General features: G+C 63.5%; 55 protein-coding genes and 1 riboswitch (1 of these 56 cut by a window edge). Of the genes, 31 read left to right on the forward strand and 24 right to left on the reverse strand.

Going from position 1 to position 55315, the window contains the following annotated elements; genetic code table 11:
* The first annotated feature begins 129 nt into the window (after nt 1-129).
* From ruvA to VFF99_RS16875, 3 genes are all read left to right on the forward strand, one after another.
* On the forward strand, nt 130-705 hold the full coding sequence (gene ruvA / locus VFF99_RS16865) for a Holliday junction branch migration protein RuvA (protein ID WP_325020069.1): 576 nt from the start codon (nt 130-132) through the stop codon (nt 703-705).
* 12 nt (nt 706-717) lie between these two features.
* Nucleotides 718-1782, forward strand: a complete 1065-nt coding sequence (ruvB, locus tag VFF99_RS16870; RefSeq protein ID WP_325019931.1) for a Holliday junction branch migration DNA helicase RuvB — start codon at nt 718-720, stop codon at nt 1780-1782.
* Nucleotides 1783-2085: 303 nt separating this feature from the next.
* The gene (locus VFF99_RS16875; RefSeq protein WP_325019932.1) at nt 2086-2916 is read left to right on the forward strand and encodes a 2-keto-4-pentenoate hydratase; all 831 of its coding nucleotides are present in this window, start codon (nt 2086-2088) and stop codon (nt 2914-2916) included.
* 206 nt (nt 2917-3122) lie between these two features.
* Here VFF99_RS16875 and VFF99_RS16880 read toward each other — a convergent pair whose 3' ends face one another.
* Both VFF99_RS16880 and VFF99_RS16885 read right to left on the reverse strand, forming a co-directional pair.
* Nucleotides 3123-3569, reverse strand: coding sequence for a DUF2147 domain-containing protein (locus VFF99_RS16880; protein ID WP_325019934.1), 447 nt, complete (start codon nt 3567-3569; stop codon nt 3123-3125).
* An 82-nt stretch (nt 3570-3651) separates the two neighbouring features.
* Nucleotides 3652-6459, reverse strand: a complete 2808-nt coding sequence (locus VFF99_RS16885) for a valine--tRNA ligase (RefSeq protein WP_325019936.1) — start codon at nt 6457-6459, stop codon at nt 3652-3654.
* A gap of 130 nt (nt 6460-6589) precedes the next feature.
* A riboswitch (TPP riboswitch) is annotated at nt 6590-6688 on the forward strand.
* A 57-nt stretch (nt 6689-6745) separates the two neighbouring features.
* Here VFF99_RS16885 and thiC point away from each other — a divergent pair.
* From thiC to thiE, 6 genes are all read left to right on the forward strand, one after another.
* Complete coding sequence (gene thiC, locus VFF99_RS16890; RefSeq protein ID WP_325019938.1) at nt 6746-8659, forward strand: phosphomethylpyrimidine synthase ThiC; 1914 nt, start codon at nt 6746-6748, stop codon at nt 8657-8659.
* A 4-nt stretch (nt 8660-8663) separates the two neighbouring features.
* Nucleotides 8664-8864, forward strand: coding sequence for a sulfur carrier protein ThiS (gene thiS, locus VFF99_RS16895; RefSeq protein ID WP_325019940.1), 201 nt, complete (start codon nt 8664-8666; stop codon nt 8862-8864).
* 103 nt (nt 8865-8967) lie between these two features.
* Nucleotides 8968-9219: an endonuclease domain-containing protein gene (locus tag VFF99_RS16900; RefSeq protein WP_325019942.1), complete on the forward strand. Its 252-nt coding sequence runs from the start codon at nt 8968-8970 to the stop codon at nt 9217-9219.
* A 96-nt stretch (nt 9220-9315) separates the two neighbouring features.
* Nucleotides 9316-10116 (forward strand): thiazole synthase, encoded by an 801-nt coding sequence (locus VFF99_RS16905; RefSeq protein WP_325019944.1) that lies wholly within the window; start codon nt 9316-9318, stop codon nt 10114-10116.
* A complete protein-coding gene (locus VFF99_RS16910) occupies nt 10113-10904 on the forward strand; it encodes a hydroxymethylpyrimidine/phosphomethylpyrimidine kinase (RefSeq protein ID WP_325019945.1) in 792 nt (263 codons plus the stop codon). The genes VFF99_RS16905 and VFF99_RS16910 overlap by 4 nt, the downstream gene beginning before the upstream one ends.
* On the forward strand, nt 10901-11512 hold the full coding sequence (thiE, locus tag VFF99_RS16915; RefSeq protein WP_325019947.1) for a thiamine phosphate synthase: 612 nt from the start codon (nt 10901-10903) through the stop codon (nt 11510-11512). Before VFF99_RS16910 ends, thiE begins: the two co-directional genes overlap by 4 nt.
* Here thiE and VFF99_RS16920 read toward each other — a convergent pair.
* Complete coding sequence (locus VFF99_RS16920) at nt 11509-12402, reverse strand: LysR family transcriptional regulator (protein ID WP_325019949.1); 894 nt, start codon at nt 12400-12402, stop codon at nt 11509-11511. The genes thiE and VFF99_RS16920 overlap by 4 nt on opposite strands.
* A gap of 99 nt (nt 12403-12501) precedes the next feature.
* Here VFF99_RS16920 and VFF99_RS16925 point away from each other — a divergent pair, with 99 nt between their 5' ends.
* Nucleotides 12502-12900 (forward strand): cupin domain-containing protein, encoded by a 399-nt coding sequence (locus tag VFF99_RS16925; protein WP_325019950.1) that lies wholly within the window; start codon nt 12502-12504, stop codon nt 12898-12900.
* Between the two features lie 93 nt (nt 12901-12993).
* Nucleotides 12994-15267 (forward strand): UvrD-helicase domain-containing protein, encoded by a 2274-nt coding sequence (locus tag VFF99_RS16930; RefSeq protein ID WP_325019952.1) that lies wholly within the window; start codon nt 12994-12996, stop codon nt 15265-15267.
* 9 nt (nt 15268-15276) lie between these two features.
* On the opposite strand, the gene VFF99_RS16935 is transcribed toward VFF99_RS16930, so the two are convergent.
* The 5 genes from VFF99_RS16935 to VFF99_RS16955 form a co-directional block, all read right to left on the reverse strand.
* Nucleotides 15277-16503 (reverse strand): HD-GYP domain-containing protein, encoded by a 1227-nt coding sequence (locus tag VFF99_RS16935; protein WP_325019954.1) that lies wholly within the window; start codon nt 16501-16503, stop codon nt 15277-15279.
* An 82-nt stretch (nt 16504-16585) separates the two neighbouring features.
* A complete protein-coding gene (locus VFF99_RS16940) occupies nt 16586-17371 on the reverse strand; it encodes a BPSS1780 family membrane protein (protein WP_325019956.1) in 786 nt (261 codons plus the stop codon).
* A gap of 2 nt (nt 17372-17373) precedes the next feature.
* Complete coding sequence (locus tag VFF99_RS16945; RefSeq protein ID WP_325019958.1) at nt 17374-18330, reverse strand: homoserine kinase; 957 nt, start codon at nt 18328-18330, stop codon at nt 17374-17376.
* Between the two features lie 57 nt (nt 18331-18387).
* Nucleotides 18388-18792 (reverse strand): DUF2782 domain-containing protein, encoded by a 405-nt coding sequence (locus tag VFF99_RS16950; RefSeq protein ID WP_325019960.1) that lies wholly within the window; start codon nt 18790-18792, stop codon nt 18388-18390.
* A gap of 86 nt (nt 18793-18878) precedes the next feature.
* On the reverse strand, nt 18879-19616 hold the full coding sequence (locus tag VFF99_RS16955; RefSeq protein ID WP_325019962.1) for a TIGR00730 family Rossman fold protein: 738 nt from the start codon (nt 19614-19616) through the stop codon (nt 18879-18881).
* On the opposite strand from VFF99_RS16955, the gene polA reads away from it, so the two are divergent.
* The 3 genes from polA to VFF99_RS16970 all read left to right on the forward strand — a co-directional run bounded on the left by polA (nt 19617) and on the right by VFF99_RS16970 (nt 24481).
* Entirely contained in the window at nt 19617-22361 is a 2745-nt protein-coding gene (polA, locus tag VFF99_RS16960; RefSeq protein WP_325019964.1) for a DNA polymerase I, read from the forward strand.
* A 39-nt stretch (nt 22362-22400) separates the two neighbouring features.
* Nucleotides 22401-23279: a dienelactone hydrolase family protein gene (locus VFF99_RS16965; protein ID WP_414691553.1), complete on the forward strand. Its 879-nt coding sequence runs from the start codon at nt 22401-22403 to the stop codon at nt 23277-23279.
* A gap of 443 nt (nt 23280-23722) precedes the next feature.
* Complete coding sequence (locus VFF99_RS16970; RefSeq protein WP_325020071.1) at nt 23723-24481, forward strand: ZIP family metal transporter; 759 nt, start codon at nt 23723-23725, stop codon at nt 24479-24481.
* Between the two features lie 4 nt (nt 24482-24485).
* Here the strand turns inward: VFF99_RS16970 and VFF99_RS16975 are convergent, their stop codons facing one another.
* From VFF99_RS16975 to VFF99_RS16985, 3 genes are all read right to left on the reverse strand, one after another.
* Complete coding sequence (locus VFF99_RS16975) at nt 24486-25340, reverse strand: sulfurtransferase (RefSeq protein WP_325019967.1); 855 nt, start codon at nt 25338-25340, stop codon at nt 24486-24488.
* Nucleotides 25341-25351: 11 nt separating this feature from the next.
* Nucleotides 25352-26293 (reverse strand): DMT family transporter, encoded by a 942-nt coding sequence (locus tag VFF99_RS16980; RefSeq protein WP_325019969.1) that lies wholly within the window; start codon nt 26291-26293, stop codon nt 25352-25354.
* A 119-nt stretch (nt 26294-26412) separates the two neighbouring features.
* Entirely contained in the window at nt 26413-27513 is a 1101-nt protein-coding gene (locus tag VFF99_RS16985; protein ID WP_325019971.1) for an aromatic ring-hydroxylating dioxygenase subunit alpha, read from the reverse strand.
* 391 nt (nt 27514-27904) lie between these two features.
* On the opposite strand from VFF99_RS16985, the gene VFF99_RS16990 reads away from it, so the two are divergent.
* From VFF99_RS16990 to dxs, 3 genes are read left to right on the forward strand one after another with little or no spacing between them, the layout of a single operon-like run.
* On the forward strand, nt 27905-28162 hold the full coding sequence (locus VFF99_RS16990; RefSeq protein ID WP_325019973.1) for an exodeoxyribonuclease VII small subunit: 258 nt from the start codon (nt 27905-27907) through the stop codon (nt 28160-28162).
* Nucleotides 28159-29055, forward strand: coding sequence for a farnesyl diphosphate synthase (locus tag VFF99_RS16995; protein ID WP_325019975.1), 897 nt, complete (start codon nt 28159-28161; stop codon nt 29053-29055). Before VFF99_RS16990 ends, VFF99_RS16995 begins: the two co-directional genes overlap by 4 nt.
* 1 nt (nt 29056) lies before the next feature.
* The gene (dxs, locus tag VFF99_RS17000; RefSeq protein WP_325019977.1) at nt 29057-30925 is read left to right on the forward strand and encodes a 1-deoxy-D-xylulose-5-phosphate synthase; all 1869 of its coding nucleotides are present in this window, start codon (nt 29057-29059) and stop codon (nt 30923-30925) included.
* Nucleotides 30926-31056: 131 nt separating this feature from the next.
* On the opposite strand, the gene VFF99_RS17005 is transcribed toward dxs, so the two are convergent.
* Nucleotides 31057-31617, reverse strand: coding sequence for a cob(I)yrinic acid a,c-diamide adenosyltransferase (locus VFF99_RS17005; RefSeq protein WP_325019979.1), 561 nt, complete (start codon nt 31615-31617; stop codon nt 31057-31059).
* 104 nt (nt 31618-31721) lie between these two features.
* Between VFF99_RS17005 and VFF99_RS17010 the strand changes: the two genes are divergently transcribed.
* The 6 genes from VFF99_RS17010 to VFF99_RS17035 all read left to right on the forward strand — a co-directional run bounded on the left by VFF99_RS17010 (nt 31722) and on the right by VFF99_RS17035 (nt 38255).
* Nucleotides 31722-33131, forward strand: a complete 1410-nt coding sequence (locus VFF99_RS17010; RefSeq protein ID WP_325019981.1) for an FAD-binding oxidoreductase — start codon at nt 31722-31724, stop codon at nt 33129-33131.
* 58 nt (nt 33132-33189) lie between these two features.
* Entirely contained in the window at nt 33190-34080 is an 891-nt protein-coding gene (locus VFF99_RS17015) for a LysR substrate-binding domain-containing protein (protein ID WP_325019983.1), read from the forward strand.
* 136 nt (nt 34081-34216) lie between these two features.
* On the forward strand, nt 34217-35704 hold the full coding sequence (locus tag VFF99_RS17020; protein WP_325019985.1) for an FAD-linked oxidase C-terminal domain-containing protein: 1488 nt from the start codon (nt 34217-34219) through the stop codon (nt 35702-35704).
* Between the two features lie 9 nt (nt 35705-35713).
* Nucleotides 35714-36781 (forward strand): glycolate oxidase subunit GlcE, encoded by a 1068-nt coding sequence (glcE, locus tag VFF99_RS17025; protein WP_325019987.1) that lies wholly within the window; start codon nt 35714-35716, stop codon nt 36779-36781.
* 2 nt (nt 36782-36783) lie between these two features.
* Nucleotides 36784-38016, forward strand: a complete 1233-nt coding sequence (glcF, locus tag VFF99_RS17030) for a glycolate oxidase subunit GlcF (protein ID WP_325019989.1) — start codon at nt 36784-36786, stop codon at nt 38014-38016.
* 116 nt (nt 38017-38132) lie between these two features.
* Complete coding sequence (locus tag VFF99_RS17035) at nt 38133-38255, forward strand: hypothetical protein (RefSeq protein ID WP_325019991.1); 123 nt, start codon at nt 38133-38135, stop codon at nt 38253-38255.
* Between the two features lie 27 nt (nt 38256-38282).
* On the opposite strand, the gene VFF99_RS17040 is transcribed toward VFF99_RS17035, so the two are convergent.
* From VFF99_RS17040 to VFF99_RS17050, 3 genes are read right to left on the reverse strand one after another with little or no spacing between them, the layout of a single operon-like run.
* On the reverse strand, nt 38283-38768 hold the full coding sequence (locus VFF99_RS17040; RefSeq protein WP_325019993.1) for a glutathione peroxidase: 486 nt from the start codon (nt 38766-38768) through the stop codon (nt 38283-38285).
* Nucleotides 38765-39901 carry a PilT/PilU family type 4a pilus ATPase gene (locus VFF99_RS17045; RefSeq protein ID WP_325019995.1) on the reverse strand — a complete coding sequence of 379 codons (1137 nt, stop codon included), beginning with the start codon at nt 39899-39901 and terminating at the stop codon, nt 38765-38767. Before VFF99_RS17045 ends, VFF99_RS17040 begins: the two co-directional genes overlap by 4 nt.
* Nucleotides 39902-39910: 9 nt before the next feature.
* Complete coding sequence (locus VFF99_RS17050; protein WP_325019997.1) at nt 39911-40954, reverse strand: type IV pilus twitching motility protein PilT; 1044 nt, start codon at nt 40952-40954, stop codon at nt 39911-39913.
* Nucleotides 40955-41036: 82 nt separating this feature from the next.
* Between VFF99_RS17050 and VFF99_RS17055 the strand changes: the two genes are divergently transcribed.
* Entirely contained in the window at nt 41037-41741 is a 705-nt protein-coding gene (locus VFF99_RS17055; protein ID WP_325019999.1) for a YggS family pyridoxal phosphate-dependent enzyme, read from the forward strand.
* The gene (proC, locus tag VFF99_RS17060) at nt 41731-42555 is read left to right on the forward strand and encodes a pyrroline-5-carboxylate reductase (RefSeq protein ID WP_325020001.1); all 825 of its coding nucleotides are present in this window, start codon (nt 41731-41733) and stop codon (nt 42553-42555) included. Before VFF99_RS17055 ends, proC begins: the two co-directional genes overlap by 11 nt.
* Here the strand turns inward: proC and VFF99_RS17065 are convergent, their stop codons facing one another.
* The 6 genes from VFF99_RS17065 to recG all read right to left on the reverse strand — a co-directional run bounded on the left by VFF99_RS17065 (nt 42556) and on the right by recG (nt 47698).
* Nucleotides 42556-42861: a YqjK family protein gene (locus tag VFF99_RS17065; protein ID WP_325020003.1), complete on the reverse strand. Its 306-nt coding sequence runs from the start codon at nt 42859-42861 to the stop codon at nt 42556-42558.
* The gene (locus tag VFF99_RS17070; protein ID WP_325020005.1) at nt 42858-43223 is read right to left on the reverse strand and encodes a phage holin family protein; all 366 of its coding nucleotides are present in this window, start codon (nt 43221-43223) and stop codon (nt 42858-42860) included. The genes VFF99_RS17065 and VFF99_RS17070 overlap by 4 nt, the downstream gene beginning before the upstream one ends.
* 3 nt (nt 43224-43226) lie before the next feature.
* Nucleotides 43227-43544, reverse strand: a complete 318-nt coding sequence (locus tag VFF99_RS17075; protein ID WP_325020007.1) for a DUF883 family protein — start codon at nt 43542-43544, stop codon at nt 43227-43229.
* A 74-nt stretch (nt 43545-43618) separates the two neighbouring features.
* Nucleotides 43619-44491, reverse strand: a complete 873-nt coding sequence (ubiA, locus tag VFF99_RS17080; RefSeq protein WP_325020009.1) for a 4-hydroxybenzoate octaprenyltransferase — start codon at nt 44489-44491, stop codon at nt 43619-43621.
* A gap of 72 nt (nt 44492-44563) precedes the next feature.
* On the reverse strand, nt 44564-45511 hold the full coding sequence (locus VFF99_RS17085; protein ID WP_325020011.1) for a hydrogen peroxide-inducible genes activator: 948 nt from the start codon (nt 45509-45511) through the stop codon (nt 44564-44566).
* A gap of 123 nt (nt 45512-45634) precedes the next feature.
* Nucleotides 45635-47698 carry an ATP-dependent DNA helicase RecG gene (gene recG / locus VFF99_RS17090; RefSeq protein WP_325020013.1) on the reverse strand — a complete coding sequence of 688 codons (2064 nt, stop codon included), beginning with the start codon at nt 47696-47698 and terminating at the stop codon, nt 45635-45637.
* A gap of 121 nt (nt 47699-47819) precedes the next feature.
* Between recG and queA the strand changes: the two genes are divergently transcribed.
* The 6 genes from queA (at nt 47820) to VFF99_RS17120 (ending at nt 54126) form a co-directional block, all read left to right on the forward strand.
* Nucleotides 47820-48839, forward strand: a complete 1020-nt coding sequence (queA, locus tag VFF99_RS17095; RefSeq protein ID WP_325020015.1) for a tRNA preQ1(34) S-adenosylmethionine ribosyltransferase-isomerase QueA — start codon at nt 47820-47822, stop codon at nt 48837-48839.
* Nucleotides 48839-49966, forward strand: coding sequence for a tRNA guanosine(34) transglycosylase Tgt (gene tgt / locus VFF99_RS17100; protein WP_325020017.1), 1128 nt, complete (start codon nt 48839-48841; stop codon nt 49964-49966). Before queA ends, tgt begins: the two co-directional genes overlap by 1 nt.
* 190 nt (nt 49967-50156) lie before the next feature.
* Entirely contained in the window at nt 50157-50423 is a 267-nt protein-coding gene (gene yajC / locus VFF99_RS17105; protein WP_325020073.1) for a preprotein translocase subunit YajC, read from the forward strand.
* Nucleotides 50424-50496: 73 nt separating this feature from the next.
* Complete coding sequence (secD, locus tag VFF99_RS17110; RefSeq protein WP_325020019.1) at nt 50497-52356, forward strand: protein translocase subunit SecD; 1860 nt, start codon at nt 50497-50499, stop codon at nt 52354-52356.
* A 73-nt stretch (nt 52357-52429) separates the two neighbouring features.
* Nucleotides 52430-53374 carry a protein translocase subunit SecF gene (gene secF / locus VFF99_RS17115; RefSeq protein WP_325020020.1) on the forward strand — a complete coding sequence of 315 codons (945 nt, stop codon included), beginning with the start codon at nt 52430-52432 and terminating at the stop codon, nt 53372-53374.
* Nucleotides 53375-53457: 83 nt separating this feature from the next.
* Complete coding sequence (locus VFF99_RS17120; protein WP_325020022.1) at nt 53458-54126, forward strand: cytochrome b/b6 domain-containing protein; 669 nt, start codon at nt 53458-53460, stop codon at nt 54124-54126.
* A gap of 60 nt (nt 54127-54186) precedes the next feature.
* Here the strand turns inward: VFF99_RS17120 and VFF99_RS17125 are convergent, their stop codons facing one another.
* The 3 genes in view from VFF99_RS17125 to VFF99_RS17135 are tightly spaced (at most 55 nt apart) and all read right to left on the reverse strand, a layout consistent with a single transcriptional unit that may run on beyond the window.
* Complete coding sequence (locus VFF99_RS17125) at nt 54187-54639, reverse strand: cytochrome c (protein ID WP_325020024.1); 453 nt, start codon at nt 54637-54639, stop codon at nt 54187-54189.
* Between the two features lie 55 nt (nt 54640-54694).
* The gene (locus VFF99_RS17130; protein WP_325020026.1) at nt 54695-55144 is read right to left on the reverse strand and encodes a MarR family transcriptional regulator; all 450 of its coding nucleotides are present in this window, start codon (nt 55142-55144) and stop codon (nt 54695-54697) included.
* Nucleotides 55145-55158: 14 nt separating this feature from the next.
* Nucleotides 55159-55315: the end of a YceI family protein gene (locus VFF99_RS17135; RefSeq protein WP_325020028.1), read on the reverse strand. 410 nt of this gene lie beyond the right edge of the window; 157 of the gene's 567 nt are visible here — the last part of the coding sequence; its start codon lies beyond the right edge, outside the window; it ends in the stop codon at nt 55159-55161.

Genomic DNA, 55315 nt, shown 5'->3' on the forward strand with positions numbered 1-55315 from the left:
CGTTCCGCGAGACATTCCGTGTCGGGAACGAAATGGTCGTTTAGAGCCTCTTTCATTGGAAAAAATCCTGCGCCGGCAAGCTTGCAATGTCCTGTATGATGCAGCTAACTTTTCTTGTCTTCGTTCATCATGATAGGCCGCCTCTCCGGAATCCTGCTTGAGAAAAATCCGCCCCAGCTGCTGATCGACTGCAACGGCGTCGGCTATGAAGTCGATGTCCCGATGAGCACCTTCTACAATCTGCCCGGGATGGGCGAGAAGGTGGTCCTGCTGACGCACCTCGCGGTGCGCGAAGATGCGCACCTGCTGTACGGCTTCGGCACCGTGGAAGAGCGCAATGTATTCAAGCAACTGATCAAGATTTCCGGGATCGGCGCGCGCACCGCGCTGTCCATCCTTTCAGGGATGTCGGTGGCCGACCTGGCGCAGGCGATCACGCTGCAGGAGGCCGGCAGGCTCACGCGGATCCCCGGCATCGGCAAGAAGACCGCGGAACGCCTGTTGCTCGAACTGAAGGGCAAGTTGGGCGCCGACCTCGGCGCACCCGCCGGCACCGCACACCACGACGCCACTGCCGACATCCTCAACGCGCTGCTGGCGCTGGGATATTCCGACAAGGAGGCCGCGCTCGCGCTCAAGCAGGTGCCGGCCGGCAGCGGTGTTTCGGACGGCATCAAGCTGGCACTGAAGGCGCTGTCGAAGTAAGGACGCAATGCGATGAGTATTCAAACCGACAATTTCACCGAACAGCGAATCATTGCCGCCACGCCGGCATCGCCGAATGAAGAGGCGATCGAGCGCGCGCTGCGGCCCAAGCAGCTCGACGAATACGTCGGGCAGGAAAAGATCCACGGCCAGCTGGAGATCTTCATCACCGCGGCCCGCAAGCGCAAGGAAGCGCTGGACCATACTCTGCTGTTCGGCCCGCCTGGCCTGGGCAAGACGACGCTGGCGCACATCATCGCGCGCGAGATGGGCGTCAACCTGCGCCAGACCTCCGGGCCGGTGCTGGAACGCGCCGGCGACCTGGCGGCGCTGCTGACCAACCTGGAACCGAACGACGTTCTCTTCATCGACGAGATCCACCGCCTGTCCCCCGTGGTGGAAGAGATCCTGTACCCGGCGCTGGAGGACTACCAGATCGACATCATGATCGGCGAAGGCCCGGCGGCGCGTTCGGTGCGGCTCGACCTGCAGCCGTTCACGCTGGTGGGCGCCACCACGCGCGCCGGCATGCTCACCAATCCGCTGCGCGACCGCTTCGGCATCGTCGCCCGCCTGGAGTTCTACACGCCGCAGGAACTGGCGAAGATCGTCACCCGCAGCGCATCGCTCCTGAATGCGCGCATCGTCGACGAAGGCGCGCTCGAGATCGCCAAGCGCAGCCGCGGCACGCCCCGTATCGCCAACCGCCTGCTGCGGCGCGTGCGCGACTACGCGGAAGTGAAGGGCAACGGTGAGATCACCAAGGCGATGGCGGATGCCGCGCTGAAGATGCTCGACGTCGATCCCGTCGGCTTCGACCTGATGGACCGCAAGCTGCTGGAAGCCGTGCTGTTCAAGTTCAGCGGCGGTCCGGTCGGCCTGGACAACCTGGCCGCGGCCATCGGCGAGGAGCGCGACACCATCGAGGATGTGCTGGAACCCTACCTGATCCAGCAAGGATTCCTGCAGCGAACGCCCCGCGGCCGCATCGCCACGCCGGCCGCCTACACCCACTTCGGCATCACCGGCCCTCGCACCGGTGCGGTCGGTGATTTGTGGGAACAGCAACCCGAGTAAGCTGTCCATCCTGCCGAGCGCCGACCACCGGCCGCCGCCCTTCGAGCTTGCGCCCGCCCCTTGCCATTGCGGCAAGCTCGGCAACCTTTCCCCTGGAAAGTTGTCTTGTTGTCATCCGTAAAACTACGGTATTTGCATTTACTTATTAAGAATCCGGCAAAGATGCTCCTATAATGCTTCTTTCCAGCACGGTCGCACTTTTTTGTTTGACTCCGCGCAATTTCGCGGCCTGCCGCCTGCGTAAAGTACAGGGCGAGCCGCAGAACCGCCGGGGTCTGCGACCTTACCGTTCGAGTCCCCGCCATGCTCATGTCTACGCAAGCCAATCGCTACGCGCACCAGTTGCTTGACGCGCGAGCACAGGTGCAACTGATCCCGCCGCTGTCCTCCAACGGCCCGCTGACCGTGGCCGACGGCTACGACATCGCGCGCAGCATGATCGACATCCGCACGGCCCAGGGCGAAACCATGGTCGGTCGCAAGGTGGGTTTCACCAACCGCAAGATCTGGCCGAAGTATGGCGTCAGCGAGCCAATCCGCACGCCGATCTGGACCCCGATCTTCGATGAGACCGTCCGCTATACCGAAGATAACCGCGGCCTGCAGAGTCTCGAAGGCGCGCTGCAGCCGCGCATCGGGCCGGAACTCGTCTTCAAGCTGAACCAGACACCCGCACCCGACGCGAGCATCGAGCAACTGGCCGAGTGCATCGAATGGATGGCGCACGCCTTCGAAATCGTGATCTGCCCGTTCCCCGACTGGAAGTTCGAGATGGCCGATTCGATCGCAGCCTTCGGCCTGCACGGTTCGCTCATCGTCGGCGAGCCGAAGATGCTGTCCGCCGCCAGCCGGCGCAGCCTTGCCGAGGTGCTGCCGCATGCCAGCCTCTCGCTGTCCTGCGGCGATGAACTGCGTTCCGCGGGATTCGGCAGCGATGTGCTCGGCAGTCCGATCCATGCGCTGTGGCACCTGCACCAGCTGCTCAAGGTCCAGCCGCAGTTCCCGCAGCTCGCCGCGGGAGAGATTGTCACCACCGGCACCTGGACGGACGTGTGCCCGATCAAGCCGGGCGAGACATGGACTTCGGCGTTCTCCGGCATTTCGCTGCCGGGACTGACGATTTCGTTCGTGTAGAAAAAAAGGCGCCTCCGGCGCTCATGACGGTCACTTAACGCAGCAAATAAGGGACGTCATTCCTGCGAAAGCAGGAATCCAGTGTCGTTCATCGACGCCTGCAAGACGCTGGATCCCGACTTTCGTCGGGATGACGGTGGTGGAATCGACCGTAAGTGAACAGCATGAGGCGCCCCCGGCGCCTTTTTCATTGAAGGGGCATCCCCTTACTCCTGGCGCACCCACGTCTGGGTCCGGCCCAGCATCGGCACGCCGATGTAGCCGCGCACATCCAGCTTCTTGCCGCCGTCCACCACGGTCATCTTGCTCTTGTAGACCTTGCCGTTGTTCGGGTCGAGGATCTGGCCGCCGTTGTACTCGCTGCCATCCTTCTTCATGCCGGTGATGATGGTCATGCCGATCACCGGCTGGTCCTTGAGCGCGCCTTCGCACTTCTCGCACTTCGGGTTCGGGTCTTCGCCCGGCTCGCGGAACAGTTTCTCGATCTTGCCGCGCAGCTCGCCATTGCTTTCGGTGATGCGCACCAGCGACTTCGGCTTGCCGGATTCGTCGTCGATGGTTTTCCAGACGCCGATAGGCGTGCCGTCCTGCGCCATGGCGCTAGCGGCGACCAGCGCGCCGGCCGCCAGGGAAAGGGTGACTAATCGTCTCATTTTAATGTCTCCTGGATTGGGTGGTGTGCTCGGACCGGTGCAATCCGGTCCGAACTGTCCAGAAGTTTCGACCGAGTGGTGCTTAGCTTTTTTGCAATTTCTCAAACTGCTCGCGCAGTTTTTCGAGTGTGGCTCCGAAGGTCAAGAGACGCTCTTTCTCCTGCGCCACCACTTGCGCCGGAGCACGGGCGACGAAGCTTTCATTGCCCAGCTTGGCATTGGCCTTGGCGATTTCGCCTTCGAGGCGGGCGATCTCCTTGGAGAGTCGCTCCTTCTCGGCGGCGACGTCGATCTCGACCTTGAGCATCAGCTTGACCGTGCCGACCACGGACACCGGCGCCGGGGACTCCGGCAGGGTATCGACGATCTGTACGTCAGACAGCTTGGCCAGCGCCTGCAGGTAGCGCCCGAAGGACTCGGCCTGCGCCTTGTCGTTCGCTTCGATGAACAGCGGCACGCGCTGCGCCGGCGAAAGCTGCATCTCGCCGCGCAGGTTGCGGCAAGCGTCCGTCATCGCTTTGAGCTGCGCCATCCATGCCTCGGCCTGCTCGTCGATCTTCTTCATCTCCGGCTGCGGGTAGGCCTGGAGCATGATGGAGTCGCCGGCGGGGTTCAGCTGGCGGCCGGTCATCGGCGCGATCTTTTGCCACAGTTGCTCGGTGATGAACGGGATCACCGGATGCGCCAGGCGCAGCACGGTTTCCAGCACGCGCAGCAGGGTGCGGCGGGTGGCGCGCTGTTGCGCCTCGGTGCCGTTCTGGATCTGGACCTTGGCCACTTCGAGGTACCAGTCGCAGTATTCATCCCACACGAACTTGTAGATCGCCGAGGCGATATTGTCGAAGCGGTAATCGGCGAAGCCCTTCTCGACTTCCGCCTCGGTACGCTGCAGCAGCGACACGATCCAGCGGTCGGCCGGCGAGAAATCGCGCATGTCCGGGCCGCAGGTGGCGGGATCGAAGCCGCAGTCCTTGCCTTCGGTGTTCATCAGCACGAAGCGCGTCGCGTTCCACAGCTTGTTGCAGAAATTGCGATAGCCTTCGCAGCGGTTCAGGTCGAAGTTGATGTTGCGGCCGAGCGAGGCATAGCTCGCCATCGTGAAGCGCAGCGCATCGGTGCCGAAGGCGGGAATGCCATCCGGGAATTCCTTGCGGGTAGCCTTGGCAATGCTTTCCGCCTGCTTCGGGTTCATCAGGCCGGTGGTGCGCTTGGCGACCAGCGATTCGACGTCGATGCCGTCGATCAGGTCGATCGGGTCGAGCGTGTTGCCCTTGGACTTGGACATCTTCTGCCCGCTGGCGTCGCGCACGAGGCCATGCACGTACACCGTCTCGAACGGCACCTTGCCGGTGAAGTGCGTGGTCATCATCACCATGCGCGCCACCCAGAAGAAGATGATGTCGAAGCCGGTGACCAGCACCGACGACGGCAGGAACATCTTGTAGTCCGGCGTTTCTTCCGGCCAGCCGAGCGAGGAGAAGGGCACCAGCGCAGACGAGAACCAGGTGTCGAGCACGTCGGATTCACGCGTGATCGCCTTGCCGCCGGCCTTGGCCTTCGCTTCTTCCTCATTGCGGGCGACGTAGATGTTGCCTTCCTCGTCATACCACGCCGGGATCTGGTGGCCCCACCACAGCTGGCGGGAAATGCACCAGTCCTGGATATTGTTGAGCCACTGGTTGTAGGTGGTGGTCCAGTTCTCCGGGATGAACTTGATCGAGCCGTCGGCTACCTTTTCCAGCGCGACTTCGGCGATCGACTTGCCGGGGAAGTGCGTGCCTTCCGGCGCGGGCTTGCTCATGGCGACGAACCACTGGTCGGTCAGCATCGGCTCGATGACGACACCGGTGCGGTCGCCGCGCGGCACCATCAGCTTGTGCGGCTTGACGGATTCCAGCAGGCCCTGGGCGTCGAGGTCGGCCACGATCTGCTTGCGCGCGTCGTAGCGGTCCATGCCCTGGTATTTTTCAGGCGCGTTTTCATTGATCTTCGCGTCCAGCGTCATGATGCTGATCTGCGGAAGATTGTGGCGCTGGCCCACGGCGTAGTCGTTGAAATCGTGCGCCGGCGTGATCTTCACGCAGCCGGTGCCGAATTCCTTGTCCACGTAGTCATCGGCGATGATCGGGATTTCACGATCGGTCAGCGGCAGTTTCAGCATCTTGCCGAGCAGCGGGGTGTAGCGCTCGTCCGTCGGATCGATGGCCACGGCGACGTCGCCCAGCATGGTTTCCGGGCGGGTGGTGGCGACGGTGATGTGGCCGCTGCCATCCACCAGCGGATAGCGGATATGCCACATGTGGCCGTCTTCTTCCTCGGAGACCACTTCGAGGTCGGACACGGCGGTGTGCAGTTTCGGATCCCAGTTCACCAGGCGCTTGCCGCGGTAGATCAGGCCCTGTTCATACAGGCGGACGAACACTTCGACCACGGCCTTGGACATCTTCTCGTCCATGGTGAAGTATTCGCGCGTCCAGTCGGTGGACGCGCCCATGCGGCGCATCTGCCCGGTGATGGTCGAGCCGGAATGTTCCTTCCATTCCCAGACCTTTTCGAGGAACTTCTCGCGGCCGAGGTCGTGGCGGGAGACTTTCTGCGCGTCGAGCTGGCGTTCGACCACGATCTGGGTCGCGATACCCGCGTGGTCGGTACCCGGGATCCAGGCGGTGTTATGGCCGCGCATGCGGTAGTAGCGCGTCAGGCCGTCCATCACGGTCTGGTTGAAGGCATGGCCCATGTGCAGCGTGCCGGTCACATTGGGCGGCGGCAACTGGATGCTGAAGGCCGGCTTCGACGGATCGGTGGTGGCGGTGTAGTAACCGCGCTGTTCCCATTCGGTACGCCAGTGTTTCTCAATGTCGGCGGGCTCGAAAGACTTGGCTAATTCCATGATTCCAATATGTTTTTACGAAACTATGCATTATACGGGAGCGAAGGGGGAGAGAAGAGCTGACATCGGCTGCGATCAGCGTATAATTCGCGCATTGCCGATTTAGTAGCAGCCCTCTAAAGGCTGCGCGGTACGACGCTAGGGGTCCTGGCTGCAGTCCGGCCGGGTGAGAAACACCCTCGAACCTGATCTGGGTAATGCCAGCGAAGGGAAGCATCCGGAAAGCCAGCAGTCCCTCCTTTTTCCGCCGCTCCTTCGCAACCACCCGTTTTTGCAAAGGAGCACCATGAACGCCAATCCGCAATTCCTCGCCGCCACCGCCAAGGTGGACGAAGCCGCGATCCAGCCGCTGCCGAATTCCCGCAAGATTTACGTCGAAGGCTCGCGCCCGGATATCCGCGTTCCGATGCGTGAAATCAGCCAGGCCGACACGCCGGCATCCTTCGGCGCGGAAAAGAACCCGCCGATCTATGTGTACGACACCTCCGGCCCGTACACCGACCCCAGCGTCAAGATCGACATCCGTTCCGGCCTCGCCCCGCTGCGCGCCGGCTGGATCGCCGAGCGCGGCGACACCGAAGAGCTGCCCGGCCCGAGCTCGCAGTACGGCGTCGAGCGCCTGAACGACCCGAAGCTGGCGGAGCTGCGCTTCAACCTGCATCGCAAGCCGCGCCGCGCGATCGCGGGCAAGAACGTCACCCAGATGCACTACGCGCGCCAGGGCATCATCACGCCGGAAATGGAATACATCGCCATCCGCGAAAACCTGCGCCGCAAGGAATACCTGGAAAACCTGAAGGCTTCCGGCCCGATGGGCGCCAAGCTGGCCGACCTGATGGGCCGCCAGCATCCGGGCCAGTCGTTCGGCGCGAGCATTCCGGCCGAGATCACGCCGGAATTCGTGCGTTCCGAAATCGCCTGCGGCCGCGCGATCATTCCCGCCAATATCAACCACCCGGAATCCGAGCCGATGATCATCGGCCGCAACTTCCTGGTGAAGATCAATGCCAACATCGGCAACTCCGCGGTGACCTCATCGATCGGCGAAGAAGTCGAGAAGATGACCTGGGCGATCCGCTGGGGCGGCGACACTGTGATGGACCTTTCCACCGGCAAGCACATCCACGAAACCCGTGAATGGATCATCCGCAATTCCCCGGTGCCTATCGGTACCGTGCCGATTTACCAGGCACTGGAAAAGGTCCACGGCAAGGCCGAGGAACTGACCTGGGAAATCTTCCGCGACACGCTGATCGAACAGGCCGAGCAGGGCGTCGACTACTTCACCATCCACGCCGGCGTGCGCCTGCAGTACGTGCCGCTGACGGCCAAGCGCATGACAGGCATCGTGTCGCGCGGCGGCTCGATCATGGCGAAGTGGTGCCTGGCGCATCACAAGGAATCCTTCCTGTACGAGCACTTCGAAGAGATCTGCGAAATCATGAAGGCCTACGACGTGTCCTTCTCGCTGGGCGACGGCCTGCGCCCCGGCTCGATCTACGATGCCAATGACGAGGCGCAGCTCGGCGAGCTGCGCACGCTGGGCGAACTGACCCAGATCGCGTGGAAGCACGACGTGCAGGTGATGATCGAAGGCCCCGGCCACGTGCCGATGCACCTGATCAAGGAAAACATGGACCTGCAGCTGAAGGACTGCCACGAAGCCCCGTTCTACACGCTCGGGCCCCTGACCACCGATATCGCCCCCGGCTACGACCACATCACCTCCGGCATCGGCGCCGCGATGATCGGCTGGTACGGCACCGCGATGCTGTGCTATGTGACGCCGAAGGAACACCTCGGCCTGCCGAACAAGGCCGACGTGAAGGAAGGCATCATCACCTACAAGCTGGCCGCGCATGCCGCCGACCTCGCGAAGGGGCATCCCGGTGCGCAGATCCGCGACAACGCCCTGTCCAAGGCGCGTTTCGAGTTCCGCTGGGAAGACCAGTTCAACCTCGGCCTCGATCCCGACAAGGCACGCGAGTTCCACGACGAGACGCTGCCCAAGGATTCGGCCAAGGTCGCCCACTTCTGCTCGATGTGCGGCCCGCACTTCTGCTCGATGAAGATCACGCAGGACGTGCGCGACTTCGCCGCATCCCAAGGCATCTCGGATGACGAGGCGCTGAAGAAGGGCATGGAAGTGAAGGCCGTCGAGTTCGTGAAATCCGGCGCGGAACTGTATCGCAAGCAGTAAGGCCATGGAAATCGAACTGAACGGCGCACCGCATCCGGTTGCCGAGAACCTGAACGTGCAGGACCTGATCGCCTCGCTCGACCTGGCGAACAAGTCCCTGGCGGTAGCGATCAACCGGGAAGTGGTGCCGCGCAGCCAATGGGCCGCGCGCGTGCTGCAACCGAGCGATCGCGTGGATATCGTCAAGGCGATCGGCGGCGGTTGAATAACTAAAGAAATTCCCTCCCCTTCAAGGGGAGGGTTAGGGTGGGGATGGGTTTCAGTTGCGAGGCCAGGCAAACGATTTCACAGGACCGGCAGCAAGGGATTTGCGAAAGTCCCTGACCGACGCGGAACAGAAGCTGTGGCAGCGTTTGCGAGGCAGGCAGCTGGGCGTGAAATTCCGCCGTCAACATCCTTTTGAAAATTTCGTTCTGGATTTCGTCTGTCTCGAGTGGAACCTGGTGATCGAGATCGACGGCTCGCAGCACATCGAAAACACGCGCTACGACGAGAAGCGTTCTGCACGATTGGCAGCAGCCGGCTTCAGAGTTTTCGCTTCTGGAACAATGAAGTGCTGAACGAAACGGATTCGGTTGTACAAGCGATTTGGGATGCGTTAAACCCATCCCCACCCCAACCCTCCCCTTGAAGGGGAGGGAGTGTACGGAGCTCTTATGCACACAACAGAAAATACCCAAGACCCCGGCCTCACCATCGCCGGCAAGACCTACCGCTCCCGCCTCCTGGTCGGCAGCGGCAAGTACAAGGACCTCGAACAAACCCGCGTGGCCACCGAAGCCAGCGGCGCCGAGATCATCACCGTCGCCATCCGCCGCGTGAACATTGGCCAGGACCCGAACGCGCCCAGCCTGCTGGACGTGGTGCCGCCGTCGAAATACACCATCCTCCCCAACACTGCCGGCTGCTACAACGCCAAGGACGCCGTCTACACGCTGCAACTGGCGCGCGAACTGCTCAACGGCCACAAGCTAGTCAAGCTGGAAGTGCTGGGCGACGAGCGCACGCTGTTCCCGAACATGCCGGAAACGCTGAAGGCTGCCGAGACCCTCGTCAACGATGGTTTCGACGTCATGGTCTACTGCAGCGACGATCTGATCCAGGCGAAGATGCTGGAAGAGATCGGCTGCGTCGCCGTCATGCCGCTGGCCTCGCTGATCGGTTCCGGCATGGGCATCCTCAACCCGTGGAACCTGTCGCTGATCATCGAGCAGTCGAAGGTGCCGGTACTGGTGGATGCGGGCGTGGGCACCGCATCCGACGCGGCGATCGCGATGGAGCTGGGCTGCGACGGCGTGCTGATGAACACCGCCATCGCCGGCGCGAAAGACCCGGTCCGCATGGCGCGCGCGATGAAGCTCGCAGTGGAAGCCGGGCGCGAAGCCTTCCTGGCCGGGCGCATCCCGAAGAAGTTCGCGGCTTCGCCGTCCTCGCCGATGGAGGGGCGCGCAACATGATGCGCCCCAGCGTCCTCGTCTTCGCCGGCTCCGATCCGAGCGGCGGCGCAGGATTGCAGGCGGACATTCCGGCGATTGCCGCCCTCGGCGCGCATCCGCTGACGTCCGTCACCGCGCTCACGGTGCAGGATAACGACCGCGTGTTCATGGTGCATCCGGTGCCGGCGGCGCTCGTGCAGCAGCAGGCGCGGGCGCTGGTCGACAAGATCGATATCGCCGCCGTGAAGATCGGCATCGTCGGCAACCGCGCCAACGCGGAAGCCATCGCCGATATGCTGCGCGAAATGAAGGAACGCCGTCCGGGCCTGCATGTGGTGCTCGATACAGTGCTGGCCAGCGGCCATGGCGACAAGCTGTCCGAGGACAATCCCGCATTCGCCGTCATGACGCTGCTGCCGTTCGCGACGCTGGTCACGCCCAACCTGCCGGAAGCGGCGGCGCTGTGCGGCGGCAACCAGAGCATCGATGCGCAGGTCGCGCACTTGTTGCAGTACTGCCCGAACGTCCTGATCAAGGGCGGGCACGGCACCGGGCCGGACATCGTGAACCGCCTGTTCACCCGCGAAAACAAGTGCACCTGGACCTGGCCGCGTTTGCCGGGCGGCTTCCACGGCACCGGCTGCACCCTGGCATCCGCCATCGCCGCCTTGCTTGCCTGCGGCAAGACCATGGTCGAAGCCGTCGAAGAGGCGCAAGCCTACTGTCATCAATCCCTGCAAACCGCCTATGCGATTGCAGAGGGTCAGCGCATTCCGAACCGCTGCACCACCTCAGAGGAACTCCCATGAAAGGCCTGTATCTCGTCACTCCCGACTGGGACGATACGCAGAAGATGCTCGATGTCACCGAAGCCGGATTGCGCGGCGGCGCAGCCATCGTGCAATACCGGCACAAGACGGCATCGCCGGAACTGCGCCGGGAGCAGGCAGCGCTGCTGCAGGCCTTGTGCCGGCAATACGGGATTCCCTTCATCGTCAATGATTTCGTGGAACTTGCGATTGAACTCGACGCCGACGGCATCCATGTCGGCGGCACCGATGCCGCGGTGGCGCAGGTGCGTGCTTCGGTCGGCCCGTCGAAGATCGTCGGCGCGTCCTGCTACGGAAGCATGCAGCTCGCACGCGATGCGTACCAGGCAGGCGCGAGCTATGTCGCATTCGGCGGCTTCTATCCGTCGCGCGTGAAGAAGTACGAAGTCACGACGCCGCCGGAAATCGTGGCCCAGGCGAAGAAGGAAATCCCTGTGCCGAACGTCGTGATCGGCGGCATGACGCAGGAAAACGCGGTGCCCCTGGTCAAGCAGGGCGCGGACATGGTCGCCGCGATCAGCAGCGTGTACATGGTCGACGACCCGCAAGCCGCCGCACGCGAATTCGCCCGCCTGTTTGCTTCCTAACGGTTGGCGGCATGGGCCGCCAGCACATCGATGAATGCACGCACGCGCGGCGGCATCAGACGGTGTCCCGGCCATATCACGCTGATCGGCAAGGGCGCCGGGCGGTAGCCCGACAGCACTTCCACCAAGGCGCCCCGCGCCAGCGCTGCGGCGGCCATGTAATCCGGCACCTGGGTCAATCCCATGCCATGGCAAGCCGCCTCCACCATGCCCTCGCCGTCGTCCAGCAGCATGCGGCGTGCGGGGTGCAGGTCCACCGTTTCTCCATCCACCTGGAATTGCACCGGCCGCTCGCGCCCGGAGGTCGGGTTGCGGAACAGGATGAATCCGTGCCCGTCGAGCCGCGACGGATGCCGCGGCTTGCCCTGCCGCGCAAGGTAATCGGGGCTGGCGCAGACCACGAGGTGTTGCAACCCGATCTGGCGGCTGGCGAGGCGCGAGTCGGTCAGCGGCATGATGCGGATTGCGGCATCCATGCCATCCTTGACCAGGTCGCAGAGCTGGTCGGACAGGCGCACGTCGGCAGTCAGACCGGGGTGCTTGTGCAGCAGCGCGGCCAGCGCCGGCAGCACGACGTGCTTGCCGAAGGTGATCGGCACGTTGATGCGCAATTCGCCGCGCGGTTCACCGCCGGCGCCGGCGGCCAGCAGTTCCAGCTCGTCGATATCGGCCAGGATTTTTTCGCAGCGCGCATACAGGGCATCGCCGTCCGAGGTGAGGGTGACTTGGCGCGTGGTGCGATGAAACAGCTTCACCCCGAGCTGCTCTTCAAGGCGCAGGATGCGCTTGGCGACCGTCGACGGCGTGACGCCGAGTTCGCGCCCGGCCCGGGCGAAGCTGCCATGCCGGGCGGCGCAGGCAAATGCGAGGAACTGGCTGAATCCGCTCATGATCGATTGAGGAAGAAATTTCCTTAATATTACGACATTGGCGGCTATTCAAGACATGGTCCGCCGGGGGCATACTCTCCTCCAATCCGCCGCGTGGCGGTGTCCAACAAGGAGGATGCGATGTATGTGATGCAGAATCAGGCGCCGGGCGAGACCGGATTTCCCGGTATCGAGCACGCTACGCTGGCCGGCAGCGCGAACGGGCTTCGTCATTTGTCCATCTGGCAGCAATCAGTCGCCCCGGGCGCGGCCACGCCGCCGCACCGCCACGCCTGCGAGGAAGTGGTGCTGTGCACGGCAGGCGAGGGCGAGTTGCACATTGACGGAAGGATAGAGCGCTTCGGCGCAGACACCACCGTCGTCATTCCGGCCAATGTCGACCATCAGATCCTGAGCGTCGGCGAGCGTCCCCTGGCCTTCGTCGCGGTGCTCGGCATGACGCCGGTGCAAGTGCAGTTTCCCGACGGCGCGCCGATCGCGCTGCCGTGGCCGACCTAGCCTTGCCATGCCATCAATTTTCATGGAAGAAAGAGCGCATCCGCAGGGGCAATCTCGCCGCAGCCGTCATGCTTGCCCGGCTATAATCTGCGGATGCAAAATCTCCTCCACAACCTCAATGCGGAACAGCTTGCCGCCGTTACGCTTCCCAACCAATCCGCACTGATTCTTGCCGGCGCCGGCTCCGGGAAAACCCGCGTGCTGACTACGCGCATCGCCTGGTTGATCCAGACCGGACAGGTATCGCCGGCGGGCGTGCTGGCGGTGACCTTCACCAACAAGGCGGCCAAGGAGATGATGTCGCGCTTGTCGGCAATGTTGCCGATCAATACGCGCGGCATGTGGATCGGCACCTTCCACGGCCTGTGCAACCGCCTGCTGCGCGCGCACTATCGCGACGCCGGCCTGCCGCAGACCTTCCAGATCCTCGATTCTGCCGACCAGCTCTCGGCCGTCAAGCGCTTGCTGAAATCGCTGAATGTCGACGATGAAAAATACCCGCCGCGCAACCTGATGTACTTCATCAACAATGCGAAGGAACAGGGCTTGCGCGCCAGGGATGTGGAGGCCAATGACGATTACAACCGCCGCTTCGTCGAGCTGTACGACGCCTACGACCAGCAGTGCCAGCGCGAGGGCGTGGTCGACTTCGCCGAGCTGCTGCTGCGCACCTATGAACTGATGTCGCGCAACCAGCCGCTGCGCGAACACTATCAGGCGCGCTTCAAGCACATCCTGGTGGACGAGTTCCAGGACACCAACAACCTGCAATACGCGTGGCTGAAGCTGATGGCCGGCGAGCACAACGCCGTCTTCGCGGTGGGCGACGACGACCAGAGCATTTACGCCTTCCGCGGCGCCAACGTCGGCAACATGGCCGCCTTCGAGCGCGAGTTCCGCGTGCAGAACCTGATCAAGCTGGAACAGAACTACCGCTCGCACGGCCACATCCTCGACGCCGCGAACATCCTGATCGCCAACAACAGCCGGCGCCTCGGCAAGAACCTGCGTACCGATGCCGGACACGGCGAACAGGTGCGCGTGTACGAAGCCAGCAGCGACATCCAGGAAGCGCAATGGGTGATCGAAGAGGCAAAGAGCCTGATCAACGAAGGCGCCTCGCGCAGCGAGATCGCCATCCTGTATCGCTCCAATGCACAGTCGCGCGTGATTGAGCACGCCTTGTTCACGGCCGGGATTCCCTATCGCGTCTATGGCGGCCAGCGCTTCTTCGAACGCGCGGAAATCAAGCACGCGATCGCCTACCTGCAGCTAATGGACAACCCGCACAATGATTCCGCCTTCCTGCGGGTGGTGAACTTTCCCGCGCGCGGCATCGGCGCGCGCTCGATCGAACAGCTGCAGGATGCAGCGCGCCAGTACGGCATCTCGCTCTACGCGGCGGTGCCCTATGTGACCGGCAAGGCAGGCACTTCGCTCGGCGGCTTCGTGAAGCTGGTCGAAGGCATGCGCTTCGAGACGCAGAACCTGCCCCTGCAGGAAATGGTGCAGGTGATGCTCGACATGAGCACACTGGTGGCCCACTACCGGACGGAAAAGGAAGGCGCCGACCGCATCGAGAACCTGGAGCAGCTGGTCAGCGCGGCAATGCTGTTCGTGTCGGAGGAAGGCTTCGGCATCGACCAGCCGGCCCTGCTCGGACCGAAGACCCAGGCGTCCGCCGGCGTGCCGCTGCCCAACGGCAATGAAGTGCTGGATGCGGATGCGCCCCTGCCCACCGTCATGTCCCCGCTGTCGGCCTTCCTTTCGCATGCCTCGCTCGAAGCCGGCGACAACCAGGCGCAGGCGGGACAGGATGCGCTGCAGCTGATGACCGTGCATTCGGCCAAGGGCCTGGAATTCGACGCCGTATTCATCACCGGTTTGGAAGAGGGGTTGTTCCCGCACGAGAACAGTGCGCAGGAAGAGGGCGGCCTGGAAGAAGAACGCCGGCTGATGTACGTGGCCATTACGCGCGCCAAGAAGCGCCTCTACATGAGCTTCTCGCAGACGCGCATGCTGCACGGCCAGACGCGCTACAACATGAAATCCCGCTTCCTCGACGAATTGCCGGAAGAGACGCTCAAGTGGCTGTCGCCCAAGGTGCAGCCGCACTGGTTCGGCAGCAACCGCAAGTCGGCCTGGGACGAGGCGCCGGAGACGGGCGCCAACGTCATCGCGCAATCGTTCGCGCGCAAGGATGCCGGCTGGCGCGTCGGCGAAACGGTGGCGCACCTGAAGTTCGGGGAGGGCGTAATTGTCAACCTCGAAGGCAGCGGCACCACTATGCGCGCGCACATCAACTTCGGCCGCCACGGCATGAAGCTGCTTGACCTGAAGATTGCCAAGCTCGAGCGCGTGAACTGAGTTAGCGGGTTACTGGGCGAGGTCGAAGAATTTCATCGGATCCACGCGCCACTTCTCCGGCGGCTCGTGGCTCATGATCTTGTCGCCGCCGCCCATGCCGAGCGGTTTTGACAGGTCGATATCCACCGGCTTGATATAGGTGTTGGACCGGGTGCTGAAGAAGGCGCGCACTTTCGGCGCCAGCAGGTTGGTCTCGTGCGGTTCGATCACCACCCCGAGCCGACCGGATTCCAGCCGCACCAGCGTGCCGACCGGGTAAATGCCGACGCAGCGCATGAAGGCCTGCACATGCTGCGGATTGAAGTGGAACTTGCTCCACTCATAGATCTTGCGCAGCGCTTCCGCCGCCGACATTCCCTTGTGGTAGCAGCGGTCCGCCGTGATGGCGTCGTACACATCGACGATCGCCGCCATCTGGGCCAGGGTGCTGATGCTGTCGCCGGGCAGTTTGTCCGGATAGCCGCTGCCGTCCATGCGCTCATGGTGATGCAGCGTGATGTCCAGCGGCACCGCGCCGATGCCGGGCATTTTCGCAAGGATGTCGTAGCCGTCCTTCGGATGCTTGCGGATGACGTCGAATTCCGCGTCGGTGAGCCGGCCGGGCTTGTTCAGTATCTCGTCCGGGACCAGCGCCTTTCCCGTATCGTGCAGCAGGCCGCCCAGTCCTGCCTGTTGCGTCAGCCCGGCATCCATGCCCGCCGAGCGGCAGAAAGCGACGAGCAGCGTGCACACGCTGACCGAATGCAGGAAGGTGTAGTCGTCCTTGTTCTTGATGCGCAGCAGGCCCGTGAGCGCGCCCGGGTTGCGGAGGATGGATTCGGTGATGCTCTGCACGACCGGTTCGACCTGGTCGAGTTCGATCGCCTTGCCGAGGCGGGCGTCGTGCATGACGGTGCGCACAAGCTGGTGCGCCTGGTTCTTGATCTGCCTGGCGCGGTCGATTTCCTCGGCGAGCGACACGCGCGCGACCGCCGCGGGCTGGCGCGCGGCGATGGCCACCAGCTCCTTCTCCAGCGCGTCCTGCGCCTGCTCCGCGGTCGGCGCGTCGGCGACATCCAGCCCCTTGCCGGTATCAATGTACAGCTCGTGGATGCCGGCCTCGATCACTTTCCGGATCTCATCGTCGGACGTGATCATCAGCCGGTTGCGCATGAAGGGATGATCCATCCAGTGGCAGCTGAAGTCGTGCACGAACATGCCGACCTGCAGCTGGCGAACACTGATTTTCTTGATCATCCCGGCCTCCCCTGGGCGCCGGCCGCAGCGGCCGGAAGCGTCAGGAGAGTATAGGAGGTTTGTTGCCGGCGTGCAAAAACGCTTATTGTGGCAGGGACAGGGCGGGCCGGGATTCCGGGCGCCCGAAGATGTGGGTATAGGTGGGGTAAAACGAGCAGTACATGACGACGGTCAGCACCAGCGATACCGTCAGCAGCACCACCATCACCGCGAAGGCCTGGCCGACGATGAGGGCGACCAGGCTGCTCAGGACCGCCGGCAGGATGATGCCGATCAGTACCCAGGAAAGGCCATAGACAAGGAAGGCCATCCCCGAGCGCTTGACGGCGAAAAAGCTGTAGAAGATTGCCTTGCCGATGCTCATGTCCTGCCAGGCGATCAGGGGCGCCGCGTACCAGAACGCCATCAGGGCCGGTGTGTAGACGGCCGCCGACACCATCATCGCCAGCGAGAGGTCGGAGCCGCGGATGGTCTCGGTATCGAGGCGCTTCTGGCCCGACATGATTTCCCAGAACACGCCGCCGTCGACGATGGCCGAGGCCGCTACCGCGATCACCGCGGCAAGCAGGTACAGCACGCCCAGCTTCAGCAGCCGCTTGAATGCGGGAGAGCGGAATCCGGCCAGCAAGAGGTTGGGATACACCTTCTTGCCTTGCTCGATCTGCAGGCAGGCCTGCATGAAGGTCATCGAGAACACGGGAATGAGCACCAGCGGCAGTACCTGCCCGAGCAGGGGCAGGAAGCCGATGGCCATGATCAGGAACATGTAGGCCAGGAACAGCGTGGAGATTTCGGCCGGCTGCTTGCGGAACAGCGCGAACCCTTCCTTGACCCAGATCCAGCCGGCAATTGCGGGCATTTTTTCCATTGTCAGAATAATTCGGGAACCGGACTGTTGATGCGCTGGCGCAGGATCCGTTCAAAATGCGTCGGGTCGTGCGGCGTCAGCATCTCCGCTTCGCGCGGCAGGTAGAAGTCGTACAGGCGCGACAGCCAGAAGCGCAGCGCGCCCGCCTGCAGCATCGGGCGCCACGCGGCTTTCTCGGCAGGCGTGAAATGCCGCACGGCGTGGTAGGCGTCCAGCAAGGCGCGCACGCGCGCTTCGATCAGCGCGCCTGTCTGCAGGTCGATGCACCAGTCGTTGACCGTGACGGCGATGTCAAAGATCCATGTATCGCAGCCGGCAAAGTAGAAATCGAAGAAGCCGGTCAGGCGTTCGCCGTCGAACATGACGTTGTTGCGGAACAGGTCGGCATGCACCGGACCGCGCGGCAACTGATGGTAGATGGCCGAGGCGGCGAAGGCTTCCTGCGTGTGGATTTCGGCGCGCAACAGGTGCTGCGCGTCTTCCGGCAGGTAGGGCAGCACCACCGGCGTGGTTTCCCGCCACCAGTCCAGCCCGCGCAGGTTCGGCTGCTGCATCGGGAAGTCCTGGCCGGCCAGATGCATCCTGGCGAGCATGGTGCCGACCGCGGCGCAGTGCGCCGGCTGCGGGTCGAGCTGCGAGCTGCCTTCCAGCTTGGTCACGATGGCCGCGGGCTTGCCGTGCAGCGCGTGCAGGATGTCGCCGCGGCGGTTGGCGATCGGAGCCGGCACCAGCACGCCGCGGTCGGCGAGATGGCGCATCAGCTCCAGGTAGAACGGGAGTTGATCGAACGTCAGCTTCTCGAAGATCGTCAGGACATACTCGCCCGTTTCCGTCGTCAGGAAGAAATTGCTGTTTTCGATGCCGGACGAAATTCCCTTCACCGCGAGCGGTTTGCCGAGGGAGAACTGCGTGAGCCATTCGTTGAGGTCATCCAGGCTGACCGGGGTGAATACTGCCATGAGTCAATCGAGAAAAGGTCGGGGTCGGATATCGGATCGCATGCGGTGGGCAGCGGCTTATTTCTTCGCGGGCGGTGCAGGCGGCGGAACGTTCGCGGCTTCTTCTTGCTGTTCCTTCTCCTGACGGCTGAGGTCGAACTCCTTCACCAGCCATTGCGCAGGACGAATTGTATTACTCTGCAGGTCGCCGGGCTGCGCACTGCCGGCCTGGTCGTTCGGTTTTACAACATAGGTGCCGCCGCCACTTGTCACTTTCACCTCGGTCACCTTGCCGCCGGGGGCGCGCTTTTCCTCGATCCGGCTTTTCTGGTCCGGCTTGCGGATGGTGACGGCCGGTGCTTCGCCTTCTTCCAGTTTTTCGAGCTGGGGAGGTTGCTGGGCCGACGCCGCCTGTGTGATTGCCTGGAAGGCAATGGTAGCAATGGTAGCAATGGCGAAACGCCATGCCTGGGTTGTGCGCATGATAGATCGGGGTGTTGTTGAAATGCCTTGGCTCGGGTAATCGAGCCTTGGGGCAATATTCTAGCAAACCACCCCCGAGGCTCCTGTCACAGATACGCGCCGGGTTCCTTGCTGTCGTCGGACAGCAGTTCGTGATGTGCTTCGTAGAAGGAGAAGATCGCGTCCACCACATTGGCCGGTTCGTCGATCAGCTGGACCAGGTCGAGGTCCTGCGGAGCGATCATGCCGTTGCCGGCGAGGCTGGACTTGAACCAGTCCAGCAGGCCGCGCCAGAAGGTGGTACCGACCAGGATCACCGGGATGCGGCGCGACTTGCCCGTCTGGATCAGCGTCAGCACTTCGGTGAACTCGTCCAGCGTGCCGAAGCCGCCGGGCATGACCACATACGCATCGGCATACTTCACGAAGGCCACCTTGCGCGCGAAGAAATGGCGGAAGCTGATCGAAATGTCCTGCCAGGCATTGCTGGCCTGCTCGTGCGGCAGCTCGATGTTCAGGCCGACCGAGGATGACGCGCCTTCGAAGGCACCCTTGTTCGCGGCTTCCATGATGCCGGGACCGCCGCCCGAGATGACGGCAAGCCCGGCATCGGACAGCCGGCGCGCGATGTCGATCGTCTTCTGGTAGTACGGGTCGTCCGGCTTGATGCGGGCGGAGCCGAAGATCGACACCGCCGGACGCACTTCGGCGAGGCGTTCGGTCGACTCGATAAACTCTGCCATAATCGTGAGCATATGCCACGACTCGCGCGCCTTCTTCGCCGTTGCGCGATTGATGTCCGCGATCTGCCGCAGCCGCGGCACGTTTTTTCCCTTTGACACCATATGAACAAAACCCTGTTGTTAGTTGACGGCTCCAGCTATCTGTACCGTGCATTTCATGCAATGCCGGACCTGCGCAATGCGGAAGGGGCGCCCACCGGAGCGATCTACGGCATGATCAACATGCTGCGCAAGCTGCGCAACGACTACGCTGCAGCATACATCGCATGCGTGTTCGACGCAAAAGGAAAAACCTTCCGCGACGACCTCTATCCCGAGTACAAGGCACACCGTCCGCCGATGCCCGAAGACCTCGCGCGGCAGATCGAACCGATCCACGAAGCCGTGCGCGCGCTCGGCTGGCCGATCCTGATGGTGGAGGGCATCGAAGCCGACGATGTGATCGGCACGCTCGCGAAGCAGGCAGTCGAGCATGGCATGGAGGCGGTGATCTCGACCGGCGACAAGGACATGGCGCAGCTGGTGAACGAGCACGTCACCCTGATCAACACCATGACCAACGAAAAGCTCGACATCGCCGGCGTGAATGCCAAGTTCGGCGTGCCCCCCGAGCGCATCGTCGACTACCTGACGCTGATCGGCGACACCGTGGACAACGTGCCCGGCGTGGACAAGGTCGGTCCGAAGACGGCAGTGAAATGGCTTACCCAGTACGGCACGCTGGACAACATCGTCGCGCAGGCCGCAAGCATCGGCGGCGCGGTGGGCGAAAACCTGCGCCGCGCGCTCGACTGGCTGCCCCAGGCCCGCACCCTGCTGACCATCAAGGAAGATTGCGACCTCGCCAAGCACATGGTGTCGATTCCCGAATCGCTGGTCGCCAGGCCGATGGACAAGGAGGCGATGATCGACTTCTTCAAGCGCTACGGCTTCAAGACTTGGCTGCGCGAACTGGCGGGCGACGATGCTGTCGGCACGCGTCCGGCTGCCGCGCAGAGCGAGCCTCAGGGCAGCCTGTTCGAAGCGCCGCCGGCGCCCGAAACGAAGGAATACGAGACCGTGCTGACCGAAGCGCAGCTCGACCGCTGGATCGAGACCATCAACAGCGCCGCGCTGACCTCGCTCGACACCGAAACCACATCGCTCGATCCGATGCGCGCACAGCTCGTGGGCATCTCGTTGTCCTGCACGCCCGGGATCGCCGCCTACATCCCGGTCGCCCACCGCTACCAGGACGCGCCCGCGCAGCTCTCCTGCGACTATGTGCTGGAAAAGCTCCGGCCCTGGCTGGAAGATGCGGGCAAGCGCAAGGTCGGCCAGAACCTCAAGTACGACAGCCACGTCTTCGCCAACCATGGTGTCGCCCTGCGCGGCATCGAGCACGACACGCTGCTGCAGTCCTACGTGTTCGAATCGCACAAGAGCCATGACATGGACAGCATGGCGCTGCGCCACCTGAACCGCAAGACGATCACCTACGAGGAAGTGTGCGGCAAGGGCGCATCGCAGATCGGCTTCGACGAAGTGCCGATCGAACGCGCCACCGACTATGCGGCCGAGGATGCGGACATCACGCTGCAGCTGCACCAGGCGATGTGGCCGCGCGTGAACCAGGATGAAGGCTTGAAGTTCGTCTATGAAAAGATCGAGGTTCCCACCTCGGTCGTGCTGCAGAAGATCGAGCGCAACGGCGTGCTGATCGACACCGCGCTGTTGGCCACGCAGTCGCATGAGCTGGGCACGCGCATGCTGGAGATGGAGAAGCAGGCCTACGAGCTGGCAGGCCAGCCCTTCAACCTCAATTCGCCCAAGCAGATCTGCGAAATCTTCTTCGACAAGCTGCAATTGCCCGTCGTGAAGAAGACGCCTTCCGGCACGCCGTCTACCGACGAGGAAGTGCTGCAGAAGCTGGCGGAGAACTACCCGCTGCCGAAGATCCTGCTTGACTACCGCGGCCTGTCCAAACTGAAGTCCACTTATACCGACAAGCTGCCGAAGATGGTCAATCCCGCCACCGGCCGCGTGCACACCAATTATGCGCAGGCCGTCGCCGTCACCGGGCGGCTGGCATCGAACGATCCGAACCTGCAGAACATTCCGGTGCGCACCGCCGAGGGCCGCCGCATCCGCGAAGCCTTCATCGCGCCGCCGGGCAGCCTGATCGTATCGGCCGATTACTCGCAGATCGAGCTGCGGATCATGGCGCACATCTCGGGCGACGAGAACCTGCTGCGCGCCTTCGCCGAGGGCGAGGACATCCACCGCGCGACCGCCGCCGAGATCTTCGGCGTTGCACCCGGCGAGGTGAGCAGCGAACAGCGCCGCTACGCGAAAGTGATCAACTTCGGTCTGATCTACGGCATGAGCGCCTTCGGCCTTGCGGGCAACCTTGGCATCGAGCGCTCCGCCGCGCAGATGTATATCGACAAATACTTCCAGCGTTATCCGTCGGTGGCGCAGTACATGGCGGACACGCGCACCCAGGCCAAGGCCCACGGCTATGTGCAGACGGTGTTCGGCCGCCGGCTGTGGCTGGCCGAGATCAACTCGCCCAACGGGCCGCGCCGCCAGGCCGCCGAGCGCGCGGCCATCAACGCGCCGATGCAGGGAACGGCGGCCGATCTCATCAAGCTGTCGATGATCGCCGTGCAGGACTGGCTGGAAGCCGAGCGGCTGGAATCGAAGATGATCATGCAGGTGCACGACGAACTGGTGCTCGAAGTGCGCGAAGCCGAATTGTCGTATATTCAACAGAAGCTTCCGGAGCTGATGAGCAGCGTCGGCAAGCTCAAGGTGCCGCTGATTGCCGAGGTTGGCGTCGGGCGGAACTGGGAGGAGGCGCACTGAACACTTGTTGACATGACTCGGAGGATTGCCGTGCAGAACATGAAGGAAGATTTCGACAGTCTCGTAGCAAAAACCCCCCTGTCCGAAGGCGTGGACCGCCGCGGATTCCTGAAGACGGCATTCGGCACCGGTTTCGCCGCCGCCGTCCTGCCGGTCGCGGCGCAGACCATGATCAAGACCGATACGAACGGCTTGAAGGCGGGCGAGGTGAGCATCACCGTCAACGGCCAGAAGGTGCCGGTGTACCGCGCCCAGCCAGAAGGCAAGACCGGCTTGCCGGTGGTGCTGGTCGTCTCCGAAATCTTCGGCGTGCACGAGCATATCGCCGACGTCGCCCGCCGCTTCGCCAAGCTGGGTTACCTCGCGCTCGCGCCGGACCTGTTCGTCCGCCAGGGCGATCCGGCGAAGATGGCCTCGATCCCCGAGATCCAGAAGGAAATCATTGCCAAGGTGCCCGATGCGCAAGTCATGGCCGACCTCGATGCCTGCGTGGCCTGGGCCGGGGACAACGGCGGCAATGTCGACAAGCTGGGCATTACCGGCTTTTGCTGGGGCGGCCGCATTACCTGGCTTTATGCGGCGCATAACCCGAGGGTGAAGGCCGGCGTCGCGTGGTATGGCCGGCTGGTCGGCGACAAGACGGCGCTGACTCCTGCGCATCCGGTCGACATCGCCGGGAAGCTGAATGCGCCGGTGCTCGGCCTCTATGCCGGGAAGGATACCGGCATTCCGCTGGAGACCGTCGACAAGATGAAAGGCGAACTGAAGGGCAATGGCAATAACAAGTCGGAGTTTGTCGTCTATCCGAATGCCGGCCATGCCTTCCATGCCGACTATCGTCCGAGCTACCTCGAAGCGGACGCCAAGGATGCGTGGCAGCGCTGCCTTGCGTGGTTCAAGGCGAACGGGGTTGCCTGAGCGGCGCAATGCCGTTTACTTGAGGCTGCAAATACAGGAATCCAGCGGCGTTTGAGGCGCGAAGTAAGACACTGGATCCCGGCCTGCGCCGGGATGACGGGGAGAGTGGGGAGCGCGACTGAAGTCAGCCACCCGCATTCGAATGTGGCCGCACTGCCTTGACTGCCCGCGTGCGGGTAGAGACGGCACCACCTCCCGCCTCTCTTACCCCGTCATCCCGGCGAAGGCCGGGATCCAGCGGCGTTAAAGGCGCGAAGAAGGATGCTGGATCCCGACTTTCGTCGGAATGACGGTCGAGCGTATTGCATTCAACGCCGGGATTTTTCACCCGCTTTGCCCAATCGCAGTGCAGCCGTTTGCCGAAAAAGCTAGTCTGTGCTTTAATTTGCAACTTTGTTGCATTATTGCCGAGGCTCGAAATCGACACTCCGCTGTTTTCCATCCTGCTCGCCACGACGCTTGCCGGTGTCATCAGTATCACCGCGGCGGCGGCCTTTTCCTTTTCGCTGCTGTCGAAGGTGGTCGAGCGCATGGTTAGCCTGTCGGTCGGCATCCTGCTGTCGACTTCGCTGCTGCACGCGCTGCCGGAAGCCTTCGAGTCCGAGGCGGACGCGCATGCGCTGTTCGCGACCCTGCTGGCCGGCCTGCTCGGCTTTTTCCTGCTGGAGAAGACGGCCATCCTGCGCCATTCGCATCACTACGAAGGCGACGGCCACGGCCACGAGCATGGCCATGATGCCCATGAGGCGGGCAAGGCGGGGTGGATGATCCTGGTCGGCGACGGCCTGCACAATTTCACCGACGGCATTCTGATTGCCGCGGCCTTCCTCGCCGACCCTGGGCTCGGGCTGATCACCGCGCTGGCCATCGTCGCGCACGAGATCCCGCAGGAAATCGGCGACTTCATCGTGCTGCTCAACGCCGGATTCAGCCGCAAGCGCGCCTATGCCTACAACCTGCTGTGCAGCCTGATGGCGGTGATCGGCGGCGTCGTCGGTTATCTCGCGCTTGATGACGCGACGGAGTGGATTCCCTACGTGCTGGTCTTTGCGTCCTCGGGCTTCATCTATATCGCCGTGAGCGACCTGATGCCGCAGATGCAGCGCCGCGCCACCTTACGCGAGACGATTCCCCAGGTAGTGCTGATCGCGGTGGGCGTAGTCGTTGTCCTGTTCCTGACCGGACAGACGCACGGGCATTGAGGATTCAGTCCCCGGTCGCGACGGGCCGGGAGCGGTCCGCGCACCATTCGCTCCACGAGCCGGGATACAGCGCGGCGCCTTTCAGTCCGGCGATCTCCATCGCAAGCAGGTTGTGGCAGGCGGTGACGCCTGAGCCGCATTGCATGATGGTCTTCTCCGGCATCACTGACAGCGCCTCGAATTCCGCGCGCAGCTGTCCGGCCGGCTTGAAGCGGCCGTCTGCCTGCAGGTTGTCCTTGAAGAAGCGGTTCTTCGCACCCGGGATATGGCCGCCCACCGGATCGAGCGTTTCGTTCTCGCCGCGGAAACGGTCGGGCGCGCGCGCATCGACCACGGTGCTCACCGGATTGGCGAGGTTGGCCAGGACGTCTTCGACATTGACCATCGAAACGAGCGGGTAGTGCGGCTCCGCGTTGCCGCGTAACCGGGAGACCGGCGTGGCCGACAACGGCATGCCCAGCGCCTGCCAGGCCTGCAGGCCGCCATCCAGCACCGCCACGGCTTCATGTCCCGCCCAGCGCAGCATCCACCAGAGGCGCGCGGCAAACATGCCGCCGTGCGCGTCGTAGGCCACCACCTGCGTGCCGTGGTTGACGCCCCAGCGGCGCAGCGTCTCCACGAAGGCATTGCGTTCGGGGAGCGGATGCCGGCCGCGGAATTCGCCGCTCGGGCCGGCGCTCTTGTCGGACAGGTCCTGGTCGACATGGGCGAACTGTGCACCGGGGATGTGCCCGCTTTCATAGGCCATCCTCCCGGCGTCGGGTGCGGTCAGGTCGTGGCGGCAATCGAGCACCACCCAGTCGGCGTCCTGGACATGGCGCGCAAGGTCTTCGGCGGAAATCAATGTGGTGTAAGGCATGCTTCTCCCCTCTAGACTTCGGTCGCAATCGGGTCGTTCGCCTCCGCAACCGACTTGCCGGCGGACGGCGCCGCAGCTTTGCGGCTATTGTAATAGGTGGCGGCCAGGCCGCTGGCGAGGATGATGGAAATGCCGATCCAGCCCATCCAGTCCAATACATCGCCCCATATCAGGATACCCCAGATGCTCGAGAAGACGATTCCGGTGTACTGGAGGTTGGCGGTGACCAGCGTCTTGCCGAGCCGGTAGGCGCGCGTCATCGCCATCTGCGCGACGGTCGCGGTGACGCCGATCGACAGCAGCAGCGCGAGGCCTTGCGCGCTGTGCGCGCTCCAGGTGAAATCCTTCCCGCCCGGCGTCAGTCCCCCGAAGATGGCGCCGGCAATGCCGGCCAGCAGGCCGGTGACCGAGAAGTAGAAGACCACGCGATATTCGGGCTCGCCCATCTGGCCCAGTTTCTTCACCTGCAGGTAGGCGAGCGCCGACAGGAAGCCCGAACCCAGTCCGACCAGGCCGGGGAACCACTGCGACGCCTGGAAGGAAGGGCGCAGCAAGATCGTCACGCCGATGAAGCTGAAGGCGATCGCCGCGGCCAGCCCCCACTCGAAACGGTTCTGACCGCGCCACCATCCCACAGTAAAGAGGATGGCGGCAATCCAGATCGGCGACATGTAGTTGAGCGTCATGCCGGTCGCGATCGGCAGTTCCCCGATCGCGAAAAACCACATCCACAGTGCGACCACGCCGACGATGCCGCGCCATGCGTGATGCCAGGGTAGCGAAGTGCGGAAGGTGCCGCCGCGCACCGCAATCAGTCCGGCGAGGAAGACCGTGCCGACGAGGCCGCGATACATCACGATCTCGGCGATGGAGTAGGTCTGCGACGCGATCTTCACGCACACACCCATGATGGAAAAGACAAAGCTTGCAAACAACATCCAGAGCGACTGCATGGGATCGGATCGGCAGGTGGGGCTGCGGTACAGGGAAGCGGGAAAGCTCCCGATGATACGCCCAATTCGGGAAGCGGGCAGGGAGCTGGCGATGCCTTGCATCGCCAGCCTGAGGGAGGTTAAACGGAGAGGCGCGCGCGGTACCACTCGTGGAAGTGCTGCATGCCGTCTTCCATCGGCGACTGGTACGGGCCGACCTCGTTCTCGCCGCGGTCGAGCAGGATGCGGCGGCCGGCATCCATGCGGACACCGATCTCGTCATCCTCGATGCAGGTTTCCATGTAGGCGGCGCGCTCGGCCTCGACGAATTCGCGCTCGAACAGCACGATCTCTTCCGGATAGTAGAACTCCACCACGTTGGTGGTCTTCTGCGTGCCGTTCGGCCACACGGTCGATACCACCAGCACGTGCGGATACCACTCGACCATGATGTTCGGGTAGATCGTGAGCCAGATCGCGCCATAGGGCGGCACGGCGCCGTTGCGGAACTTCATTACCTGTTCCTGCCACTTGCGGTATTTCGGCGAGCCGAACTTGCTCAGGCCGCTGTTGATGCCCACGGTCTGCACACTGTAGTTGGCGCCGAACTCCCAGCGCAGGTCGTCGCAGGTGACGAAATTGCCCAGGCCCGGATGGAAGGGCTCGACGTGGTAATCCTCGAGGTAGACCTCGATGAAGGTCTTCCAGTTGTAGTCGCAGTCGTGGACTTCCACGTGGTCCAGCATGTAGCCGCTGAAGTCGAGGTCCTTGGTCACGCCGAGCTTGGCCATCATCGCCGGGACGTTGACGCCGTTCTGTTCGAACAGCAAACCGTTCCAGTTCTGCAGCGGCGTCTTCGACAGGTTCGAGCAGGGCGTCTCGCCGAAATGCGGCGCCCCGATCAGCTCGCCTTTCAGGTCGTAGGTCCAGCGGTGGAGCGGACAGACGATATTGGGGGCATTGCCCCGGCCATCGAGCATCTTGGCCTGGCGGTGGCGGCACACATTGGACAGCAGTTCGATGCCCTGCGGCCCGCGCACCAGCATGCGGCCCTCGTTTTCCCACGGCAGCGTGGCGTAATCGCCCGCGTTGGGCACCATCAGTTCATGGCCGACGTAGCGCGGGCCATGGTGAAACAATTGTTTGATTTCCTGCTGTAAAAGCGCGTCGTCGAAGTAGACGTTGACCGGAAGTTGCGCGTCGGAGCGCGCGAGCTTGGCGACAGTAGCCAGATCGGACATCCCCACCCCCAAATTAATTTGCACCAACCTAAGAGAGAAAGAATCCGCAAAAACCTGTATTCAAATAAGATGAAACGGAAATTTTGGACAGAACCCGGAATTATACCCCACCGGCCCCGCAAAACCCTGCCGTCAAATGTTCCTTTTGGCAAAAAAGATGGAAGGAAAGGATAGACAATCGGTTGAGATCGCTGCAATACACTTATTGCCGATCCTGAAGGACTAGCTTGCCATGGCCCGGACCGGGTGCCCGGTTCTTGTCGTCATCCGGATTGATCTTGCGCAGAAAGCGCGCATTTTCACGTCAATCGGGCCCTTCTTCGTTTCTGTGGCTCAACTGTGCGAGATGGTTTGTTCTAAAATATCGGGCTACACTTAAATTTTGTCCATCATGTCAAAGAAATCATCGCCAGAGGGCGAACCGGCGTCGTTCGAGGATGCGATGGCCGAGCTGGAGCAACTGGTCGCCCGGATGGAGGCCGGTGAACTGCCGCTGGAGGCCTCGGTGGCCGCCTACAAGCGCGGTTCCGAACTGGTCCGGTATTGCGCGGCACAGCTCGACAAGGTTGACAGCCAGGTGAAGGTGCTCGAGGGCGAGATGCTCAAACCCTTCACCACGGATACCGCGGCCGGGGCAGACGAAGAATGACAGCAACAAGAGCGTTCCCGGACTGGATGAAGGACGTCCAGTCTACGATGGAAGATGCGCTGGCCTCGTTCCTGCCGCCGGCGTCCCGGGTTCCGGCACGCCTGCACGAAGCCATGCGGTATGCGGCCCTCGACGGCGGCAAGCGCGTGCGTCCCCTGCTGGTATACGCGGCCGGCGAGCTGTTCGATGCCGATGCAGCGACGCTGGCGCGCGCCGGCGCCGCCGTGGAAATGATCCACGCCTACTCGCTGGTGCATGACGACATGCCCTGCATGGATGACGACGCCCTGCGCCGCGGCAAGCCGACGGTGCACGTCAAGTATGACGAAGCGACCGCGCTGCTCGTCGGCGACGCCCTGCAGTCCCAGGCATTCATCGTATTGTCGGAAGGCGAGACAGCCGACCCCGCGCGCAGGCTGGACATGCTGCGGCTGCTGGCACATGCATCCGGCTCGGCCGGCATGTGCGGCGGCCAGGCGATCGACCTTGGCAGCGTCGGCTTGTCGCTGTCGCTGGCCGAACTGGAAAACATGCACCGGCTCAAGACCGGCGCCCTGCTGCGCGTATCGGTGCTGCTGGGCGCGCTGGCGGGAAAGCGCCTGTCGGCGGAAGAGACCGCCTCGCTCGACGCCTATTCGGCGGCGATCGGACTGGCGTTCCAGGTCGTCGACGACGTGCTGGACGCGACCGCCGACTCCGCCACCCTCGGCAAGACGGCGGGCAAGGATGCGGCGGACAACAAGCCGACCTACGTATCCATCCTCGGGCTGGAAGAGTCCCGGGCGCTGGCAGACAAACTCCGGGATGACGCGCACCGCGCGCTCATGCCGTTTGGCGACAAGGCACGGCGGCTCCGCGACATCGCGGACCTGATCGTGCAACGGAAAGCATAGTATGGATGTGTTGAAGAACATCAACGGACCCGAAGACCTGCGCAAGTTGTCGCGCACGCAGCTCAAGCCCCTGGCGGATGAATTGCGCGCCTTCGTGCTGGATTCGGTGTCCAAGACAGGGGGGCACCTGTCGTCTAACCTCGGCACGGTCGAGCTGACGATTGCGTTGCATTACGTGTTCAATACGCCGGAAGACCGCATCGTGTGGGACGTGGGTCACCAGACCTATCCGCACAAGATCCTCACCGGGCGCCGCGACCAGATGCACACGCTGCGCCAGCTGAACGGCATCTCCGGCTTCCCGCGCCGCGACGAGAGCAAGTACGACACCTTCGGCACCGCCCATTCATCGACCTCGATTTCCGCCGCGCTCGGCATGGCGCTGGCCGCCCGGACCAAGGGCGAGAACCGGCATGCGATCGCCGTCATCGGCGACGGCGCGATGACCGCCGGCATGGCCTTCGAGGCGCTCAACAATGCCGGCGTCCACAACGACATCAACCTGCTGGTGATCCTGAACGACAACGACATGTCGATCTCGCCGCCGGTAGGTGCGCTCAACCGCTACCTCGCCCGTCTCATGTCGGGCAAGTTTTATGCGGCGGCCAAGAACGTCGGCAAGCAGGTCCTGCCCGGCCCGATGCTGGAGCTGGCCAAGCGCTTCGAAGAACATGCGAAGGGCATGGTGGTGCCCGCGACGATGTTCGAGGAATTCGGTTTCAACTACATCGGCCCCATTGATGGCCACGACCTCGAATCGCTGATCCCCACGCTGCAGAACCTGAAGAACCTGAAGGGCCCGCAGTTCCTGCACGTGGTGACCAGGAAGGGGCAGGGCTACAAGCTGGCCGAAGCCGACCCGGTCCTGTACCACGGCCCCGGCAAGTTCAACCCGGCCGAAGGCATCAAGCCGGCTGCGGCCAGCAAGGTCACCTATACCCAGGTGTTCGGCGACTGGCTGTGCGACATGGCGGCGCAGGACCAGAAACTGGTCGGCATCACGCCGGCCATGCGCGAAGGCTCCGGCATGGTGCAGTTCGAACAGCGCTTCCCCGGACGCTACTATGACGTAGGCATCGCCGAGCAGCATGCGGTCACGTTTGCGGCAGGCCTGGCATGCGAAGGCATGAAGCCGGTCGTCGCGATCTACTCGACCTTCCTGCAGCGTGCCTACGACCAGCTGATCCATGACGTCGCCCTGCAGAATCTCGATGTCACCTTTGCGCTCGACCGTGCCGGCCTGGTCGGTGCGGACGGCGCCACGCACGCGGGCAACTACGACATTGCCTACCTGCGCTGCATCCCGAACATGGTCGTCATGGCCGCATCCGACGAAAACGAGTGCCGCCACATGCTGTCGACCGCCTACCAGCACAAAGGCCCGGCGGCGGTGCGGTATCCGCGCGGCGCGGGCATCGGCGCGGCGATCGAGAAGGACTTGAAGACCATCCCATTGGGCAAGGGCGAGATCCGCCGCCAAGGCAAGGATGTCGCCATCCTCGCGTTCGGCACCATGCTGGCGCCCAGCCTCGGTGCGGCAGAGTCGCTCAATGCGACGGTGGCGAACATGCGCTTCATCAAGCCGCTGGACGTGGAACTGGTGAAGCAGCTGGCGCAAAGCCATGACGCGCTGGTCACGGTCGAGGAGGGCTGTGTGATGGGTGGCGCCGGCGCTGCGGTATCCGAGGCGCTGGCCGCGGCGGGTATCGTCAAGCCTGTCCTGCATCTCGGCCTGCCCGACAGGTTCATCGATCACGGCGATGCGGGACAACTGCTTGCCAGTGTCGGTCTCGATGCGAACGGCATCGCGGCAGCGATCCGCAAGCACTTCGACGCCGGCGAGCCGCGGCTGGTAGTGAACAATACCTGACCCCATCACTAGAGTGGGATCGTAGGGCGGGTAGAGCGGAGCGAAACCCGCCATGGCCGCATCTCGAGCGCACGGTGGGTTTCGCTGCGCTCTATCCACCCTACCGTCCTCTATCGATTCTCAAGGCGCGGTCATTCGACTTCGCGCTTGCGATCCTTCTCCCACAGCACATCGCTGCCGCCGGCAAAGCGGTTCAGCACGCGCGACAGCACGAACAGCAGGTCGGAGAGCCGGTTCAGGTATTGCCGCGGATTGGCATTGAGCGTCTCGCTGTTGCCCAGGGTGACGACGGCGCGCTCGGCCCTGCGGCAGATGGTGCGGCAGACATGGGCCAGCGCAGCGCCGCGCGATCCGGCCGGCAGGATGAAGTCCTTCAGCGGCGGCAGGTCGGCATTGTACTTTTCGAGCAGTGTGTCGAGCCGCGCAACATGCACATCCGTGATCAGCGTGTAGCCCGGGATGCACAGCTCGCCGCCCAGGTCGAACAGGTCGTGCTGGATCGATCCCAGTTCCTCGCGCAGGGACGGCGGCAGGTCCTCGCAGAGCAGCAGGCCGATATGGGAATTGAGTTCGTCCACATCGCCCATCGCATGCACGCGCAGGCTGTCCTTGCCCACGCGGCTGCCGTCGCCCAGCCCGGTCGTGCCGTTGTCGCCGGTGCGCGTCGCGATTTTCGAAAGTCGGTTGCCCATCTTGTTCCCCCCGAAGATGAAAACGCGAGCATACGGCAAAACAGCGCTTTCCGGTGGGAGTAGAATCGGGACAATACGAACAGACTTCCAATAACGGAGACAACATGAATCACCCCGTCCAGCCCGCCGGGCTCAGGAAGCCCTTGCCGGTCGAACTTCTGGCCGCCCTCGAAACCATTTTCGAAGACCGTGTTTCCACCTCGCAGGCCATGCGCGAGCATCACGGTCGGGACGAGTCGCCCTACGATCCCATGCCGCCCGACGCCGTCGTGTTCGCCCAGACGACCGAGGAAGTGGCGGAGGTGATCAAGCTCTGCAGCGCCCACGGCATCCCGGTGATTCCCTACGGCACCGGCACCTCGCTCGAAGGCCACATCCTCGCGCTGCAAGGCGGCGTGACCGTCGACCTGTCGCAGATGAACAAGGTACTCGCGGTGCATGCCGAAGACCAGACCGCCACCGTGCAGGCCGGCGTGACCCGCAAGCAACTCAACCAGGAAATCCGCGACACCGGCCTGTTCTTCCCGATCGACCCGGGTGCCGATGCATCGCTCGGGGGCATGACGGCGACACGCGCATCGGGCACGAACGCGGTGCGCTACGGCACCATGCGCGAGAACGTGCTCGCGCTCACCGTTGTCACCGCCGACGGCCGCATCATCAAGACCGGCACGCGGGCCAGGAAGTCCTCCGCCGGTTACGACCTCACGCGCATCTTCGTCGGCAGCGAAGGCACGCTCGGCATCGTCACCGAAGTGACGGTGCGGCTCTATCCCCAACCCGAGGCCGTATCCGCCGCGGTCTGTTCTTTCCCGAGCGCCGCGGCGGCGGTGAACACGGTCATCCAGACCATCCAGATGGGCGTGCCGGTCGCCCGCGTGGAATTTCTCGATGAAAACTGCGTGCGCGCCGTCAACGCCTACGACAAGATGAGCCTGCCCGAGAAACCCTTGCTGCTGTTTGAATTCCATGGCAGCGAGAACGCAGTGCAGGAACAGGCGCAAGTGGTGCAGGACATCGCCGCCGAGCACGAGGCGATCGCCTTCGAGTGGGCGGCGCGGCCGGAAGAGCGGACCCGCCTTTGGCATGCGCGCCACAACGCCTATTTCGCGATGCTCCAGATGCGCCCGGGCGCGCGTTCGGTCTCCACCGACTGCTGCGTGCCGATCTCCCGCCTCGCCGAATGCATCCTCGATACGCAGGCCGATTGTGAAAAAAATGACATGATCTACGGCATCGTGGGCCACGTCGGCGACGGTAATTTCCACGTGCTGATGATGGTCGATCCGCAAGACGCCGCAGACGTGGCCAAGGCGGAAGGCGTCAACCAGCGCATGGTGGCGCGTGCTCTCTCAATGGACGGGACCTGCACCGGCGAGCATGGCGTCGGAATGCACAAGATGGACTTCCTCGTGCAGGAACACGGGGAAGGGGCGATCGAGACAATGCGGGTGCTCAAGCATGCTTTTGACCCCAAAAACATATTGAACCCCGGTAAAATCATTCAATGGTGATGATCCAGCCCTCGTTTATGGGCAGAATCATGCTCTCTCCGAAATAGGATCGATTCATATGGCCACCCGCCTTCCGCCGGTTCACGCATTGTCCGCATTCGAGGCGGCCGCCCGTCACGGTTCCTTTGCCGTTGCCGCCGATGAGCTCTGCATCACGCCGTCGGCGCTGTCGCACCGGATCCGCCTGCTGGAGGATTTTGTCGGGGAGCGCCTGTTCCTGCGCGACGGCCGTACCGTGACGCTGTCGGAGTTCGGCCGGCGTTACCTCGATGTGGTGAAGGCGGCCTTGCGCACACTGACCGATTTCCCGCTGCCGCACCGCACCGCGCCGGCCCAGCCGCGCATCAAGATCACCGTGCCGCCGACCTTCGCGCGCTGCCTGCTGGTGCCGCGCCTGGCCGAATTCACCGCGCAGTATCCCGACATCGTGATCGAGCTGTTCCTCTCGGTGCCTCTGTACGACCTGAGCCTGTCCGAGAGCGATGTCGAGGTGCGCTTCGGCGCCGGCAAGTATCCCGATCTGGTGACCGAGAAACTGTATGAAGAGCCGACCTTTGCCGTCTCCAGCCCCAGGTACCTGGAGAAAGTCGGCGGACTGAAGACGCCCGCCGACCTGCAGAAGGCAACCCTGCTGCGCTCGGCGCTGGAACCCTGGCAGCCGTGGTTCGAAGTGGCGGGGCTCGACTGGCCGGAGCCCTCGACCGGCCTGCGCCTGGATGACCTCGGCCTGTTGCTGGAAGCCGTGCGCCACGGCCACGGCGTGGGTCTTACGCGCAAGCATTTCGTCCAGAACCTGATCAGTACCGGCGAGATCGTGCAATTGTTCCCGGACGTGCAACTGAAATCCCCGCCGCACGCCTACTACATCGTGTACGAGAAACCGGTGCGCGACCGCCCCGAGGTCAATGCCTTCCTCGACTGGCTGCTGTCGACTTACCGCAACGTCTGAGCTGTTCCGGGAGCCTGCCGCGGCGACGTGAAAACATTTCACGCCACCGCGCCAAGCTTTTCAGCGCCGTCGTCCCCGTCATCCACGCGATTTCGCTACACTTTCGCATGTCCGCAGCCTGCGACAGGAATTCCCCATGAACGCCCCCAACGAAAAAGTCATTCCCCTCGAACGCCAGCGCGAAGTCGTTGCCGCGCTGCGCCGCAAGCTGCCCGAGCATTGCATATTGTTTAACGAAGAGGATACGCGGCCGTATGAATGCGACGGCCTGGCCGCCTACCGCCAGCTGCCGATGATCGTGGTGCTGCCGCAGACCGAGGCGGAGGTGGTCGACATCCTGAAGACCTGCCGCGACCTGAAGGTGCCGATCGTGCCGCGCGGCGCGGGTACCGGTCTGTCCGGCGGCGCCATGCCGATCGCGGATGGCGTGGTGCTCTCGACAGCGCGATTCAATCGCATCGTGAAGCTGGACCCGTATTCGCGGACCGCGATCGTGCAACCCGGCGTGCGCAACCTGGCGATTTCCGACGCGGCAGCAAAGCACGGCCTGTACTACGCCCCGGATCCTTCGTCGCAGATTGCCTGCACCATCGGCGGCAATGTCGCGGAAAACTCCGGCGGTGTGCACTGCCTGAAGTACGGCCTCACCGTGCACAACGTGTTGCGCGTGCGCATGGTGACCATCGACGGTGACGTGGTCGAACTCGGTAGCGAGGCGCTGGATGCGCCCGGCCTCGACCTGCTCGCCGTGTTCATCGGTTCCGAAGGCATGCTTGGCGTGGTGACCGAAGTCACGGTCAAGCTGGTGCCCAAGCCGCAGTCGGCGCGCGTGATCATGGCCTCCTTCGACGACGTGGTGAAGGGCGGCGACGCGGTGGCGGAAGTGATCGCCGCCGGCATCATTCCCGCCGGCCTGGAGATGATGGACAAGTCATCCTCGCGCATGGTCGAACCCTTCGTGAAGGCGGGCTACGATACCGAGGCCGAAGCGATCCTGCTGTGCGAATCGGATGGCCTGCCGGAAGAAGTCGAGGAAGAAATCGCCCGCATGAGCGAAGTGCTGAAGGCCTCGGGCGCCACCGCCATCGCGGTATCGCAGAACGAGGCCGAGCGCCTGCGCTTCTGGTCCGGGCGCAAGAATGCGTTTCCGGCAGCCGGCCGCATTTCGCCCGACTACTATTGCATGGATGGCACCATCCCGCGCAAGCAGCTTGCGCATGTGCTCATCAGCATCACCGAGATGGAAAAGAAGCACGGCTTGCGCTGCGCGAACGTGTTCCACGCGGGCGACGGCAACCTGCACCCGCTGATCCTGTTCGATGCCAACCAGCCGGGCGAATTCGAGCGTGCCGAAGCCTTCGGCGCCGACATCCTCGAACTTTGCGTGGAGGTCGGCGGCACCATCACCGGCGAACACGGTGTCGGCATCGAAAAGATCAACTCCATGTGCGTACAGTTCGCGCCGCAGGAGCTGGAAGCCTTCCGCGCGCTCAAGCGCGCCTTCGACACGGCCTTCCTGCTCAATCCGGACAAGGCGATCCCGACGCTCAACCGCTGCGCCGAGAACGGCAAGATGCGGGTGACCGGCGGCCAGATGAAGTTTGCGCACCTGCCGCGCTTTTAAGGGATGGGAATGGAACAGGTACTGGAACAATTCCGCGAACGCGTCGTCGCGGCCACCATGAACAAGACGCCGCTGCGCATTCGCGGCGGCGGCAGCAAGGACTGGTACGGGCAGGCGCTGCAGGGTGAGATCCTCGATACGCGCGAATACAGCGGCATCCTTGCCTACGAGCCGACAGAGCTGGTCATCGTCGCCCGCAGCGGCACGCCGCTGGCTGAGATCGAAGCCGCACTCGATGCGCGCAACCAGATGCTGGCCTTCGAGCCGCCGCATTTCGGCCCGCAGTCCACCATCGGCGGCGTGGTCGCCGCCGGCCTCTCCGGCCCGCGCCGGCAGGCAGTGGGCGCGGTGCGCGATTTCGTGCTCGGCGTGACCTTGATGGACGGCAAGGGCGACGTGCTGAGATTCGGCGGACAGGTGATGAAGAACGTTGCCGGTTACGACGTCTCGCGCCTGCTCGCGGGCTCGCTCGGCGTGCTCGGCCTGATGGTCGACGTGTCGCTGAAAGTGTTGCCGAAACCGTTCTACGAAACCACGCTGCGCTTCGAGCTCAGCCAGAAGGAAGCCATCGAGCGCCTCAATACCTGGGGCGGGCAGCCGCTGCCGCTGTCGGCCAGCGCGTGGCATGGCGGCGTGCTGATCGTGCGCCTTTCCGGCGCCGAAGCCGCGGTCAAGGCGGCGGTGCAGAAGATGGGCGGCGAGGAAGAAACCCAGGCCGGCGTGTTCTGGGAAGGGCTGCGCAATCACAGCAATGAATTTTTTGCCGCGACATCCGGTCCTACGTCGCTGTGGCGCCTGTCGGTGCCTTCGGTGACGCCGCCGCTCGACCTGGAAGGCGAGCAGCTGGTCGAATGGGGTGGGGCGCAGCGCTGGCTGCGTTCCGGCGCCGATGCGGCCACGATCCGCGCGGTCACGGAAAAGGCCGGCGGCCACGCCACGCTGTTCCGCGGCGGCGATAAGAGCGTAGGCGTATTCCATCCGCTCGCGCCGGCCATTGCCGCCATCCACCGCAATCTCAAGAGCACATTCGATCCGTCCGGCATTTTCAACCGTGGCCGGATGTACAACGATTTCTAAGCATGCAAACCAATCTCGCTGATTTCATCAAGAACACGCCGGAAGGCGACGAGGCCGATGCCATCCTGCGCAAGTGCGTGCACTGCGGCTTCTGCACCGCGACCTGCCCGACCTACCAGTTGCTCGGCGACGAGCTGGACGGCCCGCGCGGCCGCATCTACCTGATGAAGCAGGTGCTTGAAGGCAAGAAGGCGACCTTCAAGACCATGACCCATCTGGACCGCTGCCTGACCTGCCGCAATTGCGAATCGACCTGTCCGTCCGGCGTGCAGTACGGCCGGCTGGTCGACATCGGCCGCAAGATCGTCGAGGAACAAGTGCAGCGCCCGCTGTCGCAGCGCTTCGCGCGCACACTCCTGAAAGAGACGCTGCCGCGCAAATGGCTGTTCAATCCGGCAATGAAGGCCGGCCAGGCGGTGCGCCCGCTGCTGCCGCAGGTGCTGAAGAACAAGGTACCGGCGAAGCAGGATGCCGGCGCGTGGCCGTCGACGGCGCACGCGCGCAAGATGCTGCTGCTGGAAGGCTGCGTGCAGCCTGCGATGTCGCCCAATATCAATTTCGCCACCGCGCGCGTGCTGGACGCCCTCGGCGTGCAGCTCGTCACGGCGCCGAAGGCCGGCTGCTGCGGCGCGATCCGCTATCACATGAACGACCAGGACGGCGGCCTCGACGATATGCGCAACAACATCGACGCCTGGTGGCCGTATGTGGAGTCGGGGGTGGAAGCGATCGTGATGAATGCTTCCGGTTGCGGCGTCACCGTCAAGGAATACGGCCACCTGCTCGCGCACGACGCGAAGTATGCGGAGAAGGCGCGCCGCATCTCCGAGCTGACCAAGGACGTGAGCGAAATCCTGCCGGCCTTCGAGGTCGAACTCGCGCAGAAGCTAGAGGGCAGGATCAAGGAGCGCGTGGCCTACCATCCGCCCTGCACGCTGCAGCACGGACAGCAGATCCGCGGCAAGGTGGAAGGCGTGCTCCGCGCGGCCGGCGTGGATGTGCAACTGTGCGCCGACAGCCATCTGTGCTGCGGCTCGGCAGGCACCTACTCGGTGCTGCAGCCAGAGCTGTCTTACCAGCTGCGCGATAACAAGCTGGCAAACCTGCAAGCCACCAAACCGGACGTCATCGTATCGGCCAACATCGGTTGCCAGACGCATCTGCAGTCGGGCACGGATACGCCGGTGACGCACTGGATCGAGTTGGTTGACAGGGCGCTATCGCAGGCGGCTTGAGCTTAAGCGGTATTCCCGGTGTGAATAGGTCATATCGGGAATCGAAAGTGGATATATATCTGGTGCGTTCCTATACTGGCTTCAAGAAACATTGAGCCACTGAAAGGAAAAGCATCATGACTACCGCATCCACTCTTATCGTGTTCGCGCTTGCCGCAGCCGCCGTCCTGGAAGTAGTTGCCTATCTCGTCATCAAGGACGACCACAGCCGCGGTGCACGCCGCGCGCAACCCGAGTAAGCGGAGTAAGCGAACCTGCTGTGCGGATCACTCCGCCAGCAGCTTCTCGATATCCTTCATCAATTCCTTCGGCTCGGTCTGCGGCGCGTAACGCTTGTACACGCGCCCGTCCTTGCGGACCAGGAACTTGGTGAAATTCCATTTGATCGCTTCGGTGCCCATCAGTCCGGGCGCCGCGCTCTTGAGGTGTTTGAACAGCGGATGCGCCGCATCGCCGTTCACATCGATCTTGTCGAAGAGAGGAAAGGTGACGCCGTAGTTGCGTTCGCAAAAGGCGCCGATCTCTTCGTTGCTGCCCGGCTCCTGTGACCCGAACTGGTTGCAGGGGAAGCCGAGCACTTCCACTCCCTTGTCCCTGAACTGTTCGTAGACGGCTTCCAGACCCTTGTACTGAGGCGTGAAGCCGCATTCGCTCGCGGTGTTGACGATCAGCAGCACCTTGCCCTGAAACTGTTTCAGGTCGATGTCCTTGCCGTCGAGGCTCTTTGCCTTGAAGTCGTAAACAGTTGTCACACAATCCCCAGGTGTTCAGTGCCCTTGCTCAGGTCGCGGCCTTGCGCTTCCTTGCTGTTGAGCTTGATCGACAGGCGCAGGTCGTTGACCGAATCGGCGTTGCGCAGCGCATCCTCGTAGGAAATCTTGCCGGCCTCGTACAGGTCGAACAGCGCCTGGTCGAAGGTCTGCATGCCCAGCTCGCGCGACTTCTTCATGATCTCCTTGATCTCATGCACTTCGCCCTTGAAGATCAGGTCGGAAATCAGTGGCGAGTTCAGCATCACCTCTACTGCAGCACAACGGCCTTTCGTGTCCTTGAGCGGAATCAGGCGTTGCGACACCATGGCCTTCAGGTTGAGCGACAAGTCCATCAGGAGCTGCTGGCGGCGCTCTTCCGGGAAGAAGTTGATGATGCGGTCCAGCGCCTGGTTGGCACTGTTGGCGTGCATGGTGGCAAGGCAGAGGTGGCCGGTTTCGGCGAAGGCGACCGCGTAGTCCATCGTCTCGCGGTCGCGGATCTCGCCGATCAGGATCACGTCCGGCGCCTGGCGCAAGGTGTTCTTCAGCGCGGCGAACCAGTCCGCCGTGTCCACGCCCACCTCGCGCTGGGTGATGATGCAGTTCTTGTGCGGATGCACGTATTCCACCGGGTCTTCGATGGTGATGATGTGGCCGTAGCTGTTTTCGTTGCGGTAGCCGATCATGCCGGCGAGGGTGGTCGATTTACCCGAGCCGGTCGCGCCCACCATGATGACGAGGCCGCGCTTGGTCATGGCCACGTCCTTCAGTACTTCCGGCACGCCCAGGTCTTCCAGCTTCGGGATGGTGGTCGTGATGGTACGCAGCACCATGCCGACCCGGCCCTGCTGCACGAAGGCCGACACGCGGAAACGGCCGAGCCCGCCCGGGCTGATGGCGAAGTTGCATTCCTTGGTGGCTTCGAATTCCGCCGCCTGCTTATCGTTCATGATCGCGCGCGCCAGTTCGACGGTATGCGTCGGTGTGAGCGGCTGGTTGGATACCGGCGTCATCTTGCCGTCGATCTTGAATGCCGGCGGGAAGTCGGCGGTGATGAAAAGGTCGGAGCCGTTCTTGCTGAGCATCAGCCGCAGCAGGTCGTGCATGAATTTCGTGGCCTGGTCGCGTTCCATGATGTCTCCTTATCCCGGGAAGTTTTCCGGCGTCTTGGCGGCGGCGCGTGCGGCGGCCGAGGAAATGACGTTGCGGCGCACGAGGTCGGTGAGGTTCTGGTCCAGCGTCTGCATGCCGATGCTGCTGCCGGTCTGGATCGCGGAGTACATCTGCGCCACCTTCGCTTCGCGGATCAGGTTGCGGATGGCCGGCGTGCCGAGCATGATTTCATGTGCGGCGACGCGGCCGCTGCCGTCCTTGGTCTTGAGCAGCGTCTGCGAAATCACCGCCTGCAGCGATTCGGACAACATCGCACGCACCATTTCCTTTTCTTCCGCCGGGAACACGTCGACGATACGGTCGATGGTCTTGGCCGCGGATGAGGTGTGCAGCGTGCCGAACACGAGGTGGCCGGTTTCGGCGGCGGTCAGCGCCAGGCGGATGGTTTCGAGGTCGCGCAATTCGCCGACCAGGATGGCGTCCGGATCTTCGCGCAGCGCCGAGCGCAGCGCGTTCTGGAAAGACATGGTGTGCGGGCCGACTTCGCGCTGGTTGATCAGGCACTTCTTGGATTCATGCACGAACTCGATCGGATCTTCCACGGTCAGGATATGGCCGTATTCGGTTTCGTTCAGGTGGTTGATCATCGCCGCCAGCGTGGTCGACTTGCCCGAGCCGGTCGGGCCGGTCACCAGCACGAGGCCGCGCGGCTTCAGCGCGAGCTCGGCGAAGATCTTCGGTGCATTGAGCTGTTCCAGCGTCAGGACCTTGGACGGAATCGTGCGCAGCACGGCGGCGGCGCCACGGTCCTGGTTGTAGGCGTTGACGCGGAAACGCGCCAGGCCGGGGATCGCGAACGAGAAGTCGCACTCCAGCACTTCCTCATACGCCTTGCGCTGGCCGTCGTTCATGATGTCATAGATCATACCGTGCACATCGCGATGCTCCAGCGGCGGCAGGTTGATGCGGCGCACGTCGCCGTGCACGCGGATCATCGGCGGCAGGCCGGCGGAGAGGTGCAAGTCGGACGCGTTATTCTTGACTGCGAAGGCGAGGAGTTCGGAAATGTCCATTTATAATCCCTGGGCCGGCGAGGATGCCGTGAGTAAATGAGCAATACCATTCACCGCCGATATTGCTCCAAGTAAATTGATTATGTCTCCAATTTCCTACAACTTGCAAGCCGTGCAGGAGCGTATCGACGCCGCCGCGCGGGCAGCGTTGCGAGATCCCCAAGGCGTGCGGCTGCTGGCCGTTTCCAAGACCTTCGGTCCCGACGCAGTGATCGATGCCGCCGGCGCCGGCCAGCGAGCCTTTGGCGAGAATTACCTGCAGGAGGCCGTGGACAAGATGGCAGCGGTACGGGATGCCCGACCGGACCTCTCGCTCGAATGGCATTTCATCGGCCCGATCCAGAGCAACAAGACGCGCCCGATCGCCGAGCATTTCGACTGGGTGCATTCCGTCGACCGGGAAAAGATCGCGCACCGGCTATCGGAGCAGCGGCCGGACAGCCTGCCGCCGCTGAATATCTGCCTGCAGGTGAACATCAGCGGCGAGGCGTCGAAGAGCGGCATGGCGCCGGAAGAAGTGCCGGCGCTGGCAAAGGCTGTCGCCGGTCTCCCGCGCGTGGTTCTGCGCGGCCTCATGGCGATCCCGGAGCCGGCGGAAGACATGGAGCGCCAGCGCGCACCGTTCCGTCAGCTGCGGGAATTGTTCGAGCAATTGAAGGCGGAAGGATTGGCGCTGGACACCCTGTCGATGGGCATGTCCGCGGACATGGATGCGGCGATCGCGGAAGGTGCGACGATCGTGCGCGTGGGAACGGCTATTTTTGGACAGAGGACGTATGCAAAATAATTTGAAGATCGCCTTCATCGGCGGAGGCAACATGGCATCGGCGCTGATCGGCGGACTGGCCGGCAGGCTGACCGACGGCGGCAACATCCACGTGGTCGATCCGAACGCGGAATCGCTGAAGAAGCTGCAGGCGCAGTTCGGCGTCACCACCGCGATGCAGATCGACGCCGCGCTGGCAAAGAGCGACGTGGTCGTGCTCTCGGTGAAGCCGCAGCAGATGAAGGAAGTGGTGCAGCAATTGCGCCCGCACGTATCCGGACAGCTGGTGCTGTCGATTGCGGCGGGCATCCGCGCGGTCGACCTGTCGCGCTGGCTGGGCGGGCACAGCGCGATCGTGCGCACCATGCCCAACACCCCGGCGCTGATCGGCAAGGGCATCACCGGCATGGTGGCGATGGCAGGCGTATCGGGCGAACAGCGCGAGGCTGCCGATGCGATCATGCGCGCGGTGGGCGCCACGGTGTGGATTGACGACGAGGCGCTGATCGATCCCGTCACCGCGGTATCGGGCAGTGGCCCTGCCTATGTGTTCTACTTCATCGAAGCCATGCAGCAGGCGGCGCAGGAAATGGGGCTGACGGCGGAGCAGGGCAACCAGCTCGCAATCGCCACCTTCGTCGGCGCGTCGCAGCTCGCGGCGAATTCGAGCGAGCCTGTATCGGTACTGCGCGAACGCGTGACCTCGAAGGGCGGCACCACCTATGCGGCGCTGACGAGCATGGATGGCAGCGGCGTCAAGGAAGCGATCGTCAAGGCATTGAAGGCCGCATCCGCGCGCGGCAAGGAACTCGGTGAAGAGTTTGGCAAGGACTGATCAGCGCATGCGTTCGAGCAGCATGCGCACCGTCGGTGCGTAGCTCTGCCATGAACGCAGTCCCGAGACGCCCAGCCGCAAGAGGGAAGACAGCCGGCGCGGCGTGAGCAGGAGCAGCCCCGCCGCCGCGCCCGCAATCCAGCCGGGATGCTGGCGGATGCGCGCCAAGATGCGCAGGCCGGTGTCCACCGACTGCAGCCGGTAGGACCAGGCGTCAATCTGTTGCGCGAGGTCCTCGCGCTGCGCGCTGCTCTCGGCGAGCAGTTGCCGCCGTTTCCACGCAAGGAACTCCGCGCGCCTGTTCATGCGCGCGGCTGGAGCAGGTCGGCATCGCGCGACAGCTCCGACAGGGTATGGCCCAGCAGCCGCGGTTTCGACTGATATTGCCGGCGCACGCGCAGGGCGATCACCGCCGACGCGGCGCCGAACAGGATCATCAATGTGGCCAGGACGGCCACGCGATGCGACTCCCAATACAGCACGACCGCCAGGATCACCCCGAGCACGATGGCGATGCCGAGGCAGAACAGGGCGGCGAGCGACAGCATGAGGCAGGAGAAATACCGCAGCGACTCTTCTTCCAGTTCGGTCGACGCGAGTTCGACCCGGTTCTGGACGATGGCGAGCAGGGTCGCTGCGAGGCGCGACGCGGATTCCGCGATCATCATGGGCTAGCGGCGCCCGATCATCAGGCCGATGGCCAGGCCGGCCAGCGCGCCGATGCCGACTGCCTGCCAGGGATTTTCCTTCACATACTGCTGGGTTGTGTCGAGCGCGTCGCGGGCGCCGTCGGCCACGCGTCCTTCCAGCGTGGACAGGTTGCCGCGCGCATTGCTCAGGGTCGATTCGAAACGTGCACGCGCCGCGCGGTAGCCTTCATCCACCTGTTGCCCGGTGCTGCGCAGCAGGTCTTCCGCATCCTTGACCACGAGCCGCAAGTCTTCGAGCAAACGGTCGCGGATATCGCCGCCCAGTCCAATCTTGTCCATTGTGCACTCCTCTCAAAGTAAGACCGTCTTTGAGTGTAAGCAACAGGACGAATGGCATCTTGCGAGTGGTCAAACTAGCGCAGCGCGTAGTCCAGCGCTATGCCGGCGAAGATCGCGGCGCCCAGCCAGTTGTTGTGCCTGAACGCAGCGAAGCAGCGCATGCGGTCGCGCTCGCGGATCAGGGTGTAGTGGTAGGCGGCGCAGCCGGTAGCGACGAGGATGCCTGCGACGAACCAGGCGTGCAGGCCGTATTCAAGCCCCACCACGAGGATGAGCACGAAGGCGACCGCATAGCACACCATCACCGCCATCACGTCGAAACGGCCGAAGGTGATGGCCGAGGTCTTGATGCCGATCTTCAAATCGTCATCGCGGTCGACCATCGCATACTCGGTGTCGTAGGCGACGGCCCAGAAGATATTGGCCACCAGCAGCAGCCAGGCCGCCGGCGGCACCGTGTCCTGCACGGCGGCGAACGCCATCGGGATGCCGAAGCCGAATGCGATACCGAGGTAAGCCTGCGGAATCGCGAAGAAGCGCTTGAAGTAGGGATAGCTGCCTGCAATGAGGACAGCCACGACGGAGAGCTGCTTGGTCAGCGTATTGAGCGGCAGGATCAGCGCAAAAGACACCAGCGACAGGATTGCCGCCACCATCACCGCTTCCCATGCCGCGATCTTGCCGCTCGTCAAAGGGCGTTCGGCGGTGCGTTTGACGTGCTTGTCGAAATCGCGGTCGGCGAAGTCGTTGATGGCGCAGCCCGCCGAGCGCATGAGGACCGTGCCGATGGTGAAGATCAGGACCAGCTGCCAGTCCGGGCGGCCGTTCGACGCCAGCCACAGCGCCGACAGCGTCGGCCAGAGCAGGAGCAGGATGCCGATCGGTTTATCGATGCGGATCAGGCGCGCGTAGAGGGCGAGTCGGTCGAGTCGGGCGGTTCGGTTCATGGTCGATGATTGCGACGTAAAACCGGATTATAAGCGGCAACATGCAGGCCGCACTGGAGGGGCGGCCGGGGTTCAGGCTTCCGCGGTCTCCGCCTCGCGCAGCATTTCCACGCCGTGCAGCTCGCAGGACAGCACCGCATCGCGGATCGCCTCGATCGCCGGCCGGCGGGTGAAGCTCTTGCGCCAGGCGATGACGACCCGGCGCGAGGGGCTGGGTTCCGCAAAGGGCACGTAGCGCAGCATGCCGTCGCGCGACTGCATGTCCGGCACCGATGCCTTGGGCAGGACCGTGATGCCGATGCCGGAGGCCACCATGTGCCGGATGGTCTCCAGCGAGGAGCCCTCGAAGGTGCGCGCGATGCCGTCGCCGCTGGTCGAGAAGCGCGACATTTCCGGGCACACTTCCAGTACCTGGTCGCGGAAGCAGTGGCCGTTGCCCAGCAGGAGCATGGTTTCGGATTTCAGGTCTTCTGCTTTGATCGTGGGCCGGTCGGCCCACGGGTGGTGCTTAGGGAGTGCGACGACAAACGGTTCATCGTACAAGGGCTGCACCACGAGGCCCTGGTCGGCGAAGGGCAGGGCCATGATGGCGGCGTCGAGCTCGCCCTGGCGCAGCAGTTCGATGAGGCGGGTCGTGAAATTCTCTTGCAGCACCAGCGGCATCTGCGGCACGCGCTCGATCATGGTCTTGACCAGTGGCGGCAGCAGGTAGGGTGCGATGGTGTAGATGACACCCAGGCGCAGCGGCCCGGCCAGCGGGTCCTTGTTCTGCTTGGCGATTTCCTTGATGGCGGCGGTCTGTTCCAGCACGCGTTCGGCCTGGGCGACGATCTGGGCGCCGAGCGGCGTCATCGAGATTTCGGTGCCGCCGCGCTCGAAGATCACGACACCGAGTTCATCCTCGAGCTTCTTGATCGCGACGGAAAGTGTCGGCTGGGCGACGAAACAGGCTTCCGCCGCGTGGCCGAAATGCTTTTCCCGTGCCACCGCGACGATGTATTTGAGTTCGGTTAGTGTCATAGGATGCGCTCGCCTTGGTGTAGGACAACATCTGGCCAGGTCAGGTAAGGATCATAGTATAAAGGCTATGCCAAAAAGCAAAGGATTGCATGCCGCAATGCGGCGCATCAGTCCTTGAGGAATTCAGACCTTGAGGAATTCTTCCCTGCCGCCCAGCCAGCGCGCGAGGTGTCCTTCGACCGTGGCCGGATCGTCGTGCAGCAAGCGTTGCGCGATGTCGCGTGCCTTGTCCACCAGCCATTGGTCGGTCTGCAGGTCGGCGAAGCGCAGCATGGCCTGCCCCGATTGACGTGCCCCGAGGAATTCCCCCGGTCCGCGGATTTCCAGGTCGCGCCGCGCGATCTCGAAGCCGTCGGTGGTTTCGCGCATCGTCATCAGGCGCTGCTTCGCCACCGGGCCGAGCGGGCTCTGGTAGAGCAGGAGGCAGACGCTGGCGGCGGAGCCGCGTCCGACGCGTCCGCGCAGCTGATGCAATTGCGACAGCCCGAAGCGCTCCGCGTGTTCGATCACCATCAGCGACGCGTTCGGCACGTCGACCCCGACTTCGATGACGGTGGTCGCCACCAGCACGTGGACTTCCCCGCGCGAGAATGCATCCATGACGATCTGTTTTTCCGCCGGCTTCATGCGGCCATGCACGAGGCCGACCCTCAGGTCGGAAAGCTCGGCGGCCAGCGTCGCATGGGTATCGGTCGCAGTCTGCAGCTGCAGCGCTTCCGATTCCTCGATCAGCGGACAGACCCAGTAGACCTGCCGGCCCTCCAACGCCGCCGCATGCACGCGCGCGATCACTTCGTCGCGCCGGTTCTGGTCCACGATGCGCGTCACGATCGGCGTGCGGCCGGGCGGCAGTTCATCGATGACGGATACCTCGAGGTCGGCGTAATACGTCATGGCCAGCGTGCGCGGGATGGGCGTCGCCGACATCATCAGCTGGTGCGGCACGGTGCTCGCCTCCAGCCCCTTGTTGCGCAAGGCCAGCCGCTGACCGACGCCGAAGCGATGCTGTTCGTCGACGATGACCAGGCCCAGCTTCGCGAATTCCACGCCTTCCTGGATCAGCGCATGGGTGCCGATCACCAGTTGCGCTTCCCCCGATTCGACACGCGCCATCGATTCCAGCTTTTCCTTTTTCTTCAGGCTGCCGGTCAGCCACGCGACCTTCACGCCCAGCGGTTCCATCCACTGCGCGATCTTGCGGAAGTGTTGCTCGGCGAGGATTTCGGTCGGCGCCATCAGCGCGGCTTGGAAACCGCTGTCGATGGCTTGCGAGGCGGCCAGCGCCGCCACCACCGTCTTGCCGCTGCCGACATCGCCCTGCAGCAGGCGCTGCATCGGGAAGGATTCGCGCAGGTCGGCGCGAATCTCGGCCAGAACGCGCTGCTGCGCGCCGGTCAGCGTGAACGGCAAGGCTTTCAGCAAGGCCTGCGACAACTCGCCGACATGGGGCAGGGCGGATGCGCCCTTCGCCCGGCGCGCCGCCTGCGCGCGCTTGAGTGAGAGCTGCTGCGCCAGCAGTTCATCGAACTTCATGCGCACCCATGCCGGATGCGAGCGCTCCAGCAGCGCGTGCTCGCTCGCGTCCGGCGGAGGGTTGTGCAGCAGGCGCACCGCGGGTTCGAAGGGCTGCAGCCGGAGTTCGGACAGCAGGGCGGGCGACAGCGTATCGCGCCAGTCCACCCGCGTCAGCGCATTGGCGATCGCCTTGCGCAGATAGGCTTGCGACAGGCCTTCCCCCGCCGGATAGACGGGCGTGAGCCGGTCGGGAAGCGGCTCGCCTTCCTGCACCACCTTGTAGCTGGGATGGACCATCTCGGCGCCGAAGAATCCGTGCCGCACCTCGCCGCGCGCACGCACCCGGGTGCCGGCGGCAAGCTGCTTGACCTGGCTGCCGTAGAAATTCAGGAAACGCATGACCAGCTGGCCGGAATCGTCGGCGATCGTGACCACGAGCTGGCGGCGCGGCCGGTACTGGATGTCGCACTCGGTCACCACGCCCTCCACCTGCGCCGAGTTGCCGCCCATGAAGCCGGCCTCGCGGATCGGCTGCACCCGGGTTTCATCCTCGTAGCGCAGCGGCAGGTGCAGCGCCAGGTCCATGTCGGTGCGCAGCCCCAGCTTCGCCAGCCTGGCGGCGCCGGTATTGGCTTTTTCCTGAGTGGCGGATTTTCGCTTCGGTGCGGGCATCTGAATCTGCTGCAGGGCGTAAAATAGCGGGTTTTATTTTGGTTGAAGATTGTATGGCAATTCTGTCAAGCGCAGATGCCGCAGATGCCAACTTCAACTTCGTTCTGTGCCATTCTGACGCATGTATTCGCTTTCCGACTTCGATTTCCATCTGCCGCAGGAACTGATCGCGCAATTGCCGCTGCCCGAGCGCAGCGCGTCCCGGCTGCTGCACGTGGACGGGGACAGACTGGTCGACCGCTCGTTCTCGGAGATTGTCGATCTGCTCTCGCCCGGCGACCTGCTGGTTTTCAACAACACCCGCGTGCTCAAAGCGCGCTTCTTCGGCGCGAAGGAAAGCGGCGGCAAGGTCGAGGTGCTGGTCGAGCGCGTGCTCGACACGCGGCACGTGCTGGCCCAGGTGCGCGCCTCGAAATCGCCGAAGGCGGGCAGCGCCATCCGCCTGGCCGATGCGTTCGATGTCATCGTCGGCGAGCGGGCCGGGGAGTTCTACACGCTGCAGTTCCCGTCCGACGTGTTCGACCTGATCGAGGCCCACGGCCGGCTGCCGCTGCCGCCCTATATCGAGCATGCGGCCGACGAAGTTGACGAAAAGCGCTATCAAACTGTCTACGCAAAGGAACCGGGTGCGGTTGCCGCGCCCACCGCGGGTTTGCATTTCGACCAGCCGCTGCTCGACAAGCTGCGCGACAAGGGCGTGCAGTTCGCCTACGTGACGCTGCATGTCGGCGCGGGGACCTTCCAGCCGGTGCGCACCGAAAACCTCGCCGAGCACAAGATGCACAGCGAGTGGTACACCATCCCGCAGGAGACGGTGGATGCGGTGCGAGCCGTTCGCGCGGCAGGGCGGAATGTCGTCGCCGTCGGCACGACCAGCATGCGCGCGCTCGAATCGGCCTCGCAATCCGGCGAACTGCAGGCGGGCAGCGCCGATACCAACCTGTTCATCACGCCGGGCTACACTTTCAAGACCGTCGACCGCATGGTCACCAATTTCCACCTGCCGAAATCGACGCTGCTGATGCTGGTGTCGGCCTTCGCCGGCTACCGGCAGATCCGCGATGCATACGCCCATGCGATCGAGAAGCGCTACCGCTTCTTCAGCTATGGCGATGCGATGCTCCTGACAAGAAACACATAATGCTGAATTTCAAACTCCTCAAGACCGACGGCAAGGCCCGTCGGGGCCGCCTGACGCTCAATCACGGCGTGGTCGAAACTCCCATCTTCATGCCGGTCGGGACCTATGGTTCCGTCAAGGCGATGTCGCCGGAAGAGCTGCATGAAGTCGGCGCCCAGATCATCCTGGGCAACACCTTCCATCTGTGGCTGCGCCCCGGGCTGGACGTGGTCGGCAAGTTCGACGGCCTGCACCGCTTCATCGGCTGGACCAAGCCCATCCTCACCGATTCCGGCGGTTTCCAGGTGTTTTCGCTGGGCGCGATGCGCAAGATCACGGAAGAAGGCGTGAAGTTCGCCTCGCCCATCAACGGCGACAAGCTCTTCCTTTCGCCGGAAATCTCGATGCAGATCCAGCGCGTGCTCAATTCCGACATCGTGATGCAGTTCGACGAATGCACACCCTATGAAATCGATGGCCGCCCCGCCACCGAGGCGGAGGCCGGCAAGTCCATGCGCATGTCCCTGCGCTGGGCGAAGCGTTCGCGTGACGAATTCGACAAGGGCGAGAACCCGAACGCGCTGTTCGGCATCGTCCAGGGCGGCATGTTCGAGCACCTGCGCGACGAATCGCTGGCCGGCCTGGAGGAAGTCGGCTTCGAGGGCTACGCCATCGGCGGCCTGTCGGTGGGCGAGCCCAAGGAAGACATGATGCGCGTGCTGGAACACGTCGGCCCGCGCCTGCCGGCCGACAAGCCGCACTACCTGATGGGCGTGGGCACACCGGAGGACCTGGTGGCGGGCGTGGCCAACGGCGTCGACATGTTCGACTGCGTGATGCCGACACGCAATGCGCGCAATGGCTGGCTGTTCACCCGTTTTGGCGACCTGAAGATCAAGAATTCGCGTTACAAGGACGACGACAAGCCGCTCGACGAGACCTGCGAGTGCTACACCTGCCGCAATTTCTCGCGCGCCTACCTGTATCACCTGCATCGCGCCGGAGAAATCCTCGGCGCCCGCCTCAACACCATCCACAACCTGCATTACTACCTGCAGCTGATGCGCGAAATGCGCGCGGCGATCGATGCCGACCGTTTCCAGGCCTTCGTCGTGCAATTCCACGCCGACCGCGCCCGCGGCGTCTGAGTTTTTCCCCCTCCGCCGGTCCATCCGGACCGGCGCTTTACCCCTGTTTCCCGGGTCAATGCATCATTCCCGGGAAAGCACGCGCCCGGTGCTAAAATGCCGGGTTGATCCATCCCAAAGCAAGGAGTAATAAGTGTTCATTTCCAACGCATACGCGCAAACCGCCGCCGCAGGCGCCGAAGGCAGCTTCATGAGCTTCCTGCCCATCATCCTGATGTTCATCGTGCTGTACTTCCTGATGATCCGTCCCCAGATGAAGCGCCAGAAAGAGCAGAAGGCGATGATGGACGCGCTGGCCAAAGGCGATGAAGTCGTGACCGCCGGCGGCATCCTCGGCAAGGTGACCAAGGTGACGGATGCGTATGTGACACTGGAAGTGGCTGACGGCACCGAGATCATCACCCAGAAGGCTGCGATCGCCACCCTGTTGCCGAAGGGCACGATCAAGTCGCTGTAAGGGATTGCTGCCGCCGGCATGGCGGCATGCTGCCCGGGGCACATCGCCCGTTCACTCCGGAACTTGAATCCCTATGAATCGTTATTCCCTCTGGAAATACATCCTGATCGCCATCGCGCTGCTGTTCGGCGTGCTGTATACGATCCCCAATTTCTTCGGCGAATCGCCGGCTGTCCAGATCAGCAGCGCGAAGGCTACCGTCAAGGTGGACCCGGCCACATCCGCGCGCGTGGAAGAGGTGCTGGCAAGAAACGGCATCAAGGCGGAAGGGATTTCCTTCGACCTGAGCGGCACGCAAGGCTCGGTCCGCGCCCGCTTCAGCGACACCGACACCCAGTTCAAGGCCAAGGCCGTGCTGGAAAAGGAATTGAACGCCGACCCGGCCGACCCGACCTTCATCGTCGCCTTCAACCTGATGCCGAACACGCCGCAATGGCTGCAGAGCGTCGGCGCGCAGCCGATGTACCTCGGCCTCGATTTGCGCGGCGGCGTGCACTTCCTGATGCAGGTTGATACCCGTGGCGTACTGAACAAGCGCCTCCAGGGCCTGCAGGCCAGCGTGCGCAGCATGCTGCGCGACAAGAACGTGCGTCACACAGGGATCGGCCGCAGCGGCGATGCCATCGAGATCAAGTTCCGCGAGCCGGAAACCCGCGCCAAGGCGCGCGAAGTGCTCGCCGCCCAGCTCGGCGAACTGGTATTCCAGGAAACCGCCGACGGCGCCGACCTCAAGCTGGTCGCCAGCTACCGTCCTGAAGCGCTCAAGCGCACGGTCGAGGAAGCGGTCGAGCAGAACATCAGCACGCTGTCCAAGCGCGTCAACGAACTCGGCGTGGCCGAACCGGTGATCCAGCGCCAGGGCGCGGACCGCATCGTGGTGCAGCTGCCCGGCGTGCAGGACGTGTCGCGCGCCAAGGACATCATCGGCCGCACCGCCACGCTGGAAGTGCGCATGGTGGACGAGACCGTGATGCGCGGCACCGAGGAAACCGCCGCGGTGCCCTTCGGCTCCGAGCTGTTCAGGGTCGGCAAGGGCGCGCCGGTGGTCCTCTACAAGGACCCGATCATCACCGGCGACTATATCTCCAGCGCCGCCGCCAGCTTCGACCAGAACCAGCAGCCTGCCGTCAGCATCGACCTGAACGGCGACGGCGGCCGCCGCATGCGCGAAGCGACCCGTGAAAAGATCGGCAAGCTGATGGCCATCGTGCTGTTCGAGAAGAACCGCGGCGAAGTGCTGACGGTTGCCACCATCCGCGACGAACTCGGCTCCCGCTTCCAGATCACTGGCATGGGCTCGGCAGAGGCGGCCAACGACCTCGCGCTGCTGTTGCGCGCCGGCTCGCTGGCGGCGCCGATGGAAATCATCGAGGAGCGCACGATCGGCCCGCAGCTGGGCGCCGACAACATCCAGAAGGGCTTCAACTCGACGCTCTACGGCTTCGCGGCGATCGCTGTCTTCATGATCATCTACTACCACCTGTTCGGCTTCTTCAGCGTGTTTGCGCTGTCGGTCAACCTGCTGTTGCTGATAGCCATCCTGTCCACGCTGCAGGCAACGCTGACCTTGCCCGGCATGGCGGCAATCGCGTTCACGCTCGGCATGGCGATCGACGCCAACGTGCTGATCAACGAGCGCATCCGCGAGGAGTTGCGGGCGGGGAATTCGCCGCAGGCGGCAATCGCGACCGGCTTCGACCGCGCGTGGGCGACCATTCTCGACTCCAACGTGACGACCATGATCGCCGGCCTGGCGCTGCTGATCTTCGGTTCGGGCGCCGTCCGCGGCTTCGCCGTCGTGCACTGCCTGGGCATCCTGACCTCGATCTTCTCGTCGGTGTTCGTGTCGCGCGGCCTCGCCAACCTCTGGTATGGACGCAAGAAGAAGCTCACCAGCGTGTCGATCGGTCAGGTCTGGAAACCGAACGCGTAAGTCGACTGCAGCTTGAAATTGAAGCGGCCCCGGCGGCAAAGCCGGCCGGGATGCCGCGAAAGAAAGGAATGTAATGGAATTATTCCGGATCAAGAGGGACATCCCCTTCATGCGCCACGCGTTGGCCTTCAACGTGGTGTCGGTGCTGACTTTTCTGGCGGCAGTGTTTTTCCTGTTCTACAAGGGCCTGCACCTGTCGATCGAATTCACCGGCGGCACCGTCATCGAGGTGACCTATAGCCGCCCAGCCAATCTTGAAGGCATCCGCAAGAGCATCGAAGGGCTGGGGTATACCGACACGCAGGTGCAGAGCTTCGGCACCGCTCAGGACGTGATGATCCGCCTGCCGGCGCGCAAGGACGTGAGCTCCGCGCAGCAGAGCGAAAAGGTGATGGCCACGCTCAAGGCGCAGGATGAGACGGTCAAGTTGCAGCGCGTGGAATTCGTCGGCCCGCAGGTCGGCGACGAACTGGCGCAGGACGGCCTGACGGCGCTGGCGATGGTGATCGTCGGTATCGTCATCTACCTCGCCTTCCGCTTCGAGTGGAAGTTCGCGGTGGCGGCAATCATCGCGAACCTGCATGACGTCATCATCATCCTCGGCTTCTTCGCCTTCTTCCAATGGGAGTTCTCGCTCACGGTGTTGGCCGCGGTGCTCGCGATCCTCGGCTACTCGGTGAACGAATCGGTGGTGATTTTCGACCGCGTGCGCGAAACCTTCCGCGACCGCCGCTACGGCAAGATGAGCACCGCGGACGTGATGAACCACGCGATCACCAGCACCATCTCGCGTACCATCATCACCCACGGTTCGACCCAGATCATGGTGCTGTCCATGCTGCTGTTCGGCGGCCCGACGCTGCATTACTTCGCCGTCGCGCTGACCATCGGCATCCTGTTCGGCATCTATTCCTCGGTGTTCGTCGCCGCCGCCGTCGCGATGTGGCTGGGCGTGACCCGCGAGGACCTGGTCAAGCCCGTGAAGGAAAAGGACGAGACCGACGGCGCGGTCGTCTGATCCGCCTGATCCGTAAAGAAGCCGGCTTTCGAGCCGGCTTTTTTTTCGGCTAAACTTGTTCCACCCTATCGAGAGGACAAGGCATGAAAAAGGTACGCGTCTGGGACTTGCCCACCCGGCTGTTTCACTGGGTGCTGGCGGTGTTGATCGTGGTTTCCGTCGTCACGCAATATATCGGCGGCAATGCGATGACCTGGCACTTCCGCTCGGGTTACGCGGTGCTCACCCTGGTGGCGTTCCGCATCCTGTGGGGCATCGTGGGCCCCCGCTACGCGCGCTTTTCGAGTTTCCTGTACGGGCCTTCGACCATACTCGGCTATGTCCGGGGCAAGGATGCGACCGGCAGGCTCGGCCATAACCCGTTGGGCGGCCTGTCCGTGTTCGCGCTGCTTGCCGCCGTGCTGACACAGGCCGTGACCGGACTGTATGCGAACGATGACATTGCCTGGGACGGCCCGATGGTCAAGTTCATCAGCAAGGAACTCTCGGACAAGATCACCTGGTTCCACAAGGACGTCAGTGCGACCGTAATCTTCGTGCTGGTCGGCCTGCACCTGCTCGCCATCCTGTTCTACCGCTTCGCGAAGAAGCGGAACCTGACGCAGCCGATGCTGACCGGCGATCAGGAGGTGGATTTCGACGCCGAGCCGGCGAACGACTCCTGGGGCATGCGCCTGCTCGCGGTGGCGATCCTTGCTGTGTGCGCCGGCGTGGTCTATTACCTCGTGACGCTGCCGGCAACGCGTTTCTGACGCGCCAATGAAAAACGCCTGCCGGCAGTGCGCCGGCAGGCGTTATCGCAAAATTCCTCTTTACTTGTTGCGGTAATCGTCGTGGCAGGCCTTGCAGGCCTGACCCACGCCGCCGAAGGCCGACTTGACCGCATTCAGGTCGCCGGACTTCGCCGCCGTCGACAGCTTGGCGACTTCCTGCTGCATCTTCTCGGCGCCCGCCTTGAACTTGTCCTGCTCTTTCCAGATCGCGGGCTTGGCCTTGGAGTTGGGCAGGTCGGATCCGGGCACGAAGGCGGACCAGGGGAGCTTGGACATGGTCTCGATCACCGCCACGTCCGCTTCGACGGCCGCCTTGTCATACGGCCTTTCCCCCTTGACCACGGCGCCGACACGGCCCATGTGGGTGCCCATGACGGACAACGCTGACTGCCGGTATTTGACGGCATCCTCGACCTTGGCGAACTGCGCCTGGGCGGAGAAGGGAAGGGCGATCATGGCGGTCAAGGCAATGCTGGCAATCGGGGGTCTCATACAAGCTCCTTTGGCTGGCTTTCTGGTTGAACGTGGTGGCGCTTCTCGTGGCACTTCAAGTCTCGGTCTTGCCGGCCGCCGCTCCCAGATGGGCCTTGAGCTTCGCCAGCTCGCGTTCGAGCGCGGCAAAGTCTTCCTCCCGATAATCCCGGAACGGCTGCTTGCAAAATTCTACATGAGGCGCAAAAACGCGTTCGAACTCCGCCTCGCCCTTCTTCGTCAGCCGCACGATGGTGCTGCGCCTGTCCTCCGCGTGCGTCGCCCGGCACACCAGGCCCTTGGCTTCCAGCCGGTCCACCACGCCGGTGAGCGTGCCCTTGGTGATCAGGGTGCGCTCCCCCAGTTCCCTGAACGACATGCCCGGCGTATTGCCGAGGGTGGCGATAATGTCGAACTGCGGCGGCGTGAGGTCGAGCGTGCGCACATGCATCGCCGAAAAGCGTTCGAACGCCTGGTAGCACTCGGCGACCAGGCGGATGCTGCGCAGGTAGCGTTCCCGTTTCATCCGTGGACGCAGGCTCAGTCCGCCTTCAGCGCCTCGACCTGGATCGCCAGCTTCACTTCCGGCGCGAAGCGGGGCGTGCCGTAGTTGAGGCCGAAGTCGGTGCGCTTGAACTCGGCGGTCGCGTCGGCGCCGCACACCTCGCGCTTGAACATCGGATGCTCGATGCACTTG

Origin of the sequence: Noviherbaspirillum sp., from assembly GCF_035654295.1 — a bacterium.
Lineage (GTDB): Bacteria > Pseudomonadota > Gammaproteobacteria > Burkholderiales > Burkholderiaceae_D > Noviherbaspirillum.

Excerpts from the sequence above, each read along its gene's own strand:
- glcE (WP_325019987.1), top strand. The coding sequence starts at position 35,714 with ATGGAACAGGTACTGGAACAATTCCGCGAACGCGTCGTCGCGGCCACC.
- VFF99_RS16975 (WP_325019967.1), bottom strand. The coding sequence starts at position 25,340 with ATGCCTTACACCACATTGATTTCCGCCGAAGACCTTGCGCGCCATGTC.
- queA (WP_325020015.1), top strand. The coding sequence starts at position 47,820 with ATGTATTCGCTTTCCGACTTCGATTTCCATCTGCCGCAGGAACTGATC.
- VFF99_RS16940 (WP_325019956.1), bottom strand. The coding sequence starts at position 17,371 with ATGGAAAAAATGCCCGCAATTGCCGGCTGGATCTGGGTCAAGGAAGGG.
- VFF99_RS17065 (WP_325020003.1), bottom strand. The coding sequence starts at position 42,861 with ATGAACAGGCGCGCGGAGTTCCTTGCGTGGAAACGGCGGCAACTGCTC.
- VFF99_RS16920 (WP_325019949.1), bottom strand. The coding sequence starts at position 12,402 with ATGAGCGGATTCAGCCAGTTCCTCGCATTTGCCTGCGCCGCCCGGCAT.
- thiS (WP_325019940.1), top strand. The coding sequence starts at position 8,664 with ATGGAAATCGAACTGAACGGCGCACCGCATCCGGTTGCCGAGAACCTG.
- VFF99_RS17035 (WP_325019991.1), top strand. The coding sequence starts at position 38,133 with ATGACTACCGCATCCACTCTTATCGTGTTCGCGCTTGCCGCAGCCGCC.
- VFF99_RS16930 (WP_325019952.1), top strand. The coding sequence starts at position 12,994 with ATGCAAAATCTCCTCCACAACCTCAATGCGGAACAGCTTGCCGCCGTT.
- VFF99_RS16995 (WP_325019975.1), top strand. The coding sequence starts at position 28,159 with ATGACAGCAACAAGAGCGTTCCCGGACTGGATGAAGGACGTCCAGTCT.
- VFF99_RS17050 (WP_325019997.1), bottom strand. The coding sequence starts at position 40,954 with ATGGACATTTCCGAACTCCTCGCCTTCGCAGTCAAGAATAACGCGTCC.
- ruvB (WP_325019931.1), top strand. The coding sequence starts at position 718 with ATGAGTATTCAAACCGACAATTTCACCGAACAGCGAATCATTGCCGCC.
- VFF99_RS16980 (WP_325019969.1), bottom strand. The coding sequence starts at position 26,293 with ATGCAGTCGCTCTGGATGTTGTTTGCAAGCTTTGTCTTTTCCATCATG.
- proC (WP_325020001.1), top strand. The coding sequence starts at position 41,731 with ATGCAAAATAATTTGAAGATCGCCTTCATCGGCGGAGGCAACATGGCA.
- tgt (WP_325020017.1), top strand. The coding sequence starts at position 48,839 with ATGCTGAATTTCAAACTCCTCAAGACCGACGGCAAGGCCCGTCGGGGC.
- VFF99_RS16885 (WP_325019936.1), bottom strand. The coding sequence starts at position 6,459 with ATGGAATTAGCCAAGTCTTTCGAGCCCGCCGACATTGAGAAACACTGG.
- ruvA (WP_325020069.1), top strand. The coding sequence starts at position 130 with ATGATAGGCCGCCTCTCCGGAATCCTGCTTGAGAAAAATCCGCCCCAG.
- VFF99_RS17085 (WP_325020011.1), bottom strand. The coding sequence starts at position 45,511 with ATGACACTAACCGAACTCAAATACATCGTCGCGGTGGCACGGGAAAAG.
- glcF (WP_325019989.1), top strand. The coding sequence starts at position 36,784 with ATGCAAACCAATCTCGCTGATTTCATCAAGAACACGCCGGAAGGCGAC.
- VFF99_RS17120 (WP_325020022.1), top strand. The coding sequence starts at position 53,458 with ATGAAAAAGGTACGCGTCTGGGACTTGCCCACCCGGCTGTTTCACTGG.
- VFF99_RS16955 (WP_325019962.1), bottom strand. The coding sequence starts at position 19,616 with ATGGTGTCAAAGGGAAAAAACGTGCCGCGGCTGCGGCAGATCGCGGAC.
- VFF99_RS17015 (WP_325019983.1), top strand. The coding sequence starts at position 33,190 with ATGGCCACCCGCCTTCCGCCGGTTCACGCATTGTCCGCATTCGAGGCG.
- VFF99_RS16910 (WP_325019945.1), top strand. The coding sequence starts at position 10,113 with ATGATGCGCCCCAGCGTCCTCGTCTTCGCCGGCTCCGATCCGAGCGGC.
- VFF99_RS16935 (WP_325019954.1), bottom strand. The coding sequence starts at position 16,503 with ATGATCAAGAAAATCAGTGTTCGCCAGCTGCAGGTCGGCATGTTCGTG.
- polA (WP_325019964.1), top strand. The coding sequence starts at position 19,617 with ATGAACAAAACCCTGTTGTTAGTTGACGGCTCCAGCTATCTGTACCGT.
- VFF99_RS16990 (WP_325019973.1), top strand. The coding sequence starts at position 27,905 with ATGTCAAAGAAATCATCGCCAGAGGGCGAACCGGCGTCGTTCGAGGAT.
- VFF99_RS17130 (WP_325020026.1), bottom strand. The coding sequence starts at position 55,144 with ATGAAACGGGAACGCTACCTGCGCAGCATCCGCCTGGTCGCCGAGTGC.
- VFF99_RS16875 (WP_325019932.1), top strand. The coding sequence starts at position 2,086 with ATGCTCATGTCTACGCAAGCCAATCGCTACGCGCACCAGTTGCTTGAC.
- VFF99_RS16905 (WP_325019944.1), top strand. The coding sequence starts at position 9,316 with ATGCACACAACAGAAAATACCCAAGACCCCGGCCTCACCATCGCCGGC.
- VFF99_RS17075 (WP_325020007.1), bottom strand. The coding sequence starts at position 43,544 with ATGGACAAGATTGGACTGGGCGGCGATATCCGCGACCGTTTGCTCGAA.
- VFF99_RS17005 (WP_325019979.1), bottom strand. The coding sequence starts at position 31,617 with ATGGGCAACCGACTTTCGAAAATCGCGACGCGCACCGGCGACAACGGC.
- VFF99_RS17070 (WP_325020005.1), bottom strand. The coding sequence starts at position 43,223 with ATGATGATCGCGGAATCCGCGTCGCGCCTCGCAGCGACCCTGCTCGCC.
- dxs (WP_325019977.1), top strand. The coding sequence starts at position 29,057 with ATGGATGTGTTGAAGAACATCAACGGACCCGAAGACCTGCGCAAGTTG.
- recG (WP_325020013.1), bottom strand. The coding sequence starts at position 47,698 with ATGCCCGCACCGAAGCGAAAATCCGCCACTCAGGAAAAAGCCAATACC.
- VFF99_RS16945 (WP_325019958.1), bottom strand. The coding sequence starts at position 18,330 with ATGGCAGTATTCACCCCGGTCAGCCTGGATGACCTCAACGAATGGCTC.
- ubiA (WP_325020009.1), bottom strand. The coding sequence starts at position 44,491 with ATGAACCGAACCGCCCGACTCGACCGACTCGCCCTCTACGCGCGCCTG.
- VFF99_RS17020 (WP_325019985.1), top strand. The coding sequence starts at position 34,217 with ATGAACGCCCCCAACGAAAAAGTCATTCCCCTCGAACGCCAGCGCGAA.
- yajC (WP_325020073.1), top strand. The coding sequence starts at position 50,157 with ATGAGCTTCCTGCCCATCATCCTGATGTTCATCGTGCTGTACTTCCTG.
- VFF99_RS17010 (WP_325019981.1), top strand. The coding sequence starts at position 31,722 with ATGAATCACCCCGTCCAGCCCGCCGGGCTCAGGAAGCCCTTGCCGGTC.
- VFF99_RS17045 (WP_325019995.1), bottom strand. The coding sequence starts at position 39,901 with ATGGAACGCGACCAGGCCACGAAATTCATGCACGACCTGCTGCGGCTG.
- VFF99_RS16950 (WP_325019960.1), bottom strand. The coding sequence starts at position 18,792 with ATGCGCACAACCCAGGCATGGCGTTTCGCCATTGCTACCATTGCTACC.
- VFF99_RS17125 (WP_325020024.1), bottom strand. The coding sequence starts at position 54,639 with ATGAGACCCCCGATTGCCAGCATTGCCTTGACCGCCATGATCGCCCTT.
- VFF99_RS16880 (WP_325019934.1), bottom strand. The coding sequence starts at position 3,569 with ATGAGACGATTAGTCACCCTTTCCCTGGCGGCCGGCGCGCTGGTCGCC.
- thiE (WP_325019947.1), top strand. The coding sequence starts at position 10,901 with ATGAAAGGCCTGTATCTCGTCACTCCCGACTGGGACGATACGCAGAAG.
- VFF99_RS16985 (WP_325019971.1), bottom strand. The coding sequence starts at position 27,513 with ATGTCCGATCTGGCTACTGTCGCCAAGCTCGCGCGCTCCGACGCGCAA.
- thiC (WP_325019938.1), top strand. The coding sequence starts at position 6,746 with ATGAACGCCAATCCGCAATTCCTCGCCGCCACCGCCAAGGTGGACGAA.
- VFF99_RS16965 (WP_414691553.1), top strand. The coding sequence starts at position 22,401 with ATGAAGGAAGATTTCGACAGTCTCGTAGCAAAAACCCCCCTGTCCGAA.
- secD (WP_325020019.1), top strand. The coding sequence starts at position 50,497 with ATGAATCGTTATTCCCTCTGGAAATACATCCTGATCGCCATCGCGCTG.
- secF (WP_325020020.1), top strand. The coding sequence starts at position 52,430 with ATGGAATTATTCCGGATCAAGAGGGACATCCCCTTCATGCGCCACGCG.
- VFF99_RS17055 (WP_325019999.1), top strand. The coding sequence starts at position 41,037 with ATGTCTCCAATTTCCTACAACTTGCAAGCCGTGCAGGAGCGTATCGAC.